The following is a 57,671-nucleotide window of genomic DNA, read 5'->3' on the forward strand; positions in this document are numbered from 1 at the left end:
ATGGTCATCTCACTCGGCAAGCTGCTGCGCATCAGCATCAGCCAGAATCAGGAGCTGATTCCGCTGCAGATGGAGCTTGAGCATGTCCGGCATTATCTGGACATCCAGAAATTCCGGTTTGAGGATAAATTCAGCTACCGCATTGACCTGCCGGATACACTCAGACACGTGATGACCCAGAAGCTGATCGTCCAGCCGATTGTTGAGAATGCGCTCTATCATGCCATTGAACAGATGGAGGAGCATGGTGAGATCACAATCAGTGCACAGCACAGCGGCAAGGATATTATCATTATTGTAAAGGATAACGGCCCCGGCTTTGACCTTTCTACAATGATGAGCCTGTGGGACACCGAACACAGCAACCCCAAAAAATACGCGGACAGCGGCGTCGGGCTGCGGAACGTGCATGAGCGCCTGCATATCCGCTTCGGCAATCCTTACGGCATTGTGGTCTGTTCCTCACCGGGATTCGGTTCAACGATCGGGATCCGGATTCCGACTATACAGCCATGAAGCGACTAAACGGGATGAAAGCGGGGAGTAATGCTGTGAGATGGTTAACCAAATGGGGCTGGATTCTGCTCTATATAGCACTGATGGCCGGAGCGGTATTGTTTATTTCGTTCGGCAATAAGGAGCCGATTGAAGATAATTCTCCCGAGAAAATCACGCTGACCTTCCGCCATTTCTGGCAGAAGGAGCATGACCGGCCGCTGCTGGCGATCTTTGAGGAGGTCGTTAAGGAATACCAGCAGGATCACCCGAATGTAAAGGTGAATTTTGAAGGGCTGGACCAGACCATTCACCGTGAGCAGAAGTTAAAAAGCGAGATGGTCACCGGTACCCCGCCTGATATGTTCGTGCTCTTCGGCGGTGCAGAGATTGAGCCTTACGTGAGATCTAACCGTCTGATGGACCTGACCGGCTTCGTACAGGAGAACGGGCTGAGCAACCAGTTCAGCGACCTGCATCTGTGGACCTTTGACCAGCATGTTTACGGTCTGCCGATCGAAGGAAATGCCGAGCCGCTGTATTACAATAAAACGCTATTCAAGAAGCTCGGCATCAAGCCGCCTGAAACGGTTGGAGAGCTGGATAAAGCGATCCGTCAGCTGAAGGCAGCGGGAATAACCCCGTTTGCGCTTGGCAATGAGGACCGCTGGCCGGCCGGAATCTTCGCCCATTATCTGATGGACCGCTATGCCGGACCGGAGCTGATTCAGAAGCTGGTTGCGGGCAAAGACGGTGCGACCTTTGTTAACAATAAATATCTTGAGGCGTTCAACCATCTGGAGCAGTGGATCAGCGAGGAGGCATTCAGCACAGCCTCAAATGATACTTCACCGGAAAATGCGGTGCGCATGTTCACCGGCGGCGAGGCCGGGATGTATCTGAACGGAAACTGGGATATCAACCTGTTCACCGGGGAAACGGCTCCGTCAGGGTTTCAGAACGAGGTCGGGGTTATTCCGTTCCCGCCGCTGGTTAAAGGTGCTGAGCCTTCCATCGCAGGCGGTTATACCATCGGAATCGGCTTGTCTTCAAGCCTTACCGGGGCCAAGCGGGAAGCGGCACTGGAGCTGATGAAGGCTTTTTACACGAAGGAAATCCAGACGCGGATTGTATATGAGGGTCTGAGAATACCCTCCATGCGGATTGATTTTGATCCGGAGACAACCGGTCCGGTTTTTGCTCAGGTGATGAACATCATGGATAAGGAGCGCCAGAGCTTCGTGCCTTATGACAATCTGCTGTCACCGGAAGTGAAGAAGACCTTTCTCAGTGTGATCGAAGAGATGATCGACGGCGGCCTGTCGGCGGAAGACGCGCTGAAGCAGCTGCAGTCCGCGTCTGAGCAGTACTGGGATCTTATACAGAGCTCGGCTGTACAATAAATCTGGGAGGTGCGGACTGTGGGGGCACGGCAAGAACAATACAAAGTACTGCTTGTAGATGATGAGCCGATTATTCTGCGAAGCTTAAAGGTGGCTATTCCCTGGGAGGAGCTGGGGCTGAGTATCGCCGGTGAAGCCCGTAACGGGGAGGTCGCGCTGCGGCTGATTGAAGAGTCGGCTCCGCAGATCGTCATCAGCGACATAAGAATGCCGGTGATTGACGGGATAGCTCTAATGAAGGAAGTGCTTCCGCGCAATCCAAAGCTGCTGTTCATCTTTATCAGCGGGTATGGGGAATTTGAATATGCGCGTGATGCGCTGAGGCTTGGCGCCTTTGATTACCTGCTCAAGCCGATAGACCATGACGAGCTGACGGAAATGCTGACAAGGGCACGGGTCAAGCTGGACCGCCAGAAGGAGAATGAGCAGCTGATGCATTCGGTGCAGATGCTGTCCATGCTCGCGCGGGAGAGAATGTTTACCGAGTTCACACTCGGGAATCCGCGGCCGCTGCAGCATCTGAAGTGGCTGGAGAACAGCGAGCTGGAGCGTGAGTATTTCATGGCTGTGGTCCGGCTGGACGATTACGCGGCGCTCACGTCTAAATGGAGCCCTGAGGAGAAGCATTTGTGGCTGTTTGCAATCCGCAACATTTTAGAAGAATGGTCACTGGAGAACGGGGCATTATCGATCTTTCCTTTCTATAACGGAGAGTGGGTGCTGCTCTTTCCCGGAAATCTCAGCACAGTCAGGAAGGAGCTCGGTGAGCGGCTGGTCGCGGATATCAAGCGCTATTCCAAGCTGCACTGCTCGGTTGGGATCAGCCGGAGCACCCATGGAATTGATCAGCTGAGCACCATTTATCCGCTTGCCGCTAAAGCGCTGTACCGCCGTTTTTATACCGGTGAGGCGGGCGTGTTCATTGAGGAGGATACGCCGGACAGCAGCGGGCGGGAGGTTCAGTATCCTAAAGAGCTGGAGCTGTCCCTTATCGAAAGTATCCGTACTTTGAATCTGGAGCGGATGCTGCTGCTGTTCGATGAGATGGCCTGCTTCATTGAAAGCCAGTCGCTGCCGAAGGAGCTGGCCCAGCGGGTGATCATTGAACTTGTAGTGGTTTTGTACAGACAATTCGAGCAGCTGAATCTGCAGGCAGAATGGTCACTAGAGGCGCTTCTAGGCAAGCTGCAGGGACAGAGTACGCTGGGCGCAGTCATTAATGTGCTGAAGCAGGACTTCCGGAACTGGATGCTGGAAGGCAGCAGGCAGGCGGCGCGTGATGACGGCCGCAGTGTGGTCGACAAGGCCAGACGGTACATTGAGGACAACTACCATAAGGATCTGAGCATTGAGGAGGTTGCGGAGGTTGCGGATCTGAGCATCAGCCATTTCTGTACCTTGTTCAAGCAGATGTCCGGCTACACTTTCCTGGAGTTTGTAACGCACTGCCGGATGGAGAAAGCAAAAGATATCCTGCAGAACAGCAGCGTCAAGGTCTATCAGGTAGCACCGCTTGTGGGCTATCAGGACCCGAAATATTTTACCCAGGTATTCAAGAAGGCCACAGGCAAGACGCCGACGGAATACCGTGAAGAGGGAATGAGGCTGGAGGGTGAAGGCTGAGTATGGCCTTGAGAAGGTTGGTTATTTAGCGGAGTACGCATTTACACGAGCCGCAGTTAACGGGATGGATGCCCGGCAGCTGCGGTTTTTTGTGCTGATGTATGATAAATGTCATACCTGTTCCTTGATGTTTATGTCTTACAGCCATGACACTCCTGTTACTATAATAAAGGTAAATAAATGTAACCGTGAGCCTGCACCTACAAGGAGGAACCGACAGATGTCCAAGAGCAGCACTTCATCCCAGCTCTCCAGCCTGAAGAAAAGCGTGGCCCCGTTTGAGAAAAATGACCGTAATACAAGTATAAAGCAGCTTGTGAATACGCTGGGTCCCCTTTTCCTGTTATGGGCGGCAGCCTATTTCAGCTTATCCGTATCATACTGGCTTACATTGCTGTTTGCCGTACCGGCAGCGGGGTTTGTCATCCGGACCTTTATCATTTTTCATGACTGCTGTCACGGCTCGTTCTTCCGGAACCGCAAAGCCAACGATATTCTCGGAACAATCACCGGTGTACTGACCCTTGTGCCTTACCGCCAGTGGAAAAGAAGCCACTCGATCCACCACGCCGGCAGCAGCAACCTCGACAAACGGGGGATCGGCGACATCTGGATTATGACAGTCGATGAATACATTGCGGCTAAGCCGCTGCAGCGCCTCTGGTACCGGATCTACCGCAATCCGCTGGTTATGTTCGGCGCAGGTCCGATTGCCGTGTTCCTGATTCAATACCGCTTTAACGTAAAGAGCGCAAGACGCCAGGAGCGGATGAACACGTATCTGACGAATGTGCTGCTCGTAGCGCTATATTCGGGGATGATCTGGGCTGTCGGCTGGCAGGCATTTCTGCTGGTACAGCTGCCGATAGTGTTCGTCTCAGGTTTTCTGGGCATCTGGCTGTTCTATGTGCAGCATCAGTTCGAGGATACTTTCTTTGAGCATGAAGAAGAGTGGAGCTATGTTATGGCAGCCGTTGAAGGAAGCTCCTATTACAAGCTGCCTAAGCTGCTGCAGTGGATCACCGGTAATATAGGCTTTCACCATGTGCACCATCTGGCACCCAAAGTGCCTAACTATAATCTGGAGCTGGCCCATAATGCCACGCCGCCGCTGCAGAAAGCAACGACGATTACAATCGGCACAAGCCTGAAGGCGCTCCGTTTCCGTCTGTGGGATGAGGAGAATAAAGGCTTTGTCAGCTTTAGAGAGATTAAAGACCGTCTGCGGCAGCCGTTGCCTGCTGTGGAAGGGCTGAAGATACAGAAAACCGGACTGCAGGCCGAATAGCAGGCTTCCGGAGGAATGACCAGGAGAGGAAGCAGACACGCTAGAATGGCGGCGGGTGCGCTTCTTCTCTTTTTTTGCCGCGGATTATGCTAAAATGGGGGTACAAACTTGTTGGCAAAAAGGATGGCGGATATGCAGAAGTGGCATCATATTTTTCATAAAAGCACGGGTCTGAGCCCTTATGTATGGGTTGTGTTCTATATTCTCCCGTTCTACTCGATCTTCCGGATGTCCTCGGTGGACCGGTGGGTATACGGCATTGTTATGATTATTTTATTTTTTGCCTGTTATGTGCTTGCCTTCAAATCACGGGGCTGGCTGGTCTACTTCTGGACGAGTGTGCAGATTATAGTCTCAATCACGATGACGCTGATGTTTGGTTATATGTACTTTGCACTGTTCCTGGCTTTTTTTATCGGAAATATACAGAGCCGGGCCGGATTCTTCACCATGTATACGATTCATCTGCTGACGACGATTGTGGCAATCAATTACGAGCTGATTACGCGCAATCCCGTGTTTCTGTCGCAGCTGCCCTTTGTCCTGGTCAGTATCATTGCAGTAGTACTGCTGCCGGCTACAACGTACAACCGTAACAATCAGGATAAGCTGCAGGGACAGCTGGAGGATGCCAATAAACGTATCTCTGAGCTGGTTATTATGGAGGAGCGTCAGCGGATCTCGCGGGATCTGCATGATACACTCGGTCAAAAGCTGTCTCTGATCGGGCTTAAGAGCGACCTGGCCGGTAAGCTGATCAACAAAAACCCGGCGCAGGCAATTGTCGAAATTAAAGATGTCAGTCAGACCGCCAGAAGCGCGCTCAAAGAGGTCCGGGAGATGATTACTCAGATGAGAGGCATCCGGCTGGAGGATGAGCTGGTGCGGATCAGGCAGTTTTTGCAAGCGGCTGAGATTGAATTTGAGCTGGAAGGCTGCCCGAAGCTGGAAAACACTTCATTAATTACAGAAAATGTGCTCAGCATGTGCATAAAAGAAGCGGTTACGAATGTAGTGAAGCACAGCGGAGCTTCAAAGTGTCTCATTCAGATCGAACCTTCCCGTACGGATCTGTCCATAAAGATATCTGATAACGGCGCAGGCACCAGCTCTGCTAACCAGAACAACAAAGGTCATGGTATACAGGGTATGAGGGAGCGTCTGGAATTCGTCAATGGATGTATGGAAATCACACATAACGGGGGAACAACGATTACCATTAAAGTTCCGACAGTAATCCGTCAAATGGAAATGGAGGCGAAATAAAGATGATTCATATCGTGATAGCCGAGGACCAGCGTATGCTGCTCGGTGCACTGGCTTCGCTGCTGGACCTTGAGGAGGATATGAAGGTGGTGGGCCGGGCCGGTAACGGTGAGGAAGCGGTCAAGCTGGTGCAGCAGCACAAGCCGCATATCTGCATCATGGACATAGAAATGCCGGCAATGACTGGCCTTGAGGCGGCGGAAGCGCTGAAGGGCTCCGGATGTAAGATCATGATTCTGACCACCTTTGCCCGGGCCGGTTATTTTGAGCGTGCTGTAAAAGCCGGCGTTGATGCCTATCTGCTGAAGGACAGCCCCAGCGAGGAGCTAGCCCTCTCGATCCGCAGTGTTATGGCCGGCAGGCGGATTTATGCCCCCGAGCTGATGGATGAGGCTTACAGCAGTGAAGCCAATCCCCTGACCCAGCGGGAGAAGGAAGTGCTCGGCCTGATTGCGGACGGCAAAAATACAAAGGAAATCGCCAGCCAGCTCTATATTACGACGGGGACCGTGCGCAACTACATTTCAGTAATCCTGGATAAGCTGGATGTCGGCAACCGGATTGAGGCGATTACACGCTTTAAGGAAAAGGGCTGGTTTAAATAAATGCTCCAGGCAGGATTGTGCTGGCAGAAGACAGGCGCTTTAGAGGGAGGGACTGTATAGGTCCGTCCTATTTTTTTTGGGCAGAACTGTGCGGATAGCTGCTTTACATAGTTCCTATTGCCCAATTTTTCCATAACAGGTCCAGTTAGATTGGAAGCACAGCTTATTTTTGCTAAGATAAATGCAAACATGTGATCCTATTGCGGGATTTTGGGTAATAGAGGTTAAATGTCTTTTTCTGCAATTCTGCGTGCTTCTTATTTCAGTATACAAGTCGGGAGGAATCTGATTTGCCTGAACTCACATCATCCTATGTCGATTCGTTAGCACCGAACACCGCCGCCATCAAGAACGGCCAGGGACTGGTGCGCAAAAAGAGCTTCATCCAGCTGCACATTACCGAGAACGGGGAGCTGCTGTTCGGCCAATGTGCGGGAAGCGGAAAGACCCCGTATGAATGTTCTGCGGATTTTGTTGCCCCGGATAGTCCCGTCTTCCGCTGCTCCTGTCCCAGCCGCCAGTTTCCCTGCAAGCATGCCCTGGGGCTGCTGTACGCTTATGTAGAAGGCCAGACCTTCACAGTTGCGCCTGTACCGGAGGACATCGCAGCCAAACGGGAGAAGGCTGAGAAACGTGAAGAGAACAAGGTGAAACAGGCTGCCGAAGGCAGTACGGCCAAACCTAAGAAGGTAAATAAAGCTGCACTTAAGAAAAAAATCACCGCCCAGCTGGAAGGGCTTGATCTGCTGGAGAAGCTGGTGCTCTCCCTCATCCGCGGCGGTTTGTCGGTTATTGATGCCAAGACGCTGAAGACAGTGCAGGAGCATGTGAAGCAGCTTGGGAACTATTATCTGTCCGGTGCCCAGATTGAGCTCCGCCGTTTCGCGCTGCAGCTCGGCAAAGGAGAAGACCGGGAACAGGGTTATACATATGCGGTCCAGCAGCTGACCCGGCTGCATGCTTTTATCAAGAAAGGCCGCAGCTACCTCACTGCCAGAAGTGAAGATCCGGAGCTTGCACTGGATCATGAATCAACAATAGATGAATGGCTGGGCCATGCCTGGCAGCTGACCGAGCTTAAGGATTACGGGCTGACAGCAGACAATACGGAGCTGCTTCAATTGTCTTTCTACAGCTATGACGATCAGGCCCGCCAGGAATTTGTTGATCTGGGATACTGGCTGGAGCTGTCATCGGGAGCGGTTCATAAGACGTTGCAGTACCGTCCTTACAAGGCCGCTAAGTTAATGCGTGAAGAGGACAGCTTCTTTGATGTGGCCCGTGTACCGCTGCTATACAAATATCCCGGAGAGTTGAATGCCCGGGTCAGATATGAGGAAATGTCACCCAGACCGGCCACTGCAGATGATCTGACGCAGGTTCATGCCTACGCACACCGGTCGTTTGCCGATGCAGTCAAGCTGGTCAAAAATCAGCTGAAGAATCCGCTGGGTGACAAGCAGCCTATACTGCTGCTTCATGCGGCAAGTATCGGAGTGAACGATCAGGGAGAGTATGTCCTTACAGATGAATCCGGTGTTCAGCTGGTGCTGGAGGATATTGCCTCCCTGTCACAGGGAACGGTTGCACTGCTGCCTTTCCTTCCGCCGGTCTGCTTTGGAGAGTGCTCCCTGCTGGTCATGTTTGAACATGAAATGGACCGGGGCAGGCTTGCAGCCCAGCCGCTTAGCATCATCCATGCTGAAGGCATTACACGTCTGCTGTAATCAACAGGATATCTGAAACATAACCTTTGCATCATATCATCGGTAGGGGGACCGCGCATGAGTACAGCATTATTGCAAGAGCTTCATCAGGAGGTCAGAAGACTATACATTGCCGGAAGTGATCTGGCTGCGGAGGATTTCCGCCTGAAACGGCTGCTGCCGCAGTTCGAGCAGCTCGGTGAGCGGGCTGCTGTGTTCAAAAAACTGGGAGAAGGCGTTGCCGCCTTAATCCGCCCGTCTGCTGCCGGAGATGCTCTGCCTGCAGTGAAGCTTCAGGATTTAACCCTGCTGCTGGAATCCGTGCTGTATACCCAAGGCAGCACCGCGCCCTCAGGAGGTGCACCTGTTCAGCTGCAGGGCAGCTCTTTCGGGCTGGAGACAAAGATCTCTTCGAGAAAGATTGCCGGAGTCCGCGTGGCATTGACGACAACCGGAAGCGGCAGATATGAGACGGTGCTTGAAGCATTCAAGGACGGTGTATTCCAGGATTTGCGGCTGCTTCCGCTGGCTGTCCTGGCCCTGAACGATCCTTATGCGGAGCTTGCCGACTACGCTATGAGAAAGATTCTGCCGGCCTACGGCCCTGCAGCAGCAGAATACCTCATCAGGAATTTTAATCCGGCCGGGGGCAAGAGTGAGGTCCGCAAGCTGCACGTTATCGGTGATGTTGGGCGGCCTGAGCTGCTGGAGACAGTATATAACGCTGCTGTAGACGGAAGCGATGAGGTGCGGGTTGCAGCTATTGCCGTGCTGGGCAGCCATGAGGAATATACAGCTTCGCTGCTGGAGTGGACGGCTGATAAGAAGAAGCCGATCCGCGAAGCGGCTTATGCAGCATTGGCAGCCGGCGGCTCAGTTGAGGGGCAGGAGCGGCTTTATGAGGCCTTTTTCAGCAAAAAAGACCGGCCGCTGGCGGCGGATGCGCTGGCGCAGTGGCCTTCGGCTCCGCTTGCTGAGCGCCTGGCTGTGCGCTTCATGGAGGAGCTTCGTGAAGCGGCTGCCGGTGACAGCAACGATAAGAACAAAAATGATGCACTTTACAGCAGTATCGAACCTTATCTAAGAGCGCTTGCTGATGCACGTAATCCGCAGCTTGATGAAATATACCGTTTTGTTATTGAAGGATACGAACGGTTTACAGCTCTTGGCTGGCTTCAGCTGACAGACCGGGCAGCCCGGTATCAGGAAACGGGGGCAACGGAGGAGGGACTGGAGCTGCTCCGGAAGCTGGATAAGCGGAGTATCCGCTATCTGCCATACTACTTCCGTACAGCGCAGGAGCTGCTGAGTGCCAAGGAGCTTTACAATGAGTTCGGCGGAACGCTGCTCAATAAGCTGAAGGTACAGCTGACGGCCAAGGAATCTGCGCAGCGTCTGCGTGTCATTCTAGATACATTGAAGGAGCAGATCCTAAATGCGGAGAGAGTTTTATACGAGGTGTCATGGGGTTATGCAACTGACCGCCAGCAATATGTGTGGGAGATGCAGTCTGCCGACGTAATTGCCGCCAGTTGGGATACCCGCTGGCTGGATTGGCTGATTGAACAGGATGCGATGGAGCTGGTATGTGCTTTTGCCCGTCCCGGTCACACCGGTGTGCAGAATTATCTGTTGGGTAAGCTTGATGAGCAGGGCAAGCAGCGGAAGGACTATGATTTTGTATCCAATCTGTTCAAAGGCCTGGAACGTTCCGGGATGCCTGAAGCAAAGCGGCATGAGCATCTTATAGTTTTATTAGAACAGCAAAAAATTTATAATCCGTACACATTCCATTTAAATTTATTCAAGCTGATGCTGGACTTCCCGGCAAGCTATGCGGATCGGATCGATGCCATTCTGCCTAAATACCGCTACGAGTGCAGGACGCAGCTGGAGTATCTGGTGAGCCATCTGCGCAGCAGGCAGTAATCCGGGGCGGGTCAAAGAATCTAGTGGGTATATAGCATGATTAATGAGATTGCACAAAGGAGAGGTGTACATGTCAACGGGACAAGAGCAGCTTCAGGATTACATGAGGCTGCCGGCGGAGGTATTGTATCGGGAGGAGCTTGAGGCGCTGCGCAAGGAGGATACCGGGAAAATTCCGGCCGGCTGGCAGATGTCGCCGCGTGCCGTTCTGACCTTTATCGCCGGAGGGAAGGCCGGCAAGAAAGTAATCACTCCCAAGTACATCGGCAATACACGGCTGATCGAGATGGCTGTAGCGACACTGGTGACGGACCGGGCTTTGCTGCTGATCGGCGAGCCGGGTACCGCGAAATCCTGGCTGTCCGAGAATCTGGCAGCGGCTATTTACGGCAATTCCGGCCTTGTGGTTCAGGGGACAGCCGGTACGAGTGAGGAGCATGTGCGTTATTCCTGGAACTACGCGATGCTGCTTGCCAACGGGCCGACGCCGGAGGCACTGGTCAAGAGTCCGATCATGCGGGCGATGGAGGATGGCGGAATAGCGCGTTTCGAGGAGATTTCACGCTGCGCTTCTGAGGTGCAGGATGCGCTAATCTCTATTTTGTCCGAGAAGACGATCTCTGTACCGGAGCTGGGCAAGGAAGCAGGTGCGCGCAAAGGCTTCTCCATCATCGCCACGGCAAATACAAGAGACCGCGGGGTCAATGAAATGTCTGCCGCCCTAAAGCGCCGCTTCAACATCATTGTGCTGCCGGCACCGTCGGATATCGAGACCGAGCTCTCCATTGTGAAAAAACGGGTTGCCGAGATTGCTTCCTCATATGAGCTGCAGGCTGCGGTTCCGGCAGATGATGCGCTGCTGAAGGTAGTCACTATTTTCCGGGAGCTGCGCAGCGGCATGACACTCGACAAGAAGGAGAAGGTGAAGACTCCGGCCGGGGTCATCTCCACAGCTGAAGCCATTTCACTGCTTACGAACAGTATGGCGCTGGCGGCAAGCTTCGGCACCGGTGAGCTGACTGACGGAGATCTGGCTGCCGGGCTTCAGGGAGCCATTGTAAAGGATGACGATAAGGACAAGCTGGTCTGGAGGGAATATCTCGATAACGTTATGAAGAAAAAGGGGACGGAGTGGCGCGGTTTGTATCAGGCCTGCAAGGAGATGAACGAGTGAACGCGCCGGCCGCAGCCGGAGTACGCATATTCGGGGTGCGCCATCTGTCCCCCGGCGGAGCCCGTCATCTGCTGGACTATCTCGATGAGCACCGCCCGACGGCAGTGCTGATTGAAGGTCCAAGTGATGCATCGGGCGAGATCCCCCACCTGACCAAAGGGAAGGCCAGGCCGCCGGTGGCGATACTGGCGTTTACCGATCAGCTGCCCGTACGTACTGTTCTCTGGCCGTTTGCCGTCTATTCCCCTGAATTTCAGGCAATGAAATGGTCTAAGGATCATGGGGCAGCGGTTTCCTTTATTGATCTGCCTTCCTCGGTCACACTCGGATTACAGGATGTCATGAACCGCGGCAAAGCTGGCGGACCGGCAGCGGTGCCTGAAACCGGGCTTCAGGATGAGCCTGATTCTGCGGAGCTTATGGATGAAGAATCTATCTACAGCCGGATCGCCCGGGCTGCCGGCGAACATGATTATGATATGTACTGGGAGCGCAACTACGAGCATAATACCAGCACAGGAGCCTATCAGGCGGCTATTCTTGCTTTTTCCTCGCAGATGCGTGAGCTGGGTGAAGACAAGGAGTTGAGGGAACAGCCATCGGAATACGCTTATAATGCGCTGCGGGAAGCCTATATGAGGCGCCAGATCCTTAAGGCTATTGCGGACGGGCATGAGCCGGACAGAATTGTTGTGGTCTGCGGAGCCTATCATGCGTCAGCCCTCGCTGCGCCGCTTGCGCCGATGAGTGACGATGAGCTTGCCGCGCTGCCTTCGCGCAGTACAAAGCTGACCCTGATGCCATATTCCTATTACAAGCTATCCACCATGTCCGGCTATGGTGCAGGGAATGCCGCGCCGCATTACTTCCAGATGATGTGGGAGGCTATGTCGGCCGGTAAGCCTGAGGAGCTGCCGCACCGTTACCTGGCGGCGGTGGCAGGCCATGTGCGCAGCGGCGGAACATACCGCTCAACAGCTGAAGTGATTGAAGCCGTCAGGCTGGCAGAATCGCTGGCAGCGCTGCACGGCGGGAGCGCACCGACGCTGCGTGACCTGCGTGATGCAGCCCAGACGCTGCTCGGCCATGGTGATCTGGCGGCAATCGCTGAACCGCTGGCCCGGGTCGATGTCGGGACCGCTATCGGTTACCTGCCGGAGGGGGTGAGCCAGACCCCGATTCAGGATGACCTGAACCGGCTGCTCAAGCAATACAAGCTGGAGAAGTATAAGACGGCTGTTGCAACCGATCTGCAGCTTGACCTGCGTGAGAACCGCAGAGTATCAAGCACTGAGGCGGCCTTTCTGGATCTTAACCGCTCTGTGCTGTTCCACCGCCTGAGTCTGCTTGGCATTGCTTTTGCCCAGAGCCGCCCGAGCGGCCAAAGCAGCGCAACCTGGGCAGAGCATTGGGTGATCCGCTGGTCACCGGAGATCGAGATCCAAGTGGTTGAATCCACGCTTCTCGGCGAGACAGTCGAGGTGGCGGCAGCCTATGTACTGCGTGAGAAGCTGCAGGAATGCAAGTCGATTGCTGACGCTTCAGTGCTGATCCGGATCGCCTGTGAATGTGCAATGACCGCCCAGATGGAGGAAGGCACCCGGGTGCTGCAGAATCTGGCGGCACTCAGCCGGGATGTGGCTGGCATGGCAGCAGCAGCCCGCGAGCTGTCCTTAATCATAAGCTTCGGTGATATCCGCAAGGTTGACACGGCACCGCTGATTCCGCTGCTGGAGGAGCTGTTCCGCAGGGGCTGCCTGTTCCTGCTGGATGCCAGCGGCTGCAACGACGAAGCAGCAAATGCTATGCTCACAGCAATGAATGAGCTCAACGTAATTTCACTTGAGCACAGCGGCAATCTGGATGACGGACTGTGGCTGCAGGAGCTGCAGCAGCTTGCCGAACGAGATGACCGCAATCCGCGCCTGTCCGGTTATGCCTGTGCCATTCTGCTGGAGCGCGGCACGATCTCTTCCGCAGAGCTTGCAGCCGAAGTATCGCGGCGCCTGTCACCCGGCATTCCCGCAGATCTTGGTGCCGGCTGGTTCGAAGGCCTGTCGATGCGCGGGCATTACGGTCTGCTGTCTCGGATGAGCCTGTGGGAGCAGCTGAATGATTATATCAATGCACTGGATGACGAACAATTTAAGCGGGCACTGGTCTTTCTCCGCAGGGCGTTCGGCACATTCTCGCCGCGTGAGAAGACGATGATCTCCGAGCTGCTTGGCGAGCTGTGGGGTGTGAACAGCGAGCAGGCGGCTGAGGTGCTTACCGGTGAGCTGAAGGAGGAGGAGTCCAAAATGCTGGATGAGCTGAATGATTTTGACTTCGGTGATTTTTAGATGACAAATGAACATAAGCAGGAGAATACGCTGTCCCGCTGGCGGCTGATTCTCGGCCAGGAGGCGGATGCCGCGCTGTCCGGGTACGGGGAAGGCGGGCAGCTGCCGCTGACGGAAGAAGAGCAGGTAATGGACGCAGCACTGGCGGCTATATATGATGATACCACTCCCGGAGGAGCTCCAGGTACAGCACACGGCAGCAACAAGGGCAGAGGCGCCGGCACCGGGCATGCTGCCTTGAACCTGTCCAAATGGCTGGGAGATGTACGAAATTTTTTCCCGGAGGATGTTGTGTCCATCATTCAGAGTGATGCAATGGAACGCAGAGGCTGGAAGCAGCTGCTGTTCGAGCCCGAGCTGCTGGCTGCGGTCAAGCCGGATATCCAGCTGGTAGGTACGCTGCTCTCGCTGAAGGGCAAGATCCCGGAGAAAACCAAGGATACGGCAAGACTGCTGGTCAAGGCGCTGGTCGATGATCTGGTCAAGCTGCTGGAGACGGACATCCGGCGCGCGGTTACGGGTGCGCTGAACAAGCGGCAGCACTCGCCGCTTCCTTCACTCAGCGGGCTGGACTGGAAGCTGACGATCCAGCGCAACCTCAAGCATTATGATCAGGAGCGGCGGATTATTATTCCGGAGAGGTTTTATTATTTTGACCGGGCCCGCCGCAGCAAGGAGTGGACCGTCATCGTTGATATTGACCAGAGCGGCTCGATGGCGGATTCCGTAATATGGGCATCGGTGATCGGGTCGATCTTTGCCAGTATTCCTGCACTGAATACCAGGGTAGTTGTCTTTGACACTGAGGTGGTCGATCTGACTGAGCAATGTGCCAATGATCCGGTTGATATGCTGTTTGGTATCCAGCTTGGCGGCGGCACGGATATTAACAAGTCGGTGAAATACTGCGAGCAATTTATTGAGGAGCCGAAGAAGACGCTCTTTATCCTAGTCTCCGACCTCTACGAGAACGGGAATCAGTCTGCACTCGTCCGGCGGATGCGGGAGCTCCGGGAGGCCGGGGTCCGCACAATGACCTTGCTGGCCTTATCCGATTCCGGCAAGCCCTTCTATGATGAGCGTCTGGCGCGGCAGCTGTCCCGGGACGGCACCCCTTGCTTCTCCTGCACCCCGGCGCTGCTGCCGGCACTGGTTGAAGGGGCGCTGAAGGGCCAGGATCTTGGGGAACTGGCAAAGCGGCTGGGAACTAACTAACGGATAGCCGAAGCCGCGGCTGTAATGGGATATTTTATCAAATCCGACACATACTTTTCATTCACATATTGTGTAAGCTGCGTATATCATTTATAATCGGTTATTAAAAAGCCACCTAACAATAGGAGCAGCTTGAAAGGAAATGAATCCCTTATGGCAAGTAAATTAAGAGCGGGTATCGTTGGCGGTACCGGTATGGTCGGTCAGCGTTTTATTGCACTCCTTGAGAATCATCCATGGTTTCAGGTAACAGTCATTGCGGCAAGCCGGAATTCGGCCGGCAAAACGTATGAGGAATCGGTAAAAGGCAGATGGAAGCTGACTACCCCTATGCCGGATGCAGTAAAGGGCATTATGGTCCAGGATGCCGCCAATGTGGATGAAGTGGCTGCAGATGTCGATCTGATCTTCTGTGCTGTTGATATGAAAAAAGAAGAAATCAAGGCGCTGGAGGAGGCTTATGCCAAGACCGGCACGCCTGTTATTTCCAATAACTCGGCACACCGCTGGACGCCGGACGTTCCGATGGTTATTCCTGAGATCAACCCGGAGCATCTGGCTGTGATCGCCCAGCAGCGCAAACGCCTGGGTACAGAAACGGGCTTCATTGCGGTTAAGCCGAACTGCTCGATCCAGAGCTTTATGCCGGCGCTGAATGCCCTGAGTGAGTTCAAGCCATCCAAAGTGGTAGTAACAACATATCAGGCTATATCCGGAGCAGGTAAAACCTTTACCGACTGGCCGGAAATGCTGGACAACGTCATTCCGTACATCGGCGGCGAGGAAGAGAAGAGCGAGCAGGAGCCGCTGCGGATCTGGGGCCAGGTGACAGAGGAAGGTATCGTCAAAAGCGAGCAGCCTGTCATCACCAGCCAGTGTATCCGCGTGCCGGTAGCTGACGGCCATATGGCTGCGGTGTTTGCTTCCTTTGAGCAGAAGCCTTCCAAGGAAGAAATCCTGGAGCGCTGGAACAGCTTCAAGGGACGCCCGCAGGAGCTGGAGCTGCCAAGCGCACCGAAGCAGTTCATAACCTATTTTGAAGAAGAGAACCGTCCTCAGACCAAGCTTGACCGCGACATTGAGAACGGCATGGGCGTATCCGCAGGCAGACTGCGTGAAGATGCGCTGTATGATTACAAATTTGTCAGCCTGTCACACAACACGGTCCGCGGCGCTGCCGGCGGTGCTGTGCTGATTGCAGAGCTGCTGAAGGCTGAAGGCTATATCCAGCCGAAATAATATCGTTCTGTGCAGCCCGCCGGACCTCATCCGGCGGGCTGTTTGCGTATTGACCTGACAGGCCATGCTTAATAATGGTAAGATAGATAGGATTAGTACGAAAACTTAGTATAGACGGAGTGATATTGTGGCAAAAAGTAAAGGCGGCGGCACAGGCAGAGGAACAGGCAGTAAAGGCTGGACCCGCTGGAACAAAACAGCAAAGCCGGTGAAGCCGAAAAGTGGAGCAGCAGGCGGCCCGGGGCCGAAAGGCGCTGTGAAAGGGAGCACTACTGCCAAAAAGGGCGGCAGCCATTAGCCAGGCCCATCGTTTATAGATGAATGCAGCATCTGATTTGTACAAACGGTTACCGCCTTCTCTGAAGGACGGCTAGCCGTTTCTACTTGACTGAAATCAGATGTTTTTATTTTCCGGCGGAAGGGACCTGGAGATGAGAATTGATAAATACATGAGCATGACCGGCCTTTATCCGCGGCGTGAGACTGCCAGGCTGCTGGCAGCCGGCCGAATTACAGTGAACGGTGAGGTCTGCGGTAAACATACGGTTGTGGAGGCGGAGGATCTGGTGGCTGTTGACGGCAACCCGGTCAGCCTGAGCGGGCAGGAAAAGGTCTATCTGGCCCTGAACAAGCCGGTTGGCATTACCTGTACAGCTGCGCCGGGGGTAGAAGGCAACATTATAGATTACATAAACTATCCTTCCCGCATCTTTGCTGTAGGACGGCTGGACAAGCATTCGGAGGGTCTGATTCTGCTCACTAACGACGGAGATATCGTTAATAAGATGATGCGTTCTGAAAATCAGCATGATAAGGAATATCAAGTAACCGTGGACAAGCCGGTGACCGGAGCATTCCTGGAGGCCATGTCCGCCGGTGTCCCCATTCTCGGTACCGTCACCAAACCTTGCGTTACCTATCCGATCGCAGACCGGCAGTTCGGTATCATACTCACACAGGGGCTTAACCTGCAGATCCGCCGGATGTGCAAGGAGCTGGGCCAAAGAGTGCTCCGGCTTGAGCGGACGCGGATTATGAATATTACCCTGGACGGCCTGGAGCGGGGAGCTTGGCGTCATCTGAGCGAACAGGAGCTGGAGACGCTGATGCAGTCCCTGAACGGATGACATCCGGGAGGGCTCTTTAGCGCATTATATAAAATCCGTATCTGGCCGTTACAGCGGCAGGATACGGATTTTTTTATACATATACTGTTTAATCGGCGACAGGAGAGTCAGAGAACAATTTAGGCTCAAACTGCTTGTCGTACAGAGCTTTATACACCCCGTTATATTGCAGGAGCTTGTCATGCGTACCTTTTTCAACGATCGTTCCATCCTTAACCACCAGAATCTGATCGGCAGCAATAATTGTAGACAGCCTGTGCGCAATGATAATCCCGGTTTTGTTCGCCAAAAGGGAGTGCATCGCCTGCTGAATATAGTATTCAGAGACGGTATCGAGGGAAGAGGTTGCTTCATCCATAATAATGATTGGCGGATTCTTCAATAGCACCCGGGCAATCGAAATCCGCTGCTGCTCCCCGCCTGACAGCTTGATCCCGCGGTTGCCGACGATGGTCTCATATTGCTCCGGCAGCCCCATAATAAAATCATGGATATAGGCGGAACGGCAGGCTTCAATCATCTCGGCTTCAGCGGCACCGGGACGGGCGTACAGCAGATTGTCCCGGATTGTACCGTTGAACAGGTAAGTGTCCTGGGTAACCAGTCCAATCTGGGAGCGCAGCGACTCCAGTGTGAATTCGCGTATGCTTGTGCCGCCGATGCTAATCGTGCCTGAATCTGTCTCATAGAGCCGCGGAAGCAGACTGGTAATGGTGGTTTTGCCGGCTCCGCTTGGTCCGACCAGGGCAGTCACTGTACCGGCATCTGCAGTAAAGCTGATCCCGCGCAGCGCGGGCTTATCCGGCTGATAGGAGAAATAGACATTGCCAAACAGGATGCTGTTTCCGGCTGCACTGACCGGCCTTGCATCAGGCTGATCTGTAATAACCGGCTCCATATCAAAATAATCAAAAATCCGCTCAAACAGCGCTACCGACCGCTTGATGTCCACATACAAATTAGTCATCTGCATTACAGGACCGTAGAGTCTGCCAAGGAGTGCGACGAAGGTGATGATGATACCGATAGACAGCTCCCCTTGGATAAAAAGAATCCCGCCGTACAGGTAGATCAGCATCGGGCCGATGCTTGTAAAGGTGGAGAGGAACATAATGAACCAGCGGCCGGCCATGGATTCGCGGATTTGCAGGCCTGTGGCTTCCGCATTAATCGCGGAGAAGCTTTTATATTCGGCAGACTCTCTCGTAAAAAGCTTCATCAGAAGATAGCCGCTGACGCTCATTGTCTCCTGGATGATCCGGTTCTGCTCCGACACCTTTTCCTGCGTCTGCTTCGCGAGCTTCCAGCGGACATTGCCCATTTTGCGGGTAGGCACGATAAACAGCGGCACGACAAGAATGCCAAGCAGAGCCAGCTTCCAGTTCATAATGAACAGCGCAGCTGCAGTGGACACAAGAATAAACAGGTTGCTCGCAAAATTGACAATCGTGTTGTTGAATACGCTCTGCACGCCGGTGATGTCACTGGTCATTCTCGTAATGACCTCTCCCTGCTTCACTTCCGAGAAAAATTGCAGCGGCATCCGCTGAAGGTGGCGGTACATCTGGTTTTTCATATCATGCACAATATTTAAGGAGATAAAAGAATTCAAATAATTCTGCAGTACGCCCAGCAGGCCGGAAATAACCGTTGTGCCAAGCGAGGCCAGTACGAGCAGAATAAGCAGCCGCAGGTTTTTATCCGGCAGCGCCTGGTCGATAATCTGCTGGATCAGAATCGGGGGCAGCAGTCCCAGCACTGCAGATACGCCCAGTACAAGCATCACAATGAGCGTCTGCTTCCAATAGGAGATAAAATATTTGCTGATCCGCAGCAGCAGTGTCCGGGATAGCTCCGGCCTGCCCCCGGCCTCATCGAATTTAAACCTTCCGTGTCCCGGTCCTCCGCCGAACCCGCCGGAACTGAAATCTCTAGCCATTAATGCTCACCAGCTTTGCTTGAATTTAATAGAGTGGTCCCGGGTAATTTTACACCTGATGTCGAGCGGGGGAAATGCTTTAATTAACACTCATCACTGCAACATCCCCGTTATTGCAAAACTTATCAGTATGCAAAAGAACGGACAGCCTGCGTTGGCTGTCCGTTCTTTTTTCTGTTTAGCAGGCCGGCTGCAGCCAGCTGCTAGAGCCGTACAGCATTCAGCAGCCGGCTTGCGGCTGCTTTAACATCTGCGGCTGCGGAAATGGCTGAGATGACCGAGATGCCATCTGCACCTGCGCGGATTACGGGGGCGGCATTGCCGGCAGTGATGCCGCCGATTCCGACCAGCGGAATGCCGAGTCCGCTGAGCCTTAGCTGCTCAATGATCTGCGTGCCCTGCACAGCTCTGGCATCGTCTTTGGAGGAGGTCGGGTAGACAGGCCCCACGCCGAGGTAATCAGCACCGTCAGCGATGGCCTGACGGGCTTCTTCTGGCGTGTGCGCCGACACGCCGACGATTTTGTCTGCCCCAAGCCGGAGCCGGATCGAGCCGGCCGGCTCGTCCTCCTGGCCGACATGCACACCGTCGGCATCCAGTGTCTCGGCAAGCCCGATATCGTCGTTGACGATGAAGGGGATGCCATGTGCCCGGCAGACAGCCTGAAGCTGACGGCCCAGCTGGACGGCTGCGGCGCCGGTCAGGGCGCCGGGACCCTTTTCACGGAACTGGAATAGTGTGATGCCTCCGTTGATAGCCTGCGTCAGCGTCTCGGCAGGAGAGAGCCGGCAGTTGGCGCTGCCCATAATAAAATACAGCTTCAGTACACGCCGGATATACTCATCGCGGTCCTGCATCACCGGGCATCCCCCTTTTGGACGCGGCGGTACGCAAAATGGTTAGTCGGCCCATGTCCGTTACCGATCCCGAGACTGTGTTCGATTGCCGCCTGAATAAAGGCTTTCGCTGTGTGTATGGCCTCATTTACACTGTCTCCGGCCGCAAGCCCGGCCGTTATTGCTGCCGAGAAGGTACAGCCGGTGCCGTGTGTATGTCTGGTAGCGATCCGCGGGCTGTCCAGATATGCAAACGCCTGCCCGTCATAGATCAGATCCCGCACATGGTCAGACCCTTCATCATGACCGCCTTTGAGCACAACATATTTGGGGCCCATCGTGTGAATCAGCCTGGCGGCCTGCTCACGCTCCTTAAGGCTTGTGATGGTCATGCCGGTCAACATTTCCGCTTCGGGTATATTTGGCGTCACAACAAGTGTCAGCGGCAGCAGCTCGCTGATCAATGCAGCTACTGCCTCCTGCTGAAGAAGGGGGGAACCGCCCTTGGCAACCATAACCGGATCGACTATAAGTCTGCTCCAGCCGTAGTCCCGCACTTTGGCGGCGACAATGCCAATAATTCCGCTGCTGAACAGCATGCCGGTTTTCACTGCATCCGGAGGCAAATCTGTGCCGACAGAGTCAAGCTGGGCTGCTACCGCCTCCCCGGTGAGCGGATAAACGGCCTGAACGCCAAGCGAATTTTGTGCGGTTACGGCTGTTAATGCGGACATGCCGTAGACACCCAGCTCCTGGAAGGTTTTGAGGTCAGCCTGAATTCCGGCACCGCCGCCGCTGTCAGAGCCGGCAATGGTGAGGGCTTTAAAAGTATGGGTCATGAGGTGTGCTCCTTTGCTGCAGATTAATTATGGGTTGAACCGTTCTATCCGTGCTCTCTGTCTGTACAGCTCCGGTGTAACTGCTGACAGCTGGTTCAGGAACGCAATCTGGAAGGCTCCCGTCCCCTGGCCTTCAGTCTGCTCTGCGGCAATTTCTGCTGCGACACCGTAGAAGGAGAGGGCTTCAGCGGCCGCCTCCAGCCAGTTTCCTTCACTGGCAGCCAGAAATGCGCCGACAACGGCGCTCAGCAGGCAGCCGGTACCGGTAACCTTGGTCAGAATAGAATGGCCGTTACTTACGACAAAGGTGCGGCTGCCGTCAGTAATGACATCTTCCCGGCCCGTAATGATGACCACACAGCCGAGCTTGCCGGCGGCTTTGTTGGCCAGTGCAATAACATCACCGTCGCCTGCACCGGCATCTACCCCTTTGCTGGCCCAGTGCTCGCCTGCCACGTTGGCTACTTCAGCGACATTACCGCGCAGTGCGGTAAGCTGCATGGCCTGTACCAGCTTTTGCGTGACTTCGCTGCGGTAAGCAGTCGCCCCGGCTCCCACCGGGTCAAGCACCAGCGGAATACTGTGCTTGTTGGCTGATTGTCCGGCGAGAATCATGGAGGCAATAGCCTGTTCATTTAAAGTGCCGATATTCAGCACTACTGCACCAGACATGGCGGCTACATCCTCTACCTCTTCACGCGCATCTGCCATAAAAGGGGAGGCACCGAGCGCCAGCAGCCCGTTAGCAGAAAAGTTGGCAACAACGATATTCGTAATATTGTGAACGAGAGGATTGAGCTCGCGCACTTTGGCTAAGTAGGACATGATGATTCCTCCTAATGATTGTTATTGAAAGTTTAGGCTCATTCCAGAAAGCTGATGTTTTACATAGTTGTATTCTGTGCAGTTAAAAGTTTAGATGGAGCCCGTTCGGCTGCAATAACTGCACTCTGTGCAGCTAAAAATAGAGAAATGAAGGAAAATCGTGAAAATCCATGATTTTAAGTGTACGAAGTGCAGTTATATCTAAAAAATAGTGAATTTGCCCGGATATAAGTGTACAAAGTGCAGCTAAAAGTTAAACAGCAGGGGGCGTGAGTGGAGATTAGATTAATTGGGCGAATAGCGCAGCTATGCCCGATATTCTATGGAAGGGCGGCCACCGTTCCGGGCACTGGTATGATTACCGCCACAGTTCTTCTCCCGCATAATGGATACCCCCGTTTAGACTCCGCCATAATTGGAGCTGACTCCATCACAACCGCAGCTTGCCTTACAGATTACAAATTCACAAAAGCCTCATCACTGTTCGTTTCACCTGACAGCAGCCCGTTCCCGGACAGCCAGTCCGCCACCCGGCTCCACGATTCCGGAGTCTGGTGCCCGAAGGGCTGGTCTCCGGCATCCATCAGCGGCAGCAGAATATCAAGGCTCTGCTCCTCGATCTGCGGGTCGAGCGGGGCGGTGCTGTCCTCATGGTCCAGCAGAATCTGCAGAGCCTCCTCAGGGTGCTCCTGCACGAACTGCTGTCCTTTACGGGCGGCGTTCATGAATCTAATGTAATACTCTTTGGAGTTCTCTAGGCTCTGCTCCCCGGTTACCAGCACCAGCTCATAGTAGTCGGGTACACCGAACGCTGTGGGATCAATGGAAGTAACAGGATGCTGCTCCTTGGCCAGAATCAGCTGCTCATGATTAATGAACCCGCCGATAATGGCATCGACCCGGCCGGTTGATATGGCCGGAATCAGGTCAAACCCGACATCTATCAAAGTCAGGGACTGCGGATCGCCGCCGTCATGCTCCACCATAGTCTTGAGCATCGCTTCATAGAGCGGGATAGAGGAATAGCCGGCGGTTTTACCGGTCAGATCCTTTGGACTCAGAATCCCGCTGTCTGCCGGGACAAGCAGATGATTAAGCGGATGCTGGACGAGTGCAGCAATCGAAACGACCGGAATCTGCGCTGACCGGGCCATCAGGACCTGGGGCTGATAGCTGAGCGCCAGATCTGCCTTGCCTGCGGCAGCAAGCTTCAGGGCATCATTGCTGTCAGCAGGCATCTGCAGCTCAACCTCCAGCCCTTCATCCGCGAAATACCCCTTCTCCTGTGCGGCATACAGAAAAGAGTGCACCGCGTTAGGATACCAGTCAAGCATGACTGTCAGCTTGTGCGGCTGGTCGTTGTCAATGCCGGAAGCTGCCGTTTTTGCTTCACCTGTACTACTATCAGCTGCCCCGCTGCAGCCGCTGGCAACAGCAAGCAGGCTGATAAGCAGCATGAGCAGATAGGTATTACGCTGGTGTTTTGGTGATAATCTGGAATAATTGCGTATTGTGTTCATCTTCGTAGTCCTCTTTTCTTCAGAATAATGATTTCAGCAGCACAGACACAGAGAAACAGCAGAATCCCCAGGACAGACAGCAGGCCCACAGCGGCGAACAGCTCTGCACTGTGCAGATTGCCGGCCATGCGGCGGCTGTAATAGCCCAGTCCCCGGCTGCCTCCAAGCCATTCGCCGATTGTTGCGCCAATAACACAGTAGACGACAGACAGTTTCAGTCCAGAGAAATAAGCGGGGAGCGCCAGCGGAATTTGCGTCTTGAGAAGCAGCTGCCAGCGGCTGGCTCCAAGTGTCAGAAGCAGCTCCCTGTATTGCCCGCCGCTCTTAAACAGACCGTCATAAGTACCTACAACGACCGGAAAAAAGGCTGTGAGAAAAACAACGGCTACTTTGCCCCCGAGCGTATAGCCGAACCACATTATAAAAACCGGGGATAGGGCAATCAGGGGAATGGTCTGGCTGACAATCAGCAGGGGATAGACAGCCTTGGCCAGGGCTGGAAGCAGATGCATGCCGATCCCCAGCAGCGTACCGCAGCTTATAGATAGGGCGAAGCCGAGCAGGATTTCCTCCAGCGTTGCCGGCAGATGGAGGCCGAACAGCAGCTCACGCTGCGCTATCACTGCATTCCATACAGAGGATGGTGCAGGAAGGATAAAGGCAGGCACGCGGCCGTAACGAACGCCTGCCTCCCAGCCGGCCAACAGGACCAGTACCAGCAGGACTGAAGGGGTGTAGGCGGTAAGCAGCCGCTTAATATGCACAGTTCCCATGCAGCCTCCGCTCCAGCTCCATCCGCAGGGCAATGAACTGCGGCTGATAGATCATCTGCCCGCTTCTTGGCCGCGGCAGCCGGACTGCCATTTCCTCCAGCCCGCCGCCGCTGTGCATCAGATAGATCCGGTCACTAAGCAGCAGCGCTTCCTCCAGGTCATGGGTGATGAACAATACGGTCCGCTCAAGTCCGGACCACAGCTCCAGCAGCCATTGCTGCAGCCCGCGCTTGGTCAATGCATCCAGGGCACCAAAGGGCTCATCCAGCAAAAGCAGTTCAGAGCCGGAGGACAGGGTCCGGGCCAGTGCAGCCCGCTGGCGCATGCCGCCGGACAGCTCATGGGGATAGGCAGCCTCCGTACCGGACAGGCCGAGGCTGTGCAGCAGGCTGCGAATCTGCTGCACGGCGTCTGCTTTGGTACCGGATTGCTTAAGCTCCCAGGGCAGCAGGCAGTTGCCTTGGACCGTCCTCCATGGCAGCAGCAGATCCTGCTGGGGCATATAACCAACCCTGCCAAGCCGTGAAGCAGCTTTGAGGGAGGGCTCGCCGGCCAAGCTGACGGCTCCGCCGGAAGGCTCAAGCAGTCCGGCAATAATTTTAAAGAGAGTACTTTTGCCGCAGCCGCTGGCACCAGCAACCGAAATGAATTCTCCGCGCCGGATTTTCATTGACAGCTCTGCGAATACCGGCGGCTGATCAGCTGTATAGGAGTAAGATAAATTAGAAACAGATAACATGAGAGCAGGCAGACCTCCTAGTCATACAAAAGACATTACACGCAAAAAGACCCCACTATTTCCGGAGGAAATAATGGGGTCTGAAAGATACAGTTGAGCCGGCCTGATAGCAGCCGTTCTGTTCATTTCTGCTCCACTTCCCTCCGCTGGTATAATCCAGATCAGGTTCCAAGGGTCCGGAGCTTAAGCTCCGTCTCAGTCGGCCGACTCCCCTAGTGAAATAACAGGTCGATATGCAATTCGTAATTGCTAATTAATATACCATAACTTGGAGGTTTGTAAAGGGAGGGTTATAGATTCTTCCGGATTCCGGCCACGAACAAAGCCAGAATCCCTTCAGTAATCTGCTCCTTCGAAGAGCTGTGCTGCTTCTGCTGATACAGATAAAGATCCGGGCTGAGCACAGCAATCAGCGCTGTGGCCGTGAACTGAGGATCAACCGCACTGATCTCACCGGCAGAGGCGGCGCGCTTTAACAGCTCGGCCAGAAATCCGTTCAGCCTGCGGAAAAAAGGATGCTCAAACTGGGTAAGCTGCTTTTTGCCGGTGAACTCTGACTTAATGAACAGCAGGAGCTCGGCAAACTGTTCGATAAAGCTGACAATCCGGCTTATACTGCTGTGCAGGTGATCGAGTGCACTATTTTCAGTTCCGGGGAGCTTAAGCTCATGCTCCAGGCCGGACAAAAATGTCTCTGTGCTGTCCCTAAGCAGCATGGAACAGATTTCACCCTTGTCTTTGAATCTGCGGTACAGCGAGCCCTGGCCGATGCCGGCCCGTTTGGCGATGGCGTGCATACTGACCGCCTCCAGTCCGTTTGCTGTAAACAGCTCGCGGGCAGCCTCAAGAATACGCTCTTTATATGGATCTGCAGCGTTAGCATTCATAATGATATAAGCCTTCCTTTCTTTAAAAAGAGGTTAGAACGCAGCGGAATAAGATATATTTGACACAGCGGACAATTGTCCGTAGACTGTTAATGAACTTACGGACAACTGTCCGCATCATAGATATTATATCCAGAGAACGGGACTGCGGTCAATGAAGCCTGCACCCCGTACAGGTACAGGGGGATAAGAATTATGGAGGGTGTAATGAAGGAAGAGGCTGATTTTCGTCTGTCGGCCATACTGGTGCCGCTACTGGCAATCATTCTGGGTGTATTTATGGTCGTGCTCGACAGCACGGCAATGAATGTGGCGCTGTCCACTCTGGTGGAGGATTTTCATACCGATTTAACGACATTGCAGTGGATTGTAACCGGCTATATGCTGGCACAGGCCTCGGTTATTCCGTTGTCCGGCTGGCTGTCAGACCGGTTTGGGGCCAAGACGGTCTTCCTGACTGCGGTTGTCGTGTTCACTATAGGGTCCATTCTGTGCGCAACGCCTAACAGTGCCGAGTGGCTGATTGCCTTCCGGGTGCTGCAGGGAATCGGCGGCGGATGTGTCCTGCCGGTAGGCATGGCTTATGTGTACAGGCTTGCACCGAAGAGCAAGGTTGGTATCGTAATGGGTATCATGGGCATACCGGTGCTGTTTGCTCCGGCAATCGGACCGGTCATGTCAGGCTGGCTGGTTCAGTACCATTCCTGGAGATGGATTTTTCTGATCAACATTCCGATCGGTATCCTCTGTCTGCTGATCGGCCTGCGGAAGCTGCCGAACGCAAGGCGCAGCCAGGTTCCAGGAATGGACAAGCTGGGCATGGTTCTGGGTCCTCTTGCCTTTGCTTCCCTTACCTATGGGGTAAGCCAGGGGGCAGAGAGCTGGACGTCTGGCAAGACACTGGTTGGCTTGGCGCTGGGGCTGACTGCCCTGATTGCTTTTGTTATTGCTGAGCTGCGTTCAAGAACCCCGCTGCTGGAGCTGCGCATCCTGCGTTCGGTAGATTTCAGTACAGGGATTCTCGTCCAGTGGATTGCCCAGTTCGGGCTGTACGGCGCGTTATTTCTGCTTCCGCAGTTTCTGCAGCAGGCCCGCGGGTTCGGAGCCTTTGATACCGGGCTGACCCTGCTGCCGCAGGCCATTGCCTCCGGGCTGATGATGCCGCTCGCCGGGATTCTTTTTGACAGAATCGGTGTGCGCTGGCTGGTGGTCTGCGGACTTAGCCTTGTCTCCGGCGCATTGTATCAGTATTCCCATGTGGATCTGACTACACAGAGCCGCGACCTGATCGTGCCGCTCATTATGTGCGGGGCCGGGATGGGCCTGATGATGATGCCGATGAACACCCATCTGCTCAATAAAGCACCGATACAGCTGGTCAACAGGGTAACATCGCTGACCAACTCCATGCAGCAGGTTATTAATTCGCTTGCAGTATCTGCGCTGGTTACCATTCTTACCTCCAGAGCAGCGGCGCGCGGTGCAGAAATGCAGGCGGAGGCGTTAGCATCTGGAATTGATCCCGCTTCCGTTTCACCCGACGTGCTGAAGCAGGCTACACAGACTGTGATGGCCCAGGGCTTCGCTGATACCTTCCGTATTATGATTTTTGTCGCGCTGGGCGGTGCTGTCCTCGGGCTGCTGCTGCGGCGGGGCCGCAAAGGCGGAGAAGACGGTTCCAGACCGCAGGCGGAAATGATGCACGGCTAGTTTGAATCAAAGCTCCCTATGTTTATATCCCCGGCGGCACCACTACAGGTGCACGGGGATTTTTTGTGCTGATGCTGAATGAAAGGGAAAGGAATAGCCTCCATTGGGCATGATAAATCTAATCTGTAACAGCTAAACAGAGGATAAGGAGGAGTATCCAATGAAAAAATGGGCGCTTGCACCGGTGCTGCTGCTGGGCATTGTCCTTGCGGCATGCGGCAGCAATGAAAACAATAATGCGGCTGAAGGGACAACCGGCGGCGCGGATGTAACAGCTGCTCCAGCAGAGCAGAACAGTCTGGAAACGGTAAAAGCTTCCGGCAAGCTTAGAGTAGGCAGCGAAGGCACATACTCTCCGTTCACCTACCATGATGCAGACGGAACGCTAACCGGTTTTGACGTGGACATTGCCAGGGAGATAGCCAAGCGGCTCGGCGTGGAAGCGGAGTTTATTGAAACCCAGTGGGACGGTATTTTTGCCGGGATGGATGCAGGGCGCTTTGATGCTATTTTTAATGAGGTGTCCATTACGGATGAGCGGAAGGTGAAATATGATTTCTCTGAACCTTATGTAGTGTCCAAAGCGGTGCTGATTGTAGGGGAGAAGAACGAGGATATCAAAAGCTTTGCTGACCTCAAGGGTAAAAAAGCCGGCCAGTCGCTGACCAGCAACCTGTCTGACATTGCACGCGAGAACGGCGCGGAAATTGTGGCGATAGAAGGCTTTAATCAGGCCATTGACCTCCTGATCTCCGGACGGATAGATGCTACAGTTAACGACGGATTATCCTTTCTGGATCTGAAAAAGCAGAAGCCGGATGTGCAGATCAAGCAGGTTGATGAAATGGCCGAAGGCTCGCGCAGCGCTGCCGTGTTCCTGAAGGGCAATGAGGAGCTGGTGCAGGCGGTGGACGGGGCGCTCGCAGCAATGAAGGAGGACGGAACCTATCTTGCCATTTCCGAGAAATACTTCGGGGCGGATGTCTCAAAATAATGGCTGAAGGAGCTCCCTGCGATGGATGACCGCAAGCTGCAAATATTTTTGGATTCGCTGCTGCCTCTGCTCAAGGCGGGAGTGGCATATAGTATTCCGCTGGCGCTGATCTCCTTTATTCTGGGACTGCTGCTTGCAGTGGCGACTGCGCTGGTGCGGATCTCGGCATGGCGGATACCCGGGCTGATAGCCAGGTTTTATGTGTGGCTTATCCGGGGAACTCCGCTGCTGGTCCAGCTGTTTATTATTTTCTACGGGCTGCCTGCCGCCGGGATTGTACTGGACCCGTTTACCGCTGCGGTGATCGGATTCACGCTGAGTGTCGGAGCCTATTCATCAGAGATAATCAGGGCCGCCGTTTTGTCGGTTCCCAAAGGGCAGTGGGAGGCAGCTTATTCCGTCGGGATGACCCGCGTGCAGGCGCTGCGCCGGATTATATTGCCCCAGGCGGTGCGGGTATCCGTTCCCCCGTTGTCCAATTCCTTCATCAGCCTTGTAAAAGACACCTCGCTCGCCGCCGGCATTACCTATGTGGAGATGTTCAGGACAGCCCAGCAAATTACTGCGACCACCTATGAGCCGCTGCTGCTCTATTGTGAAGCTGCCCTGTATTATCTGCTCTTCTGTTCCGTGCTGTCGGTGGTGCAAAGCAGGCTGGAGAAACGGTTTGACCGTTACTCGGCCGGATAAGGAGGCGTTATATGATTGAGGTTCGCGGTCTGCATAAATCCTTTGGGCAGCTGCAGGTGCTGAAGGGAGTGAGTCTCCGGCTTGAACATGGAAAGGTACTGGTCATCATAGGCCCCTCGGGCTCCGGCAAAACAACGCTGCTGCGCTGCTTCAATCTGCTTGAGATCCCGGATGGGGGGAGTTTGTCCATTGCCGGTCTTGAGCTCAGCTTCGCGGATAACGTAAAGCTTGCCAGGAAGGATATACTAAGCCTGCGCCAGAAGTCGGGGATGGTATTCCAGTCCTATAACCTCTTTCCGCATATGACCGCGCTCGGCAATGTAGCCGAGGGGCAGATTACGGTGCAAAAGCGTTCACGCAAGGAAGCGGAGAAGCGGGGAGAGTTGCTTCTGGCTAAAGTAGGTTTGTCTGACAAAACCGGCGCATACCCGCACCAGCTGTCCGGCGGCCAGCAGCAGCGGGTTGCTATTGCCCGGGCAATGGCGGCGGAGCCGGAGGTGCTGCTGTTTGACGAGCCTACCTCGGCGCTGGACCCTGAGCTGGTCGGAGAGGTACTGAAGGTCATCCGTCAGCTGGCTGCCGAAGGCAGGACGATGATCATTGTGACCCATGAGATGCGGTTTGCCGCAGATGTCGCGGATACCATTATCCTAATGGATCAAGGCATCATTCTGGAGCAGGGCACTCCGCAGCAGGTGCTGGAGCAGTCAGAGAATCCGCGTGTCCGGCAGTTTTTGAACAGAATAAAAGGGGAATGAGTATAAGCAAAAAGGCAGCCCGGATAAACCGGTCTGCCTTTTACGCTGCTGAAGGACTCAGCGATGCTGTGCGGGGGAGCACAAAATAGATGTCCGAATATGAGCTTATACTATATGCTTAGCTGCCAGGTGTGTTATCAAGGGATTTGAGGTACTCCAGCGCATTGTAGAGCATGACTGCTGCCTCTGCACGGGTTATCTCACTTTTCGGATTAAATTTGCCGTTTGCGTCAAGCGTATTAATCTTGTACTTCAAGGAACGCTGGATGCTGCCCTGATACGACGGGTTCAACGATGCTTCATCCGCAATATCCGCAGGCACCAGGTTAATCAGCGGCAGGTTGCCGGCTTTTTCAACGCCCTGGACCAGCAGGCTGGTGAACAGCTCCTTCGTGATCGGCTTCGACGGGTCAATGTCCGCAGGGATCTCTACACCATTAAAGTGAGCATTAATAAAGGCCTCCGCATACCATGCGGTATCCTTTACCTTGCTGAATATGCCGCTCGCAACAGGCGCTTTGTTAAAACTGATGGCTGCGAGGCTAAGCTGAAGTCCGCCTGAGATAAACTGGACGCCTTGTGCTGTAGTCACTGTGGAGCCGGGCAGGAACTGGGTATCGGAGATTCCTTTAATCAGACCCTGCGCTTTCAGCGCGTTGATCTTGTCTTTGCCTGTCACATTGTCGATATCCTTGAAGGTGCCGCCGGCTGCAAACATGGAAGTTCCCAGCGAAAAGGTTAGGATTGAGACCGTTGTAATCACTGCAAATACACGTTTTTTCATGTTCATCACCATTTCACCTCTATACTTAAGTTGTGCCGCTTGGCCGTTATCAACTATAGTAACGCAGCAGCAGAGGGAAATGTTGCGCAAGTCCGTCTTAAACATAATGAATTTTCTACATATTCTCCTGAAACAGCAGGTTACGGTAAGGATATTTGCTGAACCGGGTCTTGAACCGCAGCGCCACCCCGAGGTTTTCTATGGTTATAGTCTGTAAAGCCTTTGTCTTAATCTGATCCCTGATCAGCGTGCGGACACGCCGCGTATCATTCCGGTTGATCGCTGCCGCAAGAGCCTCTGCATAAGAAGGGGAAGCTGAGAGCTTACGGTAAAAGGGGATGACAGCAAGCGCAACCGTGCGGTGAACCCTGGTGTTAAAGGTGAACTGTACCGTACCCGGCGGAATTGTAGTTCCGTTAGTATAAAAAGCCACAGGAAGCGGATATGGAAAGGAAATAAAATAACCGATACCGTTCGTTCCATAATTCTCCACGCCGGCAAGGGTAGGGATTTGGGATAACAGGGAGCCCATCAAACTAAGGTCTGCATTGACAACTGCGGCTGACCATTGTGCGGCAAAGGTCCGGTTTCCGGCAATTTTCCGGTAGAACGGCAGCATGGCCTTTGCGGTCTGGCGTAGAATGCGGGCAGTTACCCGGGGCTGGGCAAGCTGTCTCCGGTTTGGCTCGGCCATTATGACCATCCTCACTTATAGTAGATTTGTATTCCCTATAAGATATGGCCGGATAGCTCTTTGCGGATGGGCAGCAGCTTAGCCAGGCGGAATATAAATTGAAATTACGCGTGTGCGAACATTACCATATTAATGTTATAATAATGTCAGGTGCTTTTCATTTTTAGTACAATTTGCTATGCTTATATCGTAATAATTACTGATAAATGACAGGCGTTTTTGTTTAACGGAAAGGTGGTGGGGTAATTGAACCCGATTGCAAATATCAGCCAGCAGTTTGCCGCGCATAATTATAAATTAACCCCTCAGCGTGAAGCGATCGTGAAGGTCCTGCTTGATAATGAAGAGGAGCATCTGAGCGTAGAAGAAGTGTATATGAGGGTGAAGAACAGTTATCCCCATCTTGGGCTGGCTACAGTATACCGGACCCTTGAGCTGCTGTGTGAACTGCATATCGTTGAAAAAATGAATTTCGGCGACGGTGTAGCCCGCTATGATCTTAGAGACGACAGCCACGCCCATATGCACCATCATCTGATCTGCAGCGTATGTGGCAGGCTGGAGGAGATTAAAGACGACTGGCTGCTTGAGCTGGAACAGCGGCTGGAGCGGGAATACGGCTTCAGCGTAACGGATCACCGGCTTGATTTTAAAGGAACTTATAATAACTGCAGGCAGACTGGGTGTAAAGGGGAAAAGCACCGACAGGCGGTGTCCTGACGGCAGATAGGCAGAACAGGCAGGTTCGTCAGCTCATACAAAAAAGCAAGGCTGCTTTGATAGCGGCCCTGCTTTTTTGTGGTATATGCCGGGGCTTAGGATCTGGAGGGGATAAACGACTTGATCCAGGTGCCGAAGCTTCCGGGATTGCGGGACTGTACAAGGATGACGCCCTCACCGCGGAAACGGCAGACGATCGCTTCACCGCTGGTCAGGCTGTTCAGCCAGCCGGAGGCGGCTTTTTCAATTTTGTAATCCATATAGCTTGGCCATGCTACCAGATGCCCGTTGTCGATAATCATCTCTTCACCCGGGCCGAGGTTAATGGCGTGAATCGCACCGAATGACGACAGGAAGACTGTCCCTCTGCCGCTGATCTCCACAATGAAGAATCCTTCACCGGAGAAAATACCGCGTGCGAGATTCTGCATCTTCGTATTGACCTGAATGCCGCTTGTGCCGGCGAGGAAGCCATCCTTCTGTACATACAGTTTATAAGAGCCGTCGAGCTCGATAGCCTGAACGTCACCGATGGCTCCCGGGGCGAGCAGTACTTCACATTGTCCACGCGTTGCAGTGAGCTCCTGGAAGAAGAATTTCTCGCCGCTCAGCATCCGGCCCAGACCGCGCATCAGGCCGCCGTCAACCGTGCCCCTCAGCTCGATGCCTGGTGACATAGCCACCATTGCGCCCATTTCCGCCTTCACGCTCTCACCCGGGTTCAGCTCTACCTTGAGCATCGCAAATGCCCCGTCATACAGCACATCGTACTTCATCAAAATATCCTCCGATTCAATTGGGATGTAAAAAATGTTTTCCAGTCAACTATACCGTGTAGATCCTGTGCAATTATGTTAAAATTATAACAGTTCAAATAAAGGAGTGTTGCTTAAATGGCACGTACAAAAACGCAGAAGGCGCTGCGGCAGGCAGAGCGTACAGGAACCTGGTGCGCTGAGAAGAACCGGAGAGCCGCCTCGGATTACGGCGCAATTTCACAGCATGTGAGGGTTATACCGGACAAACGGGAGAAACTGAATAAGATCAAACACAAGGAGCGGATCTTTCAGGATGGCGCTCCTTTTGATTTGTATAGAGGCAGGGCCGTCTGACCAGCCCGTTACATCTGCTCCCTGCTGTAGATCCGGTACTGCTTGGGTGACATCCCGAATCTTCCCCGGAACAGCCGGTGGAAATAGGTATAATTGGCGAACCCGCAGGTTTCGGAGACATGCTCCAGCGGCATCGGGCTGAAGGTGATGCGCTCACGGGCCATTTCAAGCCGTACATCATTTACGTACTTAACTATGGTAGTGCCAAATGCTTCTTTGAACAGATGCACAGCACGGGAAACTGAAATATCCGCGTAGTCTGCCACATCTTCAAGCCGGAAGGGGATTGCGGCATGCTCTTCCACATACTGCTTCATCCGGTATGCAAGATAACCCTTGGGTGAAATGGCCCGCTGCTCTGTCATCAGTCTGTCAATTTCCATACATAAAATCTGCAGATAACAAGCTGTAATCTCCGGTGATGACTCCGACAGGCGGCGCTGTTCCAGGACAAGCTGGCGGAACAGGCCGAGGAAATGCTCGGTCAGCGGCAGGCGCAGCACAGCCGGACGCTGCTTCCGGCTCCACCATGCCTCAATCCAAGGCCCGCCGCAAAAAATATGATAATCCCCGCTTTCTACCCGCGGTTTACCTGCTGCATAGATTTCCTTGTCGATGCTTAGGTAGTAGGGATCGTGAGGGGCAAACAGCATTAAATCGCCAGCTTCAACAGGAGAGAGAACACCGTCAATACGGGTCCGGCTGCGTCCTTCGGTCTGCAGGCGCAGCAGATAATTCTGCACTCCGTCCGCCCTGGACATGTGAAACGGCTTGCGGTGGAAGGAAAATCCCGCTGTAAAAACGTGGCAAGGTGCGGTGTAAGTCATGGGTCCTCCTGAGTGGCAGAAATGATAGCAAGATTGTTCATGTTTGAATCATATTATTCATTTTATTATATACGCTTTCATATTACCATGTAGCTATGCAAAAACATAGACATAAGGAAAAGGAGGCTGTGTTGCGGCTCCAGGAGCTACATAAGCAGTTAGGGATAGTGGAGAGTACAAATACAGAGGAAGCAGGGCAATATATATGAACAGCCCTTTTGTTCAGGTGGCCGTGCCGGTCTGCCTGAGCTTGTCTGATATAGTAGGACAACATGAATGATGCGCAAATGAACTCTAATTTGAACGGGAGTGGGAACGATGTTGAAGGTGGGTCTGCAGCTGTATACGCTTAGAGAAGAACTGGAACAGGATTTCGAAGAAACGCTGCGTAAGGTTGCGGCACTGGGATACAGCGGCGTGGAGTTTTTTCATTATTTTGGCCGGACCGCCGAGCAGGTAAAAAGCCTGCTGGATGAAACCGGACTTGCCGTGCTTGGGGCACATCGTCCGTATGATGCCATGCTGAATGATACAGCGGAAGAAATCCGCTTCAATCTGGCGATCGGCAACCGCAATCTGATTATCCCTTTTCTGACCGAAGAGCAGCGCAACTGGGAAGAGGTAGCTGCCAACCTGCGTATAATCGGTGAAAAATGCCGGGAGCAGGGTGCAGTGCTGTATTACCACAATCATGATTTTGAATTTACAGAATCATACGGAGAGCGGACTGCTTTTGACGGGATATTCGAAGCGGTGCCTGCAGACGTGCTGCAGGTCGAAATGGATACCGCCTGGGTTCATTTCGCCGGATATGATCCTGTAGCTTATATTCAGAAATATGCGGGCCGCCTGCCGATCATCCATCTTAAGGATGTTAAGAAACAGGAAGACGGATCACCGGAGACGGTTGTGCTGGGTGAAGGGGAAGTGAACCTTCCGGCGATTCTCGAAGCGGCTGCTGAAGCTGGTGTTGAATGGGCTGTTGTTGAGCAGGATTTCTGCAGCCGTTCACCGCTGGCAAGTGTAGAGGATAGTTTAAACTGGGTAAAAGCTTATGCTAATCAAGGGGGAAAAGTTCATGTCTAACAATAAACATAAAATCGCTATCATCGGCTGCGGAGGGATCGCCAGCGGCAAGCATATGCCAAGCCTGTCCCGACAGGCGGATGCTGAAATGGTAGCCTTCTGCGATATCGTTGCAGAACGCGCACAGGAAGCAGCTGATAAATACGGCGCTGAAGGCGCTGCAGTGTACACAGATTTCCGCGAGATGCTGGCAGCAGGCGGATTTGACATCGTCCACGTATGTACACCAAATGACAGCCATTCCGAAATTACAGTAGCAGCTCTTGAAGCCGGTAACCATGTTATGTGCGAAAAGCCGATGGCTAAGACTACTGCCCAGGCCCAGGAAATGCTTGATGCTGCGCGCCGTACCGGCAAGAAGCTTTCGATAGCCTACCAGAACCGCTTCCGTTCAGACAGCGAATATCTGAAGGGAATGTGCGAAGCCGGTGAGCTGGGCGACATCTATTACGGTAAAGCGATTGCCCTGCGTCGCCGTGCTGTTCCTACCTGGGGCGTATTCCTGGATGAAGAGAAGCAGGGCGGAGGCCCGCTGATCGATATCGGTACGCATGCTCTTGACCTGACGCTGTGGCTGATGGACAATTACAAGCCGCGCATGGTGGTCGGATCGACCTTCCACAAGCTGGGACAGCGCAAGAATGCCGCTAACGCCTTCGGTCCGTGGGACCCGGAGCAATTCAAGGTTGAAGATTCCGCATTCGGATTCATTACAATGGAGAATGGAGCAACCATCTCGCTGGAATCCAGCTGGGCGCTTAATGTGTCCGAGTTCGGCGAAGCGAAGACACTGCTGGCGGGTACCGAGGGCGGTGCCGATATGAAGGACGGCCTGCGTATTAACGGCGAACGTGCCGGACGTTTGTTCGAAACAAAGGTTGATCTCTCCTCGGGCGGTGTAGCCTTCTATAGCGGCTCTGCCGAAACAGAAGCGGACCGTGAAGCCCGCCTGTGGCTGGAAGCGGTAAGAGAAGACAAGGACCCGGTAGTCAAGCCTGAGCAGGCGCTGGTCGTAACCCAGATTCTTGAGGCTGTATATGAGTCCGCCCGTACCGGCCGGGCCGTATATTTTGACGGCAGCTCGGACAACTAATAATGGAAGCCGGACAGAACCCTGAATATGGAGCACAGGGTTCTGTCTGCAATAAGGATACATTAGACAAACAGGAGTGGAATCCATGGGTTATAGTAAACATACTGTAGTAATCGTCGGTTATGGCGGCATGGGCAGTTATCACGGCCAATTAATCAGCAGTAATGATAATCTTGAGGTGGCAGGCACATATGACCTGCTGGACACTCGGCGCCAGGCTTCTGTTGAAGCCGGCTATAAAGCATACGGCAGCTATGAGGAAGTATTGGCAGATCCCGCTGTAGAGGTAGTGCTGATTGCTACGCCTAATGATGTGCACAAAGATATTGCTGTGCGTGCACTGCAGGCCGGCAAGCATGTTGTCTGCGAGAAGCCTGTAGCTATGTCCTCTGCTGAACTTAAGGAAATGATTGCGGTTGCGGAAGAGGCCGGACAGGTGCTGATGGTTCACCAGAACAGACGCTGGGATGAGGATTTCCGGATTATCAAGCAGATGTATGAGGCAGAGACAATCGGGACGCTGTTTCAGATTGAATCCCGTGTGCACGGGGCGAACGGTATTCCGGGCGACTGGCGGCATGTCAAGGCCCAAGGCGGCGGTATGCTGCTGGACTGGGGCGTACATCTGCTGGATCAGCTGCTGTTCATGATCGACAGCAAGGTGGTTAGTGTCAGCAGCACCTTGAGCTATATCCTGGGCAATGACGTAGATGACGGCTTTGAGGCAGTGCTGCAGTTCGAGAACGGCATCAAGGCTATTGTCGAGGTGGGAACGACCAACTTCATTACGCTGCCGAGATGGTATGTGAAGGGGCTGGAAGGATCAGCTGTTATTGAAGACTGGTCACTTACAGGTAAGATTATCACCCGCAACAACGAAGCCGAGCACCGCGAACCGACTCCGATCCGTGCCGGCGTCGGCTTAACGAAGACAATGGCACCACCTTCTGAAGGCTCTACCCTAACAGGCGCGCTGCCTCCGGCATTTGAGCTCCCGGACGGGTTCTACAGCAATTTCGTTGCTGTAATTGAGGGTACGGCTGAACCGATCGTGAAGAATACGGAAGTGCTGCGTGTGCAAAACCTGATTGAAGCCATTTTTGCATCAGCTGAGCAAAACGAGGTTATTAAGAATTTTGATACCCACGGGGCTTAATAATTAACCACATATAACGAGGAGAGGCGGCAGGTCAATGAAACTTGGCGTATTTATGGTGCTTTTCGGCGGTCGCAAGCTGGAGGACGCGCTGGACTATGTAGTATCCAAAGGGCTCAAGGCAGTTGAGATCGGAACAGGAGGTTATCCGGGTAACAGTCACTGTGACCCTAAGCTGCTGCTGGAGGACGAAGCTGCGCTTAACGAGTTCAAGCAGCAGATTGAATCCCGCGGACTGATTATCAGTGCGCTGAGCTGCCACGGTAACCCGCTGCATCCGCAGAAGGAGCTCGCGCAGAAGGACCACGAGGATCTGGTGAATTCCATCAAGCTGGCACAGAAGCTCGGTGTACCGGTAGTGAACACGTTCTCCGGCTGCCCGGGAGACCATGAGGGTGCCAAGTATCCGAACTGGCCGGTTGCGCCGTGGCCCAATGATTATCAGGAGATTCTGACCTGGCAATGGGAGCAGAAGGTCATTCCTTATTGGAAGGAAATGGCGGACTTCGCGACAGAGCACGGAGTTAAGATCGGTCTGGAGCTGCACGGCGGTTTCTCTGTTCATACACCGGCTACCCTGCTGCGCCTGAGAGAGGCTGCAGGCGATGCCATCGGAGCTAACCTTGATCCAAGCCATATGTGGTGGCAGGGCATCGATCCTGTGCAGGCCATTCAGATTCTCGGCAGAGCAGGAGCAATCCATCATTTCCACGCCAAGGATACCGTTATTGATCCGGTTAATGTCAACAAGCATGGTCTGACTGACATGCAGCCTTACACCAATATGCTGGACCGCGCGTGGCAGTTCCGATCCGTGGGCTACGGTCATGATGTGAAGACCTGGGCTGATATTATCAGCGCACTGCGTCTTGTCGGCTATGATTATGTAGTAAGCATTGAGCATGAGGACGGTCTCATGTCGATTGAAGAGGGTTTCTCCAAAGCAGTGGATAATCTCCGTCAGGTGCTGATCGAAGAGCCGCTTGGAGAGATGTGGTGGGTGTAACAGGCGATGGAGAGCTTTACTAAGGTCAAGCTGAACGACAGCGAGCTGAAGTCTGCGGTGCAGGCAGCTTTTGGTGAAGAGGCTGTACTCGTCTCAGCTATTGAGCTGACCGGCGGATTTTTTAACACGGCTTATGATCTGGAGCTTGAGGACGGAAGACAGCTTATTCTGAAGGTTGCCCCCTCTGATGGAACCGTTACTCTCAGCTACGAGAAGAATATTATGGCTGCTGAAGTAGAAGCGCTCCGCCTTGTTGCAGCGGACGGACGGATTCCGGTTCCCGCTGTGTACAGCTATGATGACAGCCGCAGCATTATCCCCAGCCCTTATTTTTTTATGGAAAAGATTTCTGGACAGCCATACAATGAGGTGAAAGAAGACTACTCACCTGTTGAACAGGCTGAGATTGAAAGAGAGCTGGGCCGGTACCAGCGCCTGATAAACGGGATTACTGGACCAAGGTTCGGACTGTTCGTGCAGGAGGAGCCGCAAGCTGCGGAGAGCTGGCGGGAGTCGTTCACCCGGATGCTCCGTACTCTGCTGGAGGACGCCAGGGAGCTTGGCGTGGTTTTGCCGGCAGGGGATGAAGAGATCTGGCAGCTGCTGGAGCATTATCTTCCCGCCCTGGATGAGGTAACGGAGCCGCGGCTGATCCATTGGGATCTGTGGAACGGTAACTTGTTTGTGCAAAGCGGACAGATTGTCTCGATCATTGACTGGGAGCGGGCGCTATGGGGCGATGTACTGATGGAATATTATTTCAGGCATTTTGAGCAGTCCGAGCCCTTTCATGAAGGCTACGGACAACACTTCGGCAGTCGGGGAGAGCGTCTGCGCATTAAGCTCTACGATTTCTACCTTGACCTGATCATGAGGATTGAATGTGACTCACGCCAGTATAAAGACGGGAATCACATACGCTGGGCTTCGGAGAATCTGAAAGAGAGCTGGAAATCCTTTAGCGCTCTGGACAGCATTCCTGAAGCGTGATAGCAGAAAGGCCGGTCCGTCATCCGCGGAGCCCGGCCTTCTTGTGTGGAGATATGCGGCAGGTTATCCGCCTAGTATTGGTTAGGCACAGTGACCACAGGGTTCGTGTCAGCCTCATAATCTATCCCTTCGGTCTCAAAGCCGAACAGCTGAAAGAACGCTTCACGGTATCCGCGCAGATCGGACAGCTCATTAACAGTCCCTGTAGCCAGCTGCGGCCACAGCCGGTCTACTTCTGCCTGAACGGAAGGCTCAAGCTCCCGGTCGTCAATCCGGATACGGCCAGTCTCATCAACCGGAGTGCCTCCGGCTGCATACAGGCGTTCATTGAACAGCCGGTAAGCCTGCTCTATGCATCCTTCATGGGTACCCTGTTCCTTCATGATTTTGTATAGGAGAGAGATGTAGAGCGGGACCACCGGCAAGGCTGAGCTGGATTGTGTAACCAGACCTTTACTGACTGCCACATACGCCCTGCCGCCTCCGGGAGCAAGCTGGCTGTCCAGCATACGGGCGGTAGCCTCCAGATGGTCTTTAGCCCGGCCTATAGTGCCCTTGCGGTAAATTTCCTGGGTCAGCTCGGGTCCGATATACGAGAATGCCAGTGTTATGGCATTGTCAGCGAGAACCCCGGCTGCTTTTAGGCTGTCTATCCATAGCTGCCAGTCCTCACCGCCCATAACCTGAACGGTAGCTTCTATTTCCGGCTCAGTGGCAGCTTCTACAGTAACCTGCGAGACTTCTCCCGTATGGAAATTGACAGTTTTGTTAGTATAGGGTTCGCCGATAGGCTTCAGGACGGAATTGTGAACCTGCCCGGTCACCGGGTCTGTCCGGCGGCCGGTGGCAACGCTGTAAATTACCAGGTCCACCTGTCCCAGCTCGCGCCTGATCAGATCAGCTGTGCGCTCCTTGGTTTCATGTGTGAAGGCATCCCCGCAGACGCTATAGGAGCTCAGGCCCGCCTCTAAGGCTGCCTGTTCAAAGGCTGCGGAGTTATACCATCCGGCGGAAGCAGTACGGACAGCAGTAGCTGTGCTAGGGCGGTAGACCCCTACAGTTGCTGCTCCGGCACCGAAGGCAGCGGTAATTCTGGAGGCGAGCCCATATCCCGTAGAGGCGCCGATGACCAGCACGCGCTGCGGACCTTTAACTGACGGTTGGGTGCGGATATACCCGATCTGCTCCAGCACCTGTTGTGCGCAGCCTGCGGGATGGGCGGTCGTACATATAAATCCTCTGGTTCTTGGCTTAATGATCAACTGGGAATCATTCCTCTCATGAAGCTGTTAAATATAATTTAGTATGACATAACCGGCGGTAGTATTATAGTCAGTATACGATCTGACGGACCCGCGTGTACAAGGCGGTGTTCTCGTCCCTTTGACAATGTATACTGACTTAACAATGAGGGTGTTACTCTGTATGTTTTTAACCGTTTGGGACAAAGTATGTATTCGAATCCGGATAACACAGGCAGAAACGGATGCAGCGTTCAAGGCTTTGTCATAAATGCTGTTTGCTGTTCATTAGCTTGTGAATGACAAGTCTGCAAGGCTTCAGGGCGTTGATTCCGCGTCATTAAAGGGCATAGCTGACATGTTTTGTAGGATTCATTTTCAGAAAAGCACTTGACTAAGAGGTATGATGATAGATAAAATATTACTTATTGCCTATTCTATAGGATGAGAACTATTTTGTACTTTTGAAAAGAGCAGAGAGGGTGACAGGATGGAGCGCCTTTTAGAGGTAAAGGACCTAGCAATTTCATTCAAAACACGCGGCGGAGAAGTGCAAGCAATCCGTGGTGTTAACTTTCATGTAAATAAAGGTGAAACACTGGCGATTGTTGGCGAATCCGGTTCCGGTAAAAGCGTAACCTCCCAGGCTGTTATGAAGCTCGTACCACAGCCGGCGGGAGAATACAAACGCGGACAGATCTTGTTCGATGGACAAGACCTGATTAAGAAGACAGAAAAGCAGATGCAAAAAATCCGCGGCAAGGAAATCGGGATGATTTTCCAGGACCCGATGACCTCCCTGAATCCGATGATGAAGGTCGGTAAGCAGATTACTGAAGTACTGTTCAAACACGAAAAAATGAGCAAAGATGCTGCCTACAAACGGGGTGTGGAGCTGCTCGGCCTCGTGGGAATTCCTTCCCCTGAACGCCGGTTCCAGCAGTACCCGCATGAGTTCTCCGGCGGTATGCGCCAGCGTGTTGTAATCGCAATGGCGCTTGCGGCTAACCCGAAGCTGCTGATTGCCGATGAGCCGACGACAGCGCTTGACGTAACCATTCAGGCACAAATTCTGGATCTCATGAAGGATCTGCAGAAGAAGATTAATACTGCGATTATTTTCATTACCCATGACCTCGGTGTTGTAGCGAGAATGGCTGACCGGGTAGCTGTTATGTATGCCGGACAGATTGTGGAAATGGGAACAGCGGAAGAAATCTTCTACGATCCTAGACATCCGTACACTTGGGGACTGCTTGCTTCCATGCCAAGCCTGGACAGCAAGGGCTCTATGCTGACTGCTATTCCGGGAACTCCTCCCGATCTGATCAAGCCGCCTAAGGGTGATGCCTTTGCCCTGCGCAGCACATATGCTATGGCGATTGATATGGAAAAGGAACCTCCGATGTATAAAGTTTCTGACTCTCACCTGGTGAAGTCCTGGCTGATGCATCCGATGGCTCCGGCTGTTGAGCCGCCGGCGGTTGTGAAGAAAAGACAGCGTGTTATGCCAAATGCATATCCGCAGCCTGTTCTGTTTGAAGCCGGAGCTGTGCATTAATTATCTGCTTTTGGTTTATATTAATAAGACTAGCGTCAGGCCGATTATACGGCTTGGCGCTTTTTTGCGCCCTGTTTTATGTTTATACTTTAGATATATATGAAATAGTATTAATTAATATAAATAAAACTATTGACTATTATATCTTTCAGCAGCAAAATGTAAGGGTATACATAGGAGGGTTGTCGATGAAGAAGCGTTCCATAGCAACACTATTAATGCTCACCCTATTATCAGGCTGCAGCGGAGGAGGAGATCATGTGCCACAATTCGAGAATGTTTCAGTGCATGACCCGTCTGTCATTAAGGCTGACGGTATGTATTATGTATTCGGCTCACACCTTGCATCAGCCAAATCTGAGGATCTGATGGCGTGGGAACAGATTTCTTCTGTAGTCGAGGACGGAAATGTGCTTATCCCTAACGTTACAGAGGAGCTTAGTGAGACCTTTAGCTGGGCGCAGTCAGATACCTTATGGGCACCCGATGTCATTCAGCTTGCTGACGGAAAGTTCTATATGTATTACAATGCCTGCCGAGGGGATTCTCCCTTATCGGCCATGGGAATCGCCGTCTCAGACAAGATTGAAGGTCCCTACAAGGACCTGGGGATTATTCTGAAATCCGGAATGTCCGGTGTCGGCGATGACGGTGAGATCTATGATGCCACCCAAAAGCCGAATGTAGTAGATCCGGATGTTTTTTTTGATAAGGAAGGCAGGCTGTGGATGGTATACGGATCGTACTCCGGCGGAATATTTATACTGGAGCTTGATCCTGCTAGCGGCTTCCCGCTTCCGGACCAAGGGTACGGCAAGAAGTTGCTCGGTGCAAATCATGCGCGGATTGAAGGTCCGTATATGCTGTATAGCCCGGAGACTGAATACTATTATTTGTTCCTCTCCTTTGGAGGGCTTGATGCAAACGGCGGGTATAATATCCGGGTAGCCCGCTCCAAGAATCCCGACGGCCCGTTTGAGGATTCTGCCGGACAATCCATGCTTGACGCAATCGGGAATCCGGACAAGCTGTTTGACGATCCGTTCTATTCGCCTTACGGCGTTAAGCTGATGGGGAATTTTGAGTTCATGAACAGCGCGTCAGAGCCTGAGGCTGCCGGAGAGGGTTATGTATCACCAGGGCATAATTCAGCCTATTACGATGAAGAAAGCGGCCGGTATTTTCTGATCTTCCATACGCGGTTCCCATATCGCGGTGAGGCACATGAAGTGCGGGTCCATCAGATGTTCATGAATGAACAGGGCTGGCCGGTTGTAGCACCGCACCGCTACGGCGGTGAGAAGATCGGCAGCTACACTGCAAAGGATATTGCCGGAGAGTATAAATATATAAATCACGGCAGAGATATTTCCGCCGGGCTGGTGCAGTCAGAAGCTATCAAACTGACAGCTGACGGTACAATAACCGGAGCTGTATCCGGTACATGGAGTCTGGACGGGGATCATACTGCAACTATTACAGTAGAAGGCGTGAAATACAGCGGTGTATTCCTGCGGGAATGGAGTGAGGCAGCTGAAGGGAATGTCATGACCTTTACCGCTCTTTCTGATGATGGAACAGCCGTTTGGGGAAGTCATATCTCTGGCGGAAGTAAGGAAGAATAGAAGCTAACCTGATTATAACAATAACCTTCCGCTCACCGCAGATAACGGGTGAGCGGAAGGTTATTTGTATTACCGGTACTTCCGCAGCACAATAACCGCGTTATGACCGCCGAAGCCGAATGAATTGGATATCCCGATGTCAAGTCCGGCCTTCCGGGCGGTGTTCGGCACATAATCCAGGTCACAGTCCGGATCAGGAGTTTCCTGGTTGATTGTAGGCGGGATAATACCTTGTTGAATGCTCTTAATTATAGCAACAGCTTCCAGGCCTCCTGCTGCCCCAAGGGTATGTCCTGTCATCGATTTGTTTGCTGTAACCGGAATGCGGTAGGCTGCTTCCCCAAATAGCTTCTTAATTGCAGCTGTCTCCGAACGGTCGCCTATCAGCGTGCTGGTTGCATGTGCGCTGATCAGGTCTACATCCTCAGGCTGTACTCCGGCTTCGCGCAAGGCTGACTTCATTGCCAGGTAGGCGCCTGTCCCTTCAGGATGAGTCGCGACCATATGATAGGCGTCAGAGCTTGCGCCGTAGCCGGTAACCTCAGCATAGATGACTGCATTCCGGCGCAGGGCATGTGACAGCGACTCCAGAATCAGGATGGCGCCTCCTTCTCCGATAACGAAGCCGTCCCGGCCGCCGTCAAACGGCCGGCTGGACTTGCCTGGATCGTCATTGCGGGCAGACAGGGAAGTGGCATTGCCGAAGCTGGCCAGCGAGATTTCAGTGATGGCTGCTTCGGCACCGCCGGCAATTACACAATCTGCGCCGCCGTAGCGGATCAGCCGGAAGGCTTCGCCGATCGCGGTATTTCCGATGGAGCAGGCGGTAACCGGTGAAAGTGCCGGGCCGAGTGCCCCGAACCGGATGCTGATCATCGCCGCAGCCATGTTGGAGATCAGCATCGGAATCAGGGTGGGGCTGACTCTTTCCGGCCCGCGCGTTCTGAGCAGGTCTGTCTGCTCCATGAGTGTCTGAATGCCGCCAACGCCCGAGCCTACATACACACCTAGTCTTTCCCGGTCCATGTCCTCCAGGTGCAGGCCGGAATCGGCCCAGGCATCTTCAGCCGCCGCCAGGGCAAACTGGACGAACCGGTCCATTCGGCGGGCTTCCTTGCGTCCAAAGCGTCCTTCCGGATCAAAGTCTCTGACTTGTCCGGCGATTTTGCTTTTGTAACGGGCTGTATCAAATGAAGTGATCGGAGATATACCTGACTTACCTGAGCTTAAACGATCCCAGAATTGTTCTACAGTGTTGCCAAGCGGCGAAATGACTCCCATTCCGGTTATAACTACTCGTTCCATATTGAATGAATCCTCCCAGAATCCGTTTTTTATTTTCTAATAGGGGTAATAACTGTATTTTTTCATGTTCCTTATCCTATTACAAGTTGTAGGTTATACTAGTATAATTACTACTATTGTAAATGTTAACAGGAAAGGCGGGGACAACAACCATGTCCAATGAGACAAGACTGCAGGCGCTGTCAGGCTTTTTGAAATCGCGCCGTGCGGCTATAACTCCAGCCTCCGCCGGACTGCCGGAAGGCACACGGAGGAGAACACCGGGGCTTAGGCGGGAAGAGGTGGCACAGCTGGCCGGTGTGAGCAGCACATGGTATACCTGGCTTGAACAGGGAAGAGATATCAAGGTATCCCCCTCTGTGCTGGACTGCATTGCCGTTGCACTTAAGCTGACCAAGGATGAGCGGAATTATCTGTTTGCGCTGGCACTCGATAACGGCCCGGGTCCGGCCGCTTATCAGCAGGAGGAGACGACGGTAATCAGCCCCTCTCTACACAAAATTGTGCAGGAGCTTACCACCTGCCCGACCATTATTTCCGACCGTCATTGCAATATTGTGGGCTGGAACGAGGCGGCGGGACATGTTTTTCTGGACTTTGGCGCTCTTCCGCCGGAAGGGCGGAACATGATCTCCCTTCTGTTCGTCCGCAAGGAATTTCAGCGGCTGGCCGTGAACTGGGAGCAGTTCGTCCGCGGATATCTCTCTATTTTCCGGGCATATTACGGCCAATATGTGGAGGACCGCTGGTATGATGACTTTATCGCGGAAATGAAAGTGCAGCATCCCAGGTTTCAGGAGCTGTGGGAGGAGAGCAGAGTCAGCAGTGCGCCGGATGTGGTGCTTGAATTCCGCCATGCCAAAGCAGGTAAAATGCTGTTCCAGCTTACCTCGCTGCAGGTTCATGGTACCGTAGATTTACGCTGCAGCATCTACACTCCGGCCGCGGATTCCAATACAGAATCCAAGCTGCGGCAGCTGATGAAATGAGCTTTTGCTGTAAATGATAAAAAAAATTTATGTATTCATAAAAAACAATAAATATGCAATATCGTAATTCCGGCATATACTTCTTATATGATGTTAACTTTAGTACGACCGGAAAAGGAGTATGTAACAATGGCAAAGGTAACCGGATTGGAAGGCGTAGTAGCAGGAGAAACAGATATCGGGCTGGTGGACGGCGAGAAGGGATATTTAGTTTACCGCGGGTATTGGGCAAAGGAGCTTGCCGTAAGCAGGAGCTATGAGGAGGTTGCATATCTGCTGTGGAACAGCCGCCTGCCGGATGCGGATGAACTGGTTCAGCTTAAGCAGGAGATGTCAGCAGCCAGAGCGATTCCTGAGTATTTGAAAAGGATGATTGATCTGCTTCCGCCGTCGGTTCCGATGATGCTCGTCCTGCAGAGTGCAGTGGCAGCTCTGGGGGATAAGGACAATGCGACGTGGCCGCCGACACTCAAGCAGGCAATCCGCCTAACCTCGGTCCTGCCGGCGATTATTGCCTACAGATACCGCAGCTTAAATAACCTGCCTGAAGTGGAACCGTCAGCAGAGCTGGGGCATGCGGCAAATTACCTGTATATGCTCAGCGGCAGTGTTCCTGAGCAAGCGCATGTTCAGGCGCTCAGTGCCTACCAGATTCTCTGCATGGAGCACGGAATGAACGCCTCAACCTTTGCATCCCGGGTTGTTCTGTCAACCGAATCGGATATGTGTGCAGCTGTCTGCGGGGCGATCGGTGCAATGAAGGGGCCGCTGCATGGTGGTGCACCATCAGAGGTCATCTCTATGCTGGAGGAGATCGGCACGATGGACCGGGCTGAACCGTGGATCCGCAGTGTTCTTGACAACCGCGGCAAGATTATGGGCTTCGGCCACCGGATCTATAAGACCAAAGATCCGCGTGCAGAAGCGCTGATGATAGCAACCAGAGAGATGATCGGCAAGGATCCGTCCTTCGATCTGGCTATTCATGTGGAGCATACAGCGATCCGGCTGCTGGAGGAATACAAGCCGGGCCGCCGGCTGTTTACCAATGTTGAGTTCTATGCTGCGGCTATTCTCAAAGCGCTGCAGCTGGACCCGGACATTTTTACACCGACGTTTACGGCAGGAAGAATTGTCGGCTGGACCTCGCATATTCTGGAGCAGTCTGCAAACAACCGGATTTTCCGTCCGCAATCGGTATATACAGGTCCTATGCCGGAGACAGAAGCCGAAGTTGTATAACGGATTAAGCTGCTGTACGATACGAAACCCCTGGCCGCTCAAGCGGCCAGGGGTCTTTTATTGAAGGAGGAGGAATATGAGCGAGTATGGCGGATACTCTGGTCACATTATTGTAACGCTGATAGTTCAGTTAGAAATCTGATGTTGCAATCTGGATATAGCCGAAGGTTGCGCCGGCAGCGGTGCTTCGCAGTGCAGCAACAAGCAGAAGCGCCAGCTGGACGGTGAGACTGTCAAACGGCGGGATCGTGTAGGTTACTACAGGAGCATTGACAGCGTACAGTACCAGATCTACCGGAAATGCGGAGTTATTCTGGACAGTGACAGCAGCATTTGCTCCGCCGTTCAGATTTTCATAGTACGATTTGCCGACTCCGGCCGGCAGGCTGAAATATTGCTGCGGTAACAAGATAGCCATAGGATGACCTCCTTTTGCATTTGATAGATTATCATATTCAATTAATCTATTAATGCTGATACGGATGACTTAGGAGGTTCGCACATTCTTATAATATAGTACAAATCCGAAAAGGGTACCGATTAGGGACATTGCCGATACACTCAGGAAAAAGACCTTGCCGCCAAAGGTCCCGTAAAGCGCACCGCCTGCATATGAGGCCAGTATGCCTGAGACGCCAAAGAACAGAAGTGCCAGTACAGTCTGTCCTGTAGCCCGCCATTCCTCGGGTACGATGCTATACAGATATTGAATGGCTGCCGAATAAAATACCGGAAAGGTCAGCACCTGCAAAACCTGCAGATAAGCCAGCAGGTGAGGGTCTGATATCCAGGCTGAAAGGAAAAAGCGGACAAAGTAAAAGAAACCGGCAAATGTAATAATAATCAGCTCTTTACCTTGGCGCAGCCACCGGAAGCTGAGGGCGAACACCACGATTTCACTGATAGCCGCCAGAAAAAACGATTGGCCGACGAGAGCAGAGCTGCCCCCGAGCGCTAGAATATGTACACCCAAAAAGGTATCATTCATTCTGGCCGGTACAGAGCAGATGAAGATTAGCAGGAGAAACAGCAGGGTTTCCCGGTTCTTAAGAAATAGCTTAAGGCTGCCAAGCGTAACGGGCTTACCCGATACAGGCGCGTCCGGCATTCTCCAGCTGATTACAAAACCTGCGATACAGCTGCCGGCAAACAGCAGTCCCAGGCCGTGTGCGCCAAAGGAATTCAAGACATAGCCGGTAAGAAGCGCCATGACTCCGTAGCCGAGAGCACCATAGGTTCGGATGGAGCCGTAGCTTATACCGTTTGCCTCAGCGATCCGGAAATTCAGGCTTTCGGTCAGCGGATCAATGGGCATCAGGAAGAAATACAGCAGCATCGCAAACAGCACCAGCAGGATGTAACTGCCGGAAGTGTATAAAAAGTAACCGGTCACCGCTGAGCACAAGAGAAGCAGCAGCAGTACCTTGCGGATTGTCCGGGTTCTGTCACTGATCATTCCCCAGAGCGGCTGGGCGATAATGGTAATGAAGCCGCCTGTGCCGATAACGAGGCCGGTCTACCCCGGACTCAGTCCCTGCATATCCAGAAAGACGGGCAGGAATGGAATAAACATTGCCAGCAGGGCAAAGTACAAAAAGTTAAAGCTCCTGAGCAGTGCGGGAGTATTCATAGTCTGGCGATCCTCACATTTTCTTTGAATTGAAAAGCAATAGCCCAGTTATTGTATCATGCTGCCGTAATCACGGACAGTTGATAATATGGTACACTATATTAGTTCAACTATTTATATTAAATTCTTAATAAATGATCTGACTATAAGGAGAATGAGCATGATTAAGCTGGTATCCTGGAACGTCAACGGCCTGAGAGCCTGTGTGGGCAAGGGCTTTAATGAATATTTTAAGGAAAGTGCAGCCGATATTTTCTGTGTACAGGAGACAAAGCTGCAGGCAGGACAGATTACCCTGGATCAGGGAGAGGAATACTATCAGTTCTGGAATTATGCGCAGAAAAAAGGATACTCGGGAACAGCGGTTTTTACCAGAATCAAGCCGCTTTCGGTCAGATACGGGTTGGAGGAGGACTCAGAGCCTGAAGGCCGTGTCATTACGCTGGAATTCGACAGCTTTTATCTGGTTAATGTCTACACGCCTAACGCCAAACGTGATCTGACACGCCTCGATTACCGGATGGAATGGGAGGACCGCTTCCGCGGCTATCTTCTGGAGCTGGATAAGCTGAAGCCGGTGCTGGTCTGCGGAGACCTCAATGTTGCCCATGCTGATATTGACCTGAAAAATGCCAAGTCCAACCGCGGAAATTCAGGCTTCACCGATGAAGAGCGCGCCAAAATGACCACACTGCTGGAGGCTGGGTTCATTGATACGTTCCGGTTCTTTTATCCGGAGACGGAGGGGGCGTATACATGGTGGTCCTATATGCCGAAAGTGAGGGAGCGGAATGTCGGCTGGCGGATTGATTATTTTCTGGCTTCCTCCCGTCTTGGCCCCCAGCTGATTGATGCCTCTATTGATTGTAATGTGCTGGGCAGTGATCATTGTCCGGTTGTGCTCAAGATAAATGAGTTTGTCAAATAGTCTGTTGCGTGTACAAGCGGCCATGCATCCCGGTAAGGGTGTCATGGCCGCTTGTTTGTAAACTTATAGATCTGGCTGATTACGGCTGGAGCATGCCTTGAATCTGTACCGGAGGCTCTAATGGCCCCATTGTCACATTTACCGTCATTGTCAGCAGGATGGCTTGTTCTTTCACCGCAATCTCTAGCGTGTAACAAAAGGGCGTCTCTACAAGCAGCATGGTCAGCTGCAGGACATCCCCGGCCGCCCAGGTGAAGCTTGACATGACCGCATCTGCTGATGCGGAGTCCGGCGTAAGCCTTGCGCTGCTAAACATCCATTCGCTGCGCCCCAGTATGACTTCATGAATGCCGGCAGGCACAGAGTTGAGAGTGAGTCTGGCTTCATTGCTGATGAAGGTAACGGACAATGTTTCGAGCTGATATTCGTTGGGTTCCATATGATAGATAAGACCATTCATTCCGGCTTCCGCATCTGAAACGGTCATCACCGCCGGGGGATCAAACCGCAGTGAGCTTAGCTGTTCTGACAACAGATCCGCTGCTGCCGGATGCAGCGCGGCAGGCTCTTCCTCCCCGGACATGCCCGGAAGCAGCAGTTCCCATACCGCATTCATTACCTCCTGCAGCTTATTTGTACCGCTGGTAATCGCGATGACGGCATCCTGCTCCGGCATAATGATACAGAACTGGCCAAAAGCCCCGTCGCCCCGGTAAATGTTATGCCGGCATCTCCAGAACTGGTAACCATAGCCTTGTGACCAGTCCCCGCTATCCGGCTGTCCGTCGCCATTCGCGATCTGCTTCGAGCTTGCAGACTCTATCCACTCCTGCGGGAGGAGCTGATTGCCGTTCCATATGCCTTTTTGCAGATAAAGCTGGCCGAATCTGGAAATGTCCTCTGTAGTTACGCTCAGCCCGTAGCCACCGGTGTTGATACCGCGCGGACAGGATTGCCACACCGGATTGTTGATACCGAGAGGAGCGAAGAGCCGCGGGGTGAGATATTCGAGCAGAGTCTGACCGGATACCTTCTGCAGGATAGCAGACAGCATATAAGTTGCCCCGGTGTTGTACAGGAAAAAAGTACCCGGCTCCCGGTCAACAGGCTGCCGCAAAAAGGCTTTGACCCAGTTGCCTTCCGCATCATTCAGCAATTCAGTCATCGTATCCTCAGTGTGCCCTGTACCCATCATAAGCAGATGGCTGATATTCATCTGTGCCAGGTTGCTGCCGGGCTGATCCGGAGCCTCTTCAGGGAAGAAGGAGACCACTTTATCCTCCAGTGACAACAGCTGCTCTGCAGCGGCAAGCCCGACAGCTGTGGCTGTGAAGCTTTTGCTGAGCGAGAACAACATATGCTGCCGCTCAGGAGTATAGGGCGACCATGAGCCTTCAGCTACAACATGGCCGTGACGCAGCAGCATGAAGTTGTGGAGGGCGAGATCGGATTCCTTAATCCGGTTCAGGAAGGCAGATACAGCGCTTGACCGGATACCTTGTTCTTCAGGCAGACTTCTGGGCAGTTGCGGAATAACATGGGTCTTGTTCATGTTAACAGCTCCTCAATCTAAAATGGATAGGGCATTATTATGTAAACAGGCGGGGCGGATAACGCCGTTGTGCGGCCTGTTCAAAACTATAAGCGATACAGATCAGGACGGGCTCACTGAAAGCGGTACCGCAAAAGGTCACCCCGTGAGGGCCTTTTGTAGTATAGCCTCCGGGTGTCACGCTTCCGTCTTCTGCATACCCGGCAGGTACGGTAATGAGCGGATAACCCGCCCTTGCTGCAACATCTGTTCCATGGAAACCTGGGAACATCAAAGCGTCAAGCTGATACTTGGACAAAGCGTAATCTATTCCCTGTTCCCTTGCCGATTCGCGGGATAGCTGAAGCTCCTTCCGGTACTGCGCCTCTGTAATCCCGTCCCCGGATTGTTCGAGCCATTCCAGCGTTCCCTGGCCGTATTTCAGCGCTTTGTCACTGTGTTCCAGATTATATTGGATCAGTTCACTTAAGCTGTGTACGGGAATATGACCGGCAAGCTTGGCCAGGTAGTGGTTCAAGCCTCTTTTGAACTCATATTGCAGCATCACAGGACTCCAGTCGGCCGCGAGGCAAGGCAGCTCTACAGGATCTATAATTACAGCGCCGTTGTCAGCCATTATGGCAATGGCATCATTCATAATCGCCAGAACATCCGGATGCAGATCCTGATAGACGGTTGCCGGAATGCCGATCCGCTTGCCTTGCAGACCTTGCGGGTCAAGAAAAGCTGTATAATCCCCTGGTATTAGACCTGTGTCCCGGCCTGCTGCCCGGGAAGCGGCAGGCCCGGCCATAGCTCCCAGCAGCAAGGCGGCATCAGCTACGGTTCTGGCCAGCGGACCGGCTGTATCCTGACTGCTGATGCCGGGGATGATTCCGGCCATGCTGACCAATCCGGCTGTCGGCTTAATGCCGACTACACTGTTCTGGCTGGCCGGACCGATTATAGAACCCGAGGTCTCGGTTCCAACGGCTGCGGCTGCCAGATTAGCTGCTACGGATGCCGCACTGCCTGAACTGGAACCGCCTACGAACAGCTCACCGGGTCCATAAGGGTTCAGGACGAGTCCGCCGCGGGAGCTATAGCCTGCCCACATGCCTGGAGCCATGAAGTTAGCCCATTCCGTCATGTTCGCTTTGCCGAGAATAACCGCACCTGCTGCACGTAAATGACTTATGAGTTCAGCATCAGCCGAGGCAAATGAATCTGCCAGAGCGATTGAGCCTGCGCTTGTATGAAGCTTGTCAGCGGTATCAATGTTATCCTTGATAAGCAGAGGAATTCCATGCAGGCCCCCGCGGGGGCCTGTAACCAGCCGCTCCTGATCCAGCTGCGAGGCAATTTCCAGTGCATCTGGATTCAGCTCAAGCACAGCATTAATGACATTGTCATGTCTGCCGATCCGCTCAAGGTATAGCTGCACCAGCTGTACCGAAGTCAACGAACCACGGGTCATTTCGGCCTGCATCGAGGTAATATCGGCTTCTATAATCCATGTACTCGAGTCCGGGACCGGGTTATTAATAGGGGAATTCTTTTGTTCCAAAAGGCATCTGCTCCTTACTATTCAATGGTATACGGCCGGAGCCCCGGTTCCGTTAACGGCTGTTTTTCCGGCCATAGGATTACATTCCGGGTTCCGCTCAGGCGCTCGTAGAACAGCTCTTTTTTCCGGAATACGCTAATGATGATATGGATGAGAAACAGGAGATCCGCCAAGAGTACAATACCCCGGGCGGTAGCAGCCAGCTCCTGATGAAGGGCGGCAGCAAACACAGAGTCGAACAGGATGATATTCATGCCCGGCAGAACTCCATACAGAAGTCCGTATCTTACAGTCAGCCTCCACAGCCGCGGCGCATCCGATTTGCTCTGCACGGCAATGCGCACCACCCATTTGCCGGGAGTCCGGCCTTTGGTCAGGCATGGAATCAGCAAAAAGTAAGCAGTAAGTGTAATCCAAAACGGAGCCGGTACAGGAAGCAGGCTGAGCAGCCCGGCAGCGGGCATCCATACACAGGCATCCAGTAAAAAAGCGATAGTCCGGCGTGTAAAGGTAACCCGTTTTGCATTTAAATTTTCCCTGGCATCCAGCTGTTCAATCTGCGGAAGCAGCCCGGAGATCCAGAGGGCGATACGGTACCCGATAATCCCGCCAAGTGTGTTGGTAATCAGGTCATCTACATCAAATACCCGGTAAGGATGATCGAAGAAGCCGTATATTCCGGTAATCTGTGTCATCTCGAACGCCAGAGACAGGCTGAAGGAGAGTAGGATGCACACTACCCATCTCGTGCGGAAATAATAACCGAGAAACATGCCGAACGGGACGGTCAGCAGCACATTAAACACAGCCTGATAAAAAGCGGGCTCCTTCAGTAAAGACAGATAGGTAGAGGGAGTATCCGCAGTAAAGCTGCTGCTGTGCAGAATCTCCTCGATGAACTGAAGGGGGACAAGCTGCAGACTCCCGCCGGTTGGAGGCAAATTGTGTCTGGTTGCCGGAAACGGCAGCATAATCAGGAATAAGGCATTCAATAAATACAGCAGCAGAAGATACAGAATGAGCGCCCGGAGCTTGTGGATATACCCGTGCCGCCGGTACTGGACAATCAGAAAAGGCAAGGTAAACAGCAGTGCTGCAACCGGGAAGGCCAGGAATGCATAAGAGATCGGAAAAAGATAGGATTGAAACATAGTCCACCTGCCGTCAGTAAATTTGCTTCGCGCATACGTTATACTTACCAGTCTTCCGGCTGGAATAATCAGATTAGGATTATTAATATAGACGTTGCCGCAGATGGGAATCCCTGCAGATTGCTTTTTTATTATAAAATGTATTGAAAGCGGATTCTATGGATTTATTCATTATAATGATTCTCTCCGGCATACATATGTCTGGAGAGGAGTGTGAGCTGAATGGATAAGAAGGTGCAGCAATACTACAAGCTCAAAATGAAGCAAAAGGAGATTGAGAAGGAGCTTACAGAGCTCAGGCAGGAGATTATCGCCCACTGTGCCGCTTTGGGGGAGACTGAGGTGCTGGCCGGCAGCTATAAGGTGAAGCTGGTTACGCAGAACCGCAAGGAATATGACGATGAAAAGCTGTATAATACACTGGCTGATCCCCAGGTGTGGCGTCTGCTGTCCAAGGCGGATTCTGCCAAGGTGGCAAGCCTTGCCAAGCTGAAGGTTATTGATGAAGCGAAGCTCACTGGCACGTTTACTGTAAAAGAAATTACTTTGCTGCAGGTGGATAAGCAATAAGGCGGCAGCGGGCAGTTTGGATGAAGGCGGTTCCTGCCCGGGAACCGTTTTTTGTATATATAGAATTAATCATTTGCAGCTTATCTTGGATGAAGCAAAGTATTGGCTTGTGAAATTCATGCAGCAAAAATCGCCATCCTGTGTGTTTTGCGTTAAAATAACTACTGGAGCTTTTATCGAGATAAGAATGGCAGAACAGACAGAGATGGAGGAGATGGGAGAATGAAGGATTTCGGAATCATGCTTGAGAAATATGCCGATCTGGTGGTGAAGGTCGGAGTGAATGTGCAGCCCGGTCAGGTGCTGATGGTGCATGCACCGCTTGAAACAGCAGAGCTTACCCGTCTAATCGTAGGCAAAGCGTACGAAGCCGGCGCAAAATATGTAATGGTGGACTGGGATGACGAGGCGGTTACGCGCATCCGGTATGAGAAGGCGCCTGAGGATTCGTTCAGCTATTATCCCCAGTGGCATGCCGATATGCTGGAGGGATTCGCCGAAGAGGGCGGAGCGATTTTACATATCAAAGTACCAAATCCTGAGCTGTTCAACGGTATTGAGTCTGCCAAGGTCTCTACGGCTGTCAAAGCAGCTGCGATTGCCCGCAGGAACTATCAGAATTACACCCGCAGCAGCAAAATCAGCTGGTCGCTGATCAAAGCGCCGACCCGTGCGTGGGCGGACAAGGTGTTCGCCGATCTGCCGCAGGAGCAGCGGATTGACGCTATGTGGGAAGCGGTATTCCAGATGAACCGTGTGGGCAGCGAGGACCCGGTAGCGGCGTGGCGCGAGCATATTGCAGAGCTGAAGCTAAGCCAGGACCGGATGAATGCCAAGCGCTACAAAAGCCTGCACTACCGCGCACCCGGCACGGATCTGCATGTAGAGCTGCCAGAAGGACATCTGTGGCGCGGCGGCGGCGGCGAGAACGGCAGCGGTGTATATTTTGTAGCGAATATGCCTACTGAAGAGATCTATACGATGCCGCTGCGGACAGGTGTGAACGGGACGGTTGCCAGTACGCTTCCGCTCAACCTCAACGGCCGTCTGGTCGACGGTATTTCATTCACCTTTACTGACGGAAAGGTAACCGCCTATGATGCGGCTTCCGGCCGTGAGCATCTGACCACCCTGCTGGAAACGGATGAAGGTGCTTCCTATCTGGGCGAGGTCGCTCTGGTGCAGCATGATTCGCCGATTTCCCGCCTGAACAGAGTGTTCTATAACACCGGTATCGACGAAAATGCCTCCTGTCATTTTGCGCTGGGCAGCGCCTATCCGGTAAATATCGAAGGCGGCGTGGGCCTCAGCAGCGAGGAGCTGATCAAACGCGGCGCCAATGTCAGCTTGACCCATGTTGACTTTATGATCGGCTCCGCCGAGCTTGAGATTGACGGTGAGCTTGCTGACGGTACGCTCGAGCCGGTGTTCCGCCAAGGTAACTGGGTGCTGTAATTAAGGTTTGGAATATGAAATTGTTATAATTAAGAAGAGCCTCCAAGCCGGAGGCTCTTTTGAATTTGCCCACAGGGAAAACTGTTTACGGGTGCTCTCCGTCTTATACTTTGTAGGGCTGGAGAGAGGAGGGGGCTGGATGACAATGTCTGGCATAGAGATGAAAAGGTTGACCGGCACAGCTTCAAGTGAAGAGGCGAGGTTCTATGAATCGGTGATGGAGCACAGCGCCCGGCTGTATCAGATCGCTTACAGTTACCTGGGCAACCGGAATGATGCACTGGAAGCGGTGCAGGAGAGCACCTGCCGGGCCTGGATCAAGCGGAAAACGCTGAAGGACCCGGGCGCTTTTAAAGCATGGATCATCCGTATTCTGATCTACGTCTGTATCGATGAGCAGCGCAGAAGGAAAAGAAGTGTTCCGACACCGGACGAGCGTATGCAGGAGCGGGTCATGGTGCAGAACAACGGACGGCTGGAGATGCGCTGGGCGCTTGATCAGGTCAAGCCGAAATACCGTCATGTGCTGCTGCTCAAATACTATAACGACATGACGCTCGGGGAGATAGCGGTGCTGCTGAATAAGCCTGAGGGTACGGTAAAAACCTGGCAGCATAAAGGGCTTAAGCAGCTTCGGGCGATTATGAAGGATCGGGGGGAGTGGAATGATTAACAGCAGGGAAGAGCAGATTATGCTGGAGGAAGCGGCCAGGCTGCAGCTGCAGCTTCAAGGAGAGACGGACAACCATCAGATCAGGCTGGCGGTTCAAAACGGTATGGAGCGCGGAAAAAGCGGCAGTAAGCGGATTGCGCTGATGAAAGGGAGCTTTTACGGGCTGGCCGCCGCTGCGGTGGTTGCATTCGTGCTGTTCATCATACCGGTATGGCATGCCGGCCAGCAGACTCCTGTAGATACAGGGCCGGTGGACTGGGGAGTCCTTGAACCGTTCAGGGAATTCAACAGCTATGACATTAACGCGCCCACCTTCGAATCAGCGGTACGTAATGATTATGTTCAGCTGCTGGACAACGGGGTGGAAGTGGACGGATATCTCATTACCCTGAATGCAGTAACGGCAGACGAGAACCGGATTGTTCTGTTATACACGGCAGAAACGTCGAACGATCAGGAAATTTACGGCTTTAGCAGCAGCAGAATGCTGGATGTGCAGACGGAGAGCTGGCTAAACCGTACTGGAGGGATCGGGGCACACGCCAAGATAAACGGTGAGGACAATTATCACAAATATTACGGAAAAAGCGAGTTCGAGCTGGACCGCAGCAGGCCGTTTCCGGAGCAGCTGGAGGCAGACTTCCTGATTGCTTCGGTCGATCCGGGAAAAATGGATGATCCTAAGACCGGCACCATTATGGCGGATATTCACTACTCTCCAAGAATCAAGCTTGCAATTAAACTGGATCAGAGATTCAAGGAAATGAAGACGGAGGTTATCTATCCGAATAAAGAATTTCAGATAGAAGGACA

The 57,671-nt window shown here is 53.0% G+C and carries 54 protein-coding genes and 1 riboswitch (2 of these 55 running past the window's edge); of the genes, 35 read left to right on the forward strand and 19 right to left on the reverse strand.

All coding sequences use genetic code 11. The features are described from left to right. The 14 genes from R70331_RS12955 to R70331_RS13015 all read left to right on the forward strand — a co-directional run. Positions 1 to 516: the final stretch of a sensor histidine kinase gene (locus R70331_RS12955; RefSeq protein ID WP_042176050.1), read on the forward strand. It extends 1,209 nt beyond the left edge of the window; the window shows 516 of its 1,725 coding nt (coding positions 1,210–1,725); its start codon lies beyond the left edge, outside the window; it ends in the stop codon at positions 514 to 516. A 35-nt stretch (positions 517 to 551) separates the two neighbouring features. Continuing rightward, entirely contained in the window at positions 552 to 1,898 is a 1,347-nt protein-coding gene (locus tag R70331_RS12960; RefSeq protein ID WP_042176053.1) for an ABC transporter substrate-binding protein, read from the forward strand. 18 nt (positions 1,899 to 1,916) lie between these two features. Continuing rightward, on the forward strand, positions 1,917 to 3,521 hold the full coding sequence (locus R70331_RS12965) for a response regulator (RefSeq protein WP_042176056.1): 1,605 nt from the start codon (positions 1,917 to 1,919) through the stop codon (positions 3,519 to 3,521). A 220-nt stretch (positions 3,522 to 3,741) separates the two neighbouring features. Continuing rightward, entirely contained in the window at positions 3,742 to 4,809 is a 1,068-nt protein-coding gene (locus R70331_RS12970; RefSeq protein WP_042176059.1) for a Delta(5) desaturase DesA, read from the forward strand. A 132-nt stretch (positions 4,810 to 4,941) separates the two neighbouring features. After that, positions 4,942 to 6,075 (forward strand): sensor histidine kinase, encoded by a 1,134-nt coding sequence (locus R70331_RS12975; RefSeq protein ID WP_042176061.1) that lies wholly within the window; start codon positions 4,942 to 4,944, stop codon positions 6,073 to 6,075. Between the two features lie 2 nt (positions 6,076 to 6,077). After that, positions 6,078 to 6,680 carry a response regulator transcription factor gene (locus tag R70331_RS12980; protein WP_042176064.1) on the forward strand — a complete coding sequence of 201 codons (603 nt, stop codon included), beginning with the start codon at positions 6,078 to 6,080 and terminating at the stop codon, positions 6,678 to 6,680. Positions 6,681 to 6,970: 290 nt separating this feature from the next. After that, on the forward strand, positions 6,971 to 8,407 hold the full coding sequence (locus R70331_RS12985) for an SWIM zinc finger family protein (protein WP_042176067.1): 1,437 nt from the start codon (positions 6,971 to 6,973) through the stop codon (positions 8,405 to 8,407). Positions 8,408 to 8,464: 57 nt separating this feature from the next. Beyond that, positions 8,465 to 10,315 (forward strand): hypothetical protein, encoded by a 1,851-nt coding sequence (locus tag R70331_RS12990; RefSeq protein ID WP_042176069.1) that lies wholly within the window; start codon positions 8,465 to 8,467, stop codon positions 10,313 to 10,315. Positions 10,316 to 10,385: 70 nt separating this feature from the next. Continuing rightward, entirely contained in the window at positions 10,386 to 11,489 is a 1,104-nt protein-coding gene (locus R70331_RS12995; RefSeq protein ID WP_042176072.1) for an AAA family ATPase, read from the forward strand. After that, on the forward strand, positions 11,486 to 13,831 hold the full coding sequence (locus tag R70331_RS13000; RefSeq protein ID WP_042176074.1) for a DUF5682 family protein: 2,346 nt from the start codon (positions 11,486 to 11,488) through the stop codon (positions 13,829 to 13,831). Before R70331_RS12995 ends, R70331_RS13000 begins: the two co-directional genes overlap by 4 nt. Beyond that, positions 13,832 to 15,046, forward strand: coding sequence for a VWA domain-containing protein (locus R70331_RS13005; RefSeq protein ID WP_042176075.1), 1,215 nt, complete (start codon positions 13,832 to 13,834; stop codon positions 15,044 to 15,046). It abuts the gene before it with no gap. Positions 15,047 to 15,199: 153 nt separating this feature from the next. Continuing rightward, positions 15,200 to 16,285 carry an aspartate-semialdehyde dehydrogenase gene (asd, locus tag R70331_RS13010; protein WP_042176077.1) on the forward strand — a complete coding sequence of 362 codons (1,086 nt, stop codon included), beginning with the start codon at positions 15,200 to 15,202 and terminating at the stop codon, positions 16,283 to 16,285. A 124-nt stretch (positions 16,286 to 16,409) separates the two neighbouring features. Further along, positions 16,410 to 16,583, forward strand: coding sequence for a DUF3934 family protein (locus tag R70331_RS31075; protein WP_081947600.1), 174 nt, complete (start codon positions 16,410 to 16,412; stop codon positions 16,581 to 16,583). A 133-nt stretch (positions 16,584 to 16,716) separates the two neighbouring features. Continuing rightward, positions 16,717 to 17,412, forward strand: coding sequence for a pseudouridine synthase (locus tag R70331_RS13015; protein ID WP_042182608.1), 696 nt, complete (start codon positions 16,717 to 16,719; stop codon positions 17,410 to 17,412). An 88-nt stretch (positions 17,413 to 17,500) separates the two neighbouring features. On the opposite strand, the gene R70331_RS13020 is transcribed toward R70331_RS13015, so the two are convergent. From R70331_RS13020 to R70331_RS13055, 8 genes are all read right to left on the reverse strand, one after another. Further along, a complete protein-coding gene (locus R70331_RS13020) occupies positions 17,501 to 19,351 on the reverse strand; it encodes an ABC transporter ATP-binding protein (RefSeq protein WP_042176079.1) in 1,851 nt (616 codons plus the stop codon). 203 nt (positions 19,352 to 19,554) lie between these two features. Then, positions 19,555 to 20,208: a thiamine phosphate synthase gene (thiE, locus tag R70331_RS13025; protein WP_042176080.1), complete on the reverse strand. Its 654-nt coding sequence runs from the start codon at positions 20,206 to 20,208 to the stop codon at positions 19,555 to 19,557. After that, positions 20,208 to 21,026, reverse strand: a complete 819-nt coding sequence (gene thiD / locus R70331_RS13030) for a bifunctional hydroxymethylpyrimidine kinase/phosphomethylpyrimidine kinase (protein WP_042176081.1) — start codon at positions 21,024 to 21,026, stop codon at positions 20,208 to 20,210. The genes thiE and thiD overlap by 1 nt, the downstream gene beginning before the upstream one ends. Positions 21,027 to 21,053: 27 nt before the next feature. Further along, positions 21,054 to 21,851 (reverse strand): hydroxyethylthiazole kinase, encoded by a 798-nt coding sequence (gene thiM / locus R70331_RS13035; RefSeq protein WP_042176082.1) that lies wholly within the window; start codon positions 21,849 to 21,851, stop codon positions 21,054 to 21,056. 455 nt (positions 21,852 to 22,306) lie between these two features. Next, complete coding sequence (locus R70331_RS13040) at positions 22,307 to 23,371, reverse strand: ABC transporter substrate-binding protein (protein WP_042176084.1); 1,065 nt, start codon at positions 23,369 to 23,371, stop codon at positions 22,307 to 22,309. Beyond that, positions 23,368 to 24,144, reverse strand: coding sequence for an ABC transporter permease (locus R70331_RS13045; protein WP_042176087.1), 777 nt, complete (start codon positions 24,142 to 24,144; stop codon positions 23,368 to 23,370). Before R70331_RS13045 ends, R70331_RS13040 begins: the two co-directional genes overlap by 4 nt. Then, on the reverse strand, positions 24,125 to 24,883 hold the full coding sequence (locus R70331_RS13050; protein WP_042176089.1) for an ABC transporter ATP-binding protein: 759 nt from the start codon (positions 24,881 to 24,883) through the stop codon (positions 24,125 to 24,127). Before R70331_RS13050 ends, R70331_RS13045 begins: the two co-directional genes overlap by 20 nt. A 121-nt stretch (positions 24,884 to 25,004) precedes the next feature. Further along, a riboswitch (TPP riboswitch) is annotated at positions 25,005 to 25,107 on the reverse strand. A gap of 66 nt (positions 25,108 to 25,173) precedes the next feature. Continuing rightward, a complete protein-coding gene (locus R70331_RS13055) occupies positions 25,174 to 25,770 on the reverse strand; it encodes a TetR/AcrR family transcriptional regulator (protein ID WP_042176091.1) in 597 nt (198 codons plus the stop codon). A 195-nt stretch (positions 25,771 to 25,965) separates the two neighbouring features. Here R70331_RS13055 and R70331_RS13060 point away from each other — a divergent pair, with 195 nt between their 5' ends. The 4 genes from R70331_RS13060 to R70331_RS13075 all read left to right on the forward strand — a co-directional run bounded on the left by R70331_RS13060 (position 25,966) and on the right by R70331_RS13075 (position 29,922). Further along, entirely contained in the window at positions 25,966 to 27,480 is a 1,515-nt protein-coding gene (locus R70331_RS13060; RefSeq protein WP_042176094.1) for a DHA2 family efflux MFS transporter permease subunit, read from the forward strand. 160 nt (positions 27,481 to 27,640) lie between these two features. After that, complete coding sequence (locus R70331_RS13065; RefSeq protein WP_042176096.1) at positions 27,641 to 28,474, forward strand: amino acid ABC transporter substrate-binding protein; 834 nt, start codon at positions 27,641 to 27,643, stop codon at positions 28,472 to 28,474. 21 nt (positions 28,475 to 28,495) lie between these two features. Beyond that, the gene (locus tag R70331_RS13070; protein WP_042176099.1) at positions 28,496 to 29,164 is read left to right on the forward strand and encodes an amino acid ABC transporter permease; all 669 of its coding nucleotides are present in this window, start codon (positions 28,496 to 28,498) and stop codon (positions 29,162 to 29,164) included. A gap of 11 nt (positions 29,165 to 29,175) precedes the next feature. Continuing rightward, a complete protein-coding gene (locus R70331_RS13075; protein ID WP_042176101.1) occupies positions 29,176 to 29,922 on the forward strand; it encodes an amino acid ABC transporter ATP-binding protein in 747 nt (248 codons plus the stop codon). Positions 29,923 to 30,040: 118 nt separating this feature from the next. On the opposite strand, the gene R70331_RS13080 is transcribed toward R70331_RS13075, so the two are convergent. Continuing rightward, positions 30,041 to 30,712 (reverse strand): S-layer homology domain-containing protein, encoded by a 672-nt coding sequence (locus tag R70331_RS13080; protein ID WP_042176103.1) that lies wholly within the window; start codon positions 30,710 to 30,712, stop codon positions 30,041 to 30,043. 109 nt (positions 30,713 to 30,821) lie between these two features. Next, positions 30,822 to 31,400 carry a hypothetical protein gene (locus tag R70331_RS13085; RefSeq protein ID WP_042176105.1) on the reverse strand — a complete coding sequence of 193 codons (579 nt, stop codon included), beginning with the start codon at positions 31,398 to 31,400 and terminating at the stop codon, positions 30,822 to 30,824. Between the two features lie 246 nt (positions 31,401 to 31,646). Between R70331_RS13085 and R70331_RS13090 the strand changes: the two genes are divergently transcribed. Continuing rightward, positions 31,647 to 32,120 carry a Fur family transcriptional regulator gene (locus R70331_RS13090; protein WP_042176107.1) on the forward strand — a complete coding sequence of 158 codons (474 nt, stop codon included), beginning with the start codon at positions 31,647 to 31,649 and terminating at the stop codon, positions 32,118 to 32,120. A gap of 95 nt (positions 32,121 to 32,215) precedes the next feature. Here R70331_RS13090 and R70331_RS13095 read toward each other — a convergent pair whose 3' ends face one another. Continuing rightward, entirely contained in the window at positions 32,216 to 32,896 is a 681-nt protein-coding gene (locus R70331_RS13095; RefSeq protein ID WP_042176109.1) for a TIGR00266 family protein, read from the reverse strand. Positions 32,897 to 33,013: 117 nt separating this feature from the next. Here R70331_RS13095 and R70331_RS13100 point away from each other — a divergent pair, with 117 nt between their 5' ends. Further along, on the forward strand, positions 33,014 to 33,232 hold the full coding sequence (locus R70331_RS13100; RefSeq protein WP_042176112.1) for a hypothetical protein: 219 nt from the start codon (positions 33,014 to 33,016) through the stop codon (positions 33,230 to 33,232). Between the two features lie 8 nt (positions 33,233 to 33,240). Here the strand turns inward: R70331_RS13100 and R70331_RS13105 are convergent, their stop codons facing one another. Continuing rightward, positions 33,241 to 34,059, reverse strand: coding sequence for an AraC family transcriptional regulator (locus tag R70331_RS13105; RefSeq protein WP_042176114.1), 819 nt, complete (start codon positions 34,057 to 34,059; stop codon positions 33,241 to 33,243). A gap of 318 nt (positions 34,060 to 34,377) precedes the next feature. Between R70331_RS13105 and R70331_RS13110 the strand changes: the two genes are divergently transcribed. From R70331_RS13110 to R70331_RS13130, 5 genes are all read left to right on the forward strand, one after another. After that, the gene (locus tag R70331_RS13110; protein ID WP_042176116.1) at positions 34,378 to 35,145 is read left to right on the forward strand and encodes a sugar phosphate isomerase/epimerase family protein; all 768 of its coding nucleotides are present in this window, start codon (positions 34,378 to 34,380) and stop codon (positions 35,143 to 35,145) included. Beyond that, positions 35,138 to 36,238 (forward strand): Gfo/Idh/MocA family protein, encoded by a 1,101-nt coding sequence (locus R70331_RS13115; protein ID WP_042176118.1) that lies wholly within the window; start codon positions 35,138 to 35,140, stop codon positions 36,236 to 36,238. Before R70331_RS13110 ends, R70331_RS13115 begins: the two co-directional genes overlap by 8 nt. 85 nt (positions 36,239 to 36,323) lie before the next feature. Continuing rightward, complete coding sequence (locus R70331_RS13120; RefSeq protein ID WP_042176120.1) at positions 36,324 to 37,394, forward strand: Gfo/Idh/MocA family protein; 1,071 nt, start codon at positions 36,324 to 36,326, stop codon at positions 37,392 to 37,394. Positions 37,395 to 37,431: 37 nt separating this feature from the next. Further along, positions 37,432 to 38,400, forward strand: coding sequence for a sugar phosphate isomerase/epimerase family protein (locus R70331_RS13125; RefSeq protein WP_042176122.1), 969 nt, complete (start codon positions 37,432 to 37,434; stop codon positions 38,398 to 38,400). Between the two features lie 6 nt (positions 38,401 to 38,406). Continuing rightward, positions 38,407 to 39,390, forward strand: coding sequence for a phosphotransferase family protein (locus R70331_RS13130; protein WP_052419044.1), 984 nt, complete (start codon positions 38,407 to 38,409; stop codon positions 39,388 to 39,390). A 71-nt stretch (positions 39,391 to 39,461) separates the two neighbouring features. On the opposite strand, the gene fabV is transcribed toward R70331_RS13130, so the two are convergent. Beyond that, positions 39,462 to 40,652 (reverse strand): enoyl-ACP reductase FabV, encoded by a 1,191-nt coding sequence (fabV, locus tag R70331_RS13135; protein WP_042176125.1) that lies wholly within the window; start codon positions 40,650 to 40,652, stop codon positions 39,462 to 39,464. Positions 40,653 to 41,121: 469 nt separating this feature from the next. On the opposite strand from fabV, the gene R70331_RS13140 reads away from it, so the two are divergent. Both R70331_RS13140 and R70331_RS13145 read left to right on the forward strand, forming a co-directional pair. Next, positions 41,122 to 42,192 (forward strand): ABC transporter ATP-binding protein, encoded by a 1,071-nt coding sequence (locus R70331_RS13140; protein ID WP_042176128.1) that lies wholly within the window; start codon positions 41,122 to 41,124, stop codon positions 42,190 to 42,192. A gap of 188 nt (positions 42,193 to 42,380) precedes the next feature. Then, positions 42,381 to 43,817, forward strand: a complete 1,437-nt coding sequence (locus tag R70331_RS13145) for an arabinan endo-1,5-alpha-L-arabinosidase AbnB (protein ID WP_081947601.1) — start codon at positions 42,381 to 42,383, stop codon at positions 43,815 to 43,817. Positions 43,818 to 43,886: 69 nt separating this feature from the next. Here the strand turns inward: R70331_RS13145 and fabF are convergent, their stop codons facing one another. Continuing rightward, positions 43,887 to 45,122 (reverse strand): beta-ketoacyl-ACP synthase II, encoded by a 1,236-nt coding sequence (gene fabF / locus R70331_RS13150; protein ID WP_042176133.1) that lies wholly within the window; start codon positions 45,120 to 45,122, stop codon positions 43,887 to 43,889. A gap of 152 nt (positions 45,123 to 45,274) precedes the next feature. On the opposite strand from fabF, the gene R70331_RS13155 reads away from it, so the two are divergent. Together R70331_RS13155 and R70331_RS13160 are read left to right on the forward strand one after the other, a co-directional pair. Next, positions 45,275 to 46,111: a helix-turn-helix transcriptional regulator gene (locus tag R70331_RS13155; protein ID WP_042176136.1), complete on the forward strand. Its 837-nt coding sequence runs from the start codon at positions 45,275 to 45,277 to the stop codon at positions 46,109 to 46,111. Positions 46,112 to 46,240: 129 nt separating this feature from the next. After that, a complete protein-coding gene (locus R70331_RS13160) occupies positions 46,241 to 47,353 on the forward strand; it encodes a citrate synthase/methylcitrate synthase (RefSeq protein WP_042176139.1) in 1,113 nt (370 codons plus the stop codon). 130 nt (positions 47,354 to 47,483) lie between these two features. Here R70331_RS13160 and R70331_RS13165 read toward each other — a convergent pair whose 3' ends face one another. Continuing rightward, positions 47,484 to 47,771, reverse strand: coding sequence for a hypothetical protein (locus R70331_RS13165; protein WP_042176142.1), 288 nt, complete (start codon positions 47,769 to 47,771; stop codon positions 47,484 to 47,486). 69 nt (positions 47,772 to 47,840) lie between these two features. Continuing rightward, entirely contained in the window at positions 47,841 to 48,857 is a 1,017-nt protein-coding gene (locus R70331_RS13170) for an MFS transporter (protein WP_269322346.1), read from the reverse strand. Between the two features lie 289 nt (positions 48,858 to 49,146). Here R70331_RS13170 and R70331_RS13175 point away from each other — a divergent pair, with 289 nt between their 5' ends. Next, positions 49,147 to 49,911, forward strand: a complete 765-nt coding sequence (locus R70331_RS13175) for an exodeoxyribonuclease III (RefSeq protein ID WP_042182611.1) — start codon at positions 49,147 to 49,149, stop codon at positions 49,909 to 49,911. 79 nt (positions 49,912 to 49,990) lie between these two features. Here R70331_RS13175 and R70331_RS13180 read toward each other — a convergent pair whose 3' ends face one another. The 3 genes from R70331_RS13180 to R70331_RS13190 are packed head-to-tail and all read right to left on the reverse strand — an operon-like array spanning position 49,991 to position 54,160. Continuing rightward, positions 49,991 to 51,463: a serine hydrolase domain-containing protein gene (locus tag R70331_RS13180; protein WP_042176146.1), complete on the reverse strand. Its 1,473-nt coding sequence runs from the start codon at positions 51,461 to 51,463 to the stop codon at positions 49,991 to 49,993. 37 nt (positions 51,464 to 51,500) lie between these two features. Further along, positions 51,501 to 53,009, reverse strand: coding sequence for an amidase family protein (locus tag R70331_RS13185; protein WP_269322329.1), 1,509 nt, complete (start codon positions 53,007 to 53,009; stop codon positions 51,501 to 51,503). A 17-nt stretch (positions 53,010 to 53,026) separates the two neighbouring features. Then, positions 53,027 to 54,160 (reverse strand): VanZ family protein, encoded by a 1,134-nt coding sequence (locus R70331_RS13190; protein WP_042176147.1) that lies wholly within the window; start codon positions 54,158 to 54,160, stop codon positions 53,027 to 53,029. Between the two features lie 222 nt (positions 54,161 to 54,382). On the opposite strand from R70331_RS13190, the gene R70331_RS13195 reads away from it, so the two are divergent. From R70331_RS13195 to R70331_RS13215, 5 genes are all read left to right on the forward strand, one after another. Further along, positions 54,383 to 54,730 carry a hypothetical protein gene (locus R70331_RS13195; RefSeq protein WP_042176149.1) on the forward strand — a complete coding sequence of 116 codons (348 nt, stop codon included), beginning with the start codon at positions 54,383 to 54,385 and terminating at the stop codon, positions 54,728 to 54,730. Between the two features lie 16 nt (positions 54,731 to 54,746). Further along, positions 54,747 to 54,956 carry a hypothetical protein gene (locus R70331_RS13200; RefSeq protein ID WP_042176152.1) on the forward strand — a complete coding sequence of 70 codons (210 nt, stop codon included), beginning with the start codon at positions 54,747 to 54,749 and terminating at the stop codon, positions 54,954 to 54,956. After that, entirely contained in the window at positions 54,953 to 56,185 is a 1,233-nt protein-coding gene (locus R70331_RS13205) for an aminopeptidase (RefSeq protein ID WP_042176154.1), read from the forward strand. Before R70331_RS13200 ends, R70331_RS13205 begins: the two co-directional genes overlap by 4 nt. 139 nt (positions 56,186 to 56,324) lie before the next feature. Further along, positions 56,325 to 56,858 (forward strand): sigma-70 family RNA polymerase sigma factor, encoded by a 534-nt coding sequence (locus tag R70331_RS13210; RefSeq protein WP_081947602.1) that lies wholly within the window; start codon positions 56,325 to 56,327, stop codon positions 56,856 to 56,858. After that, positions 56,851 to 57,671, forward strand: partial view of a DUF4179 domain-containing protein gene (locus R70331_RS13215; RefSeq protein WP_042176156.1) — the 5' portion only. 307 nt of this gene lie beyond the right edge of the window; the window shows 821 of its 1,128 coding nt (coding positions 1–821); it begins with the start codon at positions 56,851 to 56,853; its stop codon lies off the right edge, out of view. The genes R70331_RS13210 and R70331_RS13215 overlap by 8 nt, the downstream gene beginning before the upstream one ends.

Origin of the sequence: Paenibacillus sp. FSL R7-0331, assembly GCF_000758645.1 — a bacterium.
Taxonomy (GTDB): Bacteria; Bacillota; Bacilli; order Paenibacillales; family Paenibacillaceae; genus Paenibacillus_AQ; species Paenibacillus_AQ camerounensis.

Coding starts and splice junctions, on each gene's coding strand:
- R70331_RS12970 (WP_042176059.1), top strand. CDS start 3,742: ATGTCCAAGAGCAGCACTTCATCCCAGCTCTCCAGCCTGAAGAAAAGC.
- R70331_RS12975 (WP_042176061.1), top strand. CDS start 4,942: ATGCAGAAGTGGCATCATATTTTTCATAAAAGCACGGGTCTGAGCCCT.
- R70331_RS12980 (WP_042176064.1), top strand. CDS start 6,078: ATGATTCATATCGTGATAGCCGAGGACCAGCGTATGCTGCTCGGTGCA.
- R70331_RS12990 (WP_042176069.1), top strand. CDS start 8,465: ATGAGTACAGCATTATTGCAAGAGCTTCATCAGGAGGTCAGAAGACTA.
- R70331_RS12995 (WP_042176072.1), top strand. CDS start 10,386: ATGTCAACGGGACAAGAGCAGCTTCAGGATTACATGAGGCTGCCGGCG.
- R70331_RS13005 (WP_042176075.1), top strand. CDS start 13,832: ATGACAAATGAACATAAGCAGGAGAATACGCTGTCCCGCTGGCGGCTG.
- asd (WP_042176077.1), top strand. CDS start 15,200: ATGGCAAGTAAATTAAGAGCGGGTATCGTTGGCGGTACCGGTATGGTC.
- R70331_RS13015 (WP_042182608.1), top strand. CDS start 16,717: ATGAGAATTGATAAATACATGAGCATGACCGGCCTTTATCCGCGGCGT.
- R70331_RS13020 (WP_042176079.1), bottom strand. CDS start 19,351: ATGGCTAGAGATTTCAGTTCCGGCGGGTTCGGCGGAGGACCGGGACAC.
- thiE (WP_042176080.1), bottom strand. CDS start 20,208: ATGCAGGACCGCGATGAGTATATCCGGCGTGTACTGAAGCTGTATTTT.
- thiD (WP_042176081.1), bottom strand. CDS start 21,026: ATGACCCATACTTTTAAAGCCCTCACCATTGCCGGCTCTGACAGCGGC.
- thiM (WP_042176082.1), bottom strand. CDS start 21,851: ATGTCCTACTTAGCCAAAGTGCGCGAGCTCAATCCTCTCGTTCACAAT.
- R70331_RS13040 (WP_042176084.1), bottom strand. CDS start 23,371: ATGAACACAATACGCAATTATTCCAGATTATCACCAAAACACCAGCGT.
- R70331_RS13045 (WP_042176087.1), bottom strand. CDS start 24,144: ATGGGAACTGTGCATATTAAGCGGCTGCTTACCGCCTACACCCCTTCA.
- R70331_RS13050 (WP_042176089.1), bottom strand. CDS start 24,883: ATGTTATCTGTTTCTAATTTATCTTACTCCTATACAGCTGATCAGCCG.
- R70331_RS13055 (WP_042176091.1), bottom strand. CDS start 25,770: ATGAATGCTAACGCTGCAGATCCATATAAAGAGCGTATTCTTGAGGCT.
- R70331_RS13060 (WP_042176094.1), top strand. CDS start 25,966: ATGGAGGGTGTAATGAAGGAAGAGGCTGATTTTCGTCTGTCGGCCATA.
- R70331_RS13065 (WP_042176096.1), top strand. CDS start 27,641: ATGAAAAAATGGGCGCTTGCACCGGTGCTGCTGCTGGGCATTGTCCTT.
- R70331_RS13070 (WP_042176099.1), top strand. CDS start 28,496: ATGGATGACCGCAAGCTGCAAATATTTTTGGATTCGCTGCTGCCTCTG.
- R70331_RS13075 (WP_042176101.1), top strand. CDS start 29,176: ATGATTGAGGTTCGCGGTCTGCATAAATCCTTTGGGCAGCTGCAGGTG.
- R70331_RS13080 (WP_042176103.1), bottom strand. CDS start 30,712: ATGAACATGAAAAAACGTGTATTTGCAGTGATTACAACGGTCTCAATC.
- R70331_RS13085 (WP_042176105.1), bottom strand. CDS start 31,400: ATGGCCGAGCCAAACCGGAGACAGCTTGCCCAGCCCCGGGTAACTGCC.
- R70331_RS13095 (WP_042176109.1), bottom strand. CDS start 32,896: ATGAAGTACGATGTGCTGTATGACGGGGCATTTGCGATGCTCAAGGTA.
- R70331_RS13100 (WP_042176112.1), top strand. CDS start 33,014: ATGGCACGTACAAAAACGCAGAAGGCGCTGCGGCAGGCAGAGCGTACA.
- R70331_RS13105 (WP_042176114.1), bottom strand. CDS start 34,059: ATGACTTACACCGCACCTTGCCACGTTTTTACAGCGGGATTTTCCTTC.
- R70331_RS13110 (WP_042176116.1), top strand. CDS start 34,378: ATGTTGAAGGTGGGTCTGCAGCTGTATACGCTTAGAGAAGAACTGGAA.
- R70331_RS13115 (WP_042176118.1), top strand. CDS start 35,138: ATGTCTAACAATAAACATAAAATCGCTATCATCGGCTGCGGAGGGATC.
- R70331_RS13120 (WP_042176120.1), top strand. CDS start 36,324: ATGGGTTATAGTAAACATACTGTAGTAATCGTCGGTTATGGCGGCATG.
- R70331_RS13125 (WP_042176122.1), top strand. CDS start 37,432: ATGAAACTTGGCGTATTTATGGTGCTTTTCGGCGGTCGCAAGCTGGAG.
- R70331_RS13130 (WP_052419044.1), top strand. CDS start 38,407: ATGGAGAGCTTTACTAAGGTCAAGCTGAACGACAGCGAGCTGAAGTCT.
- R70331_RS13140 (WP_042176128.1), top strand. CDS start 41,122: ATGGAGCGCCTTTTAGAGGTAAAGGACCTAGCAATTTCATTCAAAACA.
- R70331_RS13145 (WP_081947601.1), top strand. CDS start 42,381: ATGAAGAAGCGTTCCATAGCAACACTATTAATGCTCACCCTATTATCA.
- fabF (WP_042176133.1), bottom strand. CDS start 45,122: ATGGAACGAGTAGTTATAACCGGAATGGGAGTCATTTCGCCGCTTGGC.
- R70331_RS13155 (WP_042176136.1), top strand. CDS start 45,275: ATGTCCAATGAGACAAGACTGCAGGCGCTGTCAGGCTTTTTGAAATCG.
- R70331_RS13160 (WP_042176139.1), top strand. CDS start 46,241: ATGGCAAAGGTAACCGGATTGGAAGGCGTAGTAGCAGGAGAAACAGAT.
- R70331_RS13165 (WP_042176142.1), bottom strand. CDS start 47,771: ATGGCTATCTTGTTACCGCAGCAATATTTCAGCCTGCCGGCCGGAGTC.
- R70331_RS13180 (WP_042176146.1), bottom strand. CDS start 51,463: ATGAACAAGACCCATGTTATTCCGCAACTGCCCAGAAGTCTGCCTGAA.
- R70331_RS13190 (WP_042176147.1), bottom strand. CDS start 54,160: ATGTTTCAATCCTATCTTTTTCCGATCTCTTATGCATTCCTGGCCTTC.
- R70331_RS13195 (WP_042176149.1), top strand. CDS start 54,383: ATGGATAAGAAGGTGCAGCAATACTACAAGCTCAAAATGAAGCAAAAG.
- R70331_RS13205 (WP_042176154.1), top strand. CDS start 54,953: ATGAAGGATTTCGGAATCATGCTTGAGAAATATGCCGATCTGGTGGTG.
- R70331_RS13210 (WP_081947602.1), top strand. CDS start 56,325: ATGACAATGTCTGGCATAGAGATGAAAAGGTTGACCGGCACAGCTTCA.